This window comes from Ruegeria sp. CDSA033 (assembly GCF_059612305.1).
The window spans coordinates 1-57,671 of sequence record NZ_JBXWQI010000015.1 but is presented as its reverse complement, the minus strand read 5'-3'; the positions used below and the strand labels follow the sequence as shown (position 1 = coordinate 57,671).

Sequence of the window (57,671 nt, the reverse complement as noted above, 5' to 3'; positions counted from 1 at the left end):
CACCGAAAACAATCCCTCTACCCCCAGCGCGCGCGTCGTGGCCGAAGATTGTTTTATCGCAACTGGCCCCGCCTATGCCGCTCCGCTGCCATCGAAGGACGGGATTATCACCGCTGCGCTTAAACTGACCGGAGGCCGTTCATGACCCGCACAGCAGTCGTCATCTGCCCTGGTCGGGGTACATACAACAAGCCCGAGCTTGGCTATCTGCATCGCCATCACGCGCAGCAGAATGCGATGTTTCGGGGCTTCGACGCGATACGTGCGGAAGCAGGGCAAGAGGCCGTTACCGCATTGGATGGCGCAGCGCGGTTCACAGTTTCCAAGTATTCAAAAGGCGATATTGCCTCACCGCTCATCTACGCAGCTTCGCTGTCGGACGCGCAATCGCTGGCCGATGATATCGAAGTGGTCGCGGTCACCGGGAACTCGATGGGGTGGTATATTGCGCTGGCCGCTGCCGGGGCGTTGTCGCCTGACCACGGGTTCCGCGTCGTGAACACGATGGGAACACTGATGCAGGATCACCTTATCGGTGGCCAACTGGTTTATCCCTTTATCGGCGACGATTGGGCGGATGACGCTGCCCGCAAGGCAGAGCTGCTGGCGGATGTGAAACGCATCAATGCGATGGACGGTCACGACCTTGCTTTGTCCATTGATCTGGGCGGAATGCTGGTTCTGGCAGGCAATGAGATGGGGCTGAAGGCGTTCGAGGCGTCGCAACCCACCGTGCAGGACCGTTTCCCGATGCGCCTGCCAAACCATGCCGCGTTTCACACATCCTTGCAGGCACCGGTCGCTGCCGAAGGGCGTGCGCGCTTGGGCGCGGACTTGTTCGGACAGCCTGAACGCCCCCTGATCGACGGTCGCGGAAAGATTTGGTGGCCGGGTGCCACGGATACGCAGGCGCTTTGGGATTATACCCTGGGCCACCAAGTGACCGAACCCTATGACTTTACCCGTGCGATCCAGACCGCCGCGCATGAGTTCGCGCCCGATATGTTCATTGTTACCGGCCCCGGCGCGACCTTAGGTGGCGCAGTGGCGCAATCCCTTGTTCTGGCGAATTGGCGTGGCATGGGTAACAAGGCTGATTTTCAAGCGAAACAGGATGCGCAACCCTTCTTGATCGCTATGGGGCGCGAGGATCAAAGAGCGCTTGCAACCGGCTGACACTGCCCTGATGATCCGCGCAATTTCAAGGAGCGCGACGTGAGCGACCATAACAAGTCCCTTTGGCTGAACACATGCCGTGAACATGTCGAACCCAGTGGTTCGACGGGCGATATCACTGTTGATCTGGCGGTGATCGGTGGTGGGTATACCGGCTGTTCTGCGGCCCTGACTGCGGCCAAGGCTGGTGCTTCGGTCTGTCTGCTTGAGGCGCATGACATCGGTCACGGTGGCTCGGGCCGCAATGTAGGGCTGGCGAATGCGGGGCTGTGGTTGCCGCCCGATGAGATTCGCGCGCATCTGGGTGACATGGTCGGTGATCGGCTGATTGACCTCCTGGCTGCTGCCCCGTCAGAGGTGTTCAGCCTGATCGACCAGCATGGGATAGACTGCGAACCTGTGCGCAACGGAACTTTGCACTGTGCGCATTCGGCTGCGGGTCTTCGGGATCTGCAGGTCCGCCATGCGCAACTCAGCGCTGATGGCGCACCGGTTGAGTTGCTTTCTGCGAAACTGACAGCCCAACGCACCGGCAGTGCGGCCTTTGGTGGCGCCCTATTCGATCCGCGCGCCGGAACCATCCAGCCATTGGCATATGTCCGTGGATTGGCCCGTGCCGGGTTCGAGGCTGGCGTGTCGGTTTCCACGCAAGATCCGGTTCAGTCCATGCAGCAGATGGATGGAATCTGGGTGATGAAGACTGCTCGGCGCACAGTGCGCGCCAAATGGGTCATTCAGGCGACCAATGCCTATCACCGTGATCTGACCGCATCGGCCCCCGCTTATGTACCAGTCTATTATTTCCAATATGCCACGGCCCCATTGTCCGACAATCTGCGCGCCAGTGTTTTGCCGGGGGGCGAGGGGTGCTGGGACACAGACCTGATCATGACCTCGTTCCGAATGGATCAAGAGGGGCGGTTTATCATCGGTGCCATGGGTGACTTGGATCAGGCAGCCGGTGGGATTCACAAGAGCTGGATCAAGCGCAAACTGGCTCAGCTATATCCGCAACTGACTGATCAGCCGTTGGTCGAAGGGTGGAATGGCCGCATCGCCATGACGTCGGACCACATCCCGAAGATTACGCAGATCGGTCCCAACGCTCTGTCCGTTCATGGATTTTCGGGGCGTGGAATCGGGCCAGGCACCGTCTTTGGCCGCCTTGTTGCCCAAAGTCTGTTGCAGGACGACCCAAGCCTTTTGCCGGTGCCCGCGGTCCCAGAGTATCAGGAAAAGTGGATAGGGCTACGCCGCGCCTATTTTGAAACCGGCGCGGCGCTGACCCATTTTGTCAAAGCGCGGTTCTGACCTCAGACCGCGCGGGTGATGCCGCCATCAACCCGGATGTTTTGACCGGTGATATAGCCGCCGCCCTCTGATGCAAGCATCGCCACGACCGAGGCGATCTCGTCATAGCTGCGTCCATAGCGGCCCATCGGGATGCGCGCGCGGAATTCCTCTTTCTCTGGCAGGCTGTCGATGAACCCTGGCAAGACGTTGTTCATCCGGATGTTGTCAGCCGCGTAATGATCCGAGAACAGCTTGGTGAAAGCGGCCAAACCTGCGCGGAACACGCCCGAGGTTGGGAAGACAGGGTCGGGCTCGAATGCGGCGAAGGTTGAAATGTTTATGATCGATCCACCACCTTGCTTCTGCATAATTGGTGTCACCAGCCGGGTCGGTCTGACGGCGTTCAGGAAATAGACGTCCATTCCGGTGTGCCAATCCTCGTCCGTCAGCTCCAGCACTGGCGCGCGCGGTCCGTGACCGGCCGAGTTGACCAGCACGTCGATGCGCCCCCAATGAGTCATCGCGGTATCGACCAGTTTTTGCAGATCATCCGTCGACTGGTTTGACCCGGTCACACCAACGCCACCCAGTTCGTGCGCCAGTGCCTCACCCTTGCCAGAAGACGACAGGATGCCGACCTTAAATCCATCTGCGGCCAGACGTCGGGCTGAATCCGCACCCATTCCGCTGCCGCCTGCTGTTATCAGCGCCACTTTGGTCATGTGATTTCTCCATTCATTGATGGCATGAAGATGCGCTTTGGCGATCTGATTGACCAATCAGTTCTGCTGGCCTTATGGTGTAGAAAAACTACAGGATGCTACGATGGCGGCTCTTCCCCCTCTGAACGCTTTGCGGGCCTTCGAAGCTTCGGCGCGGCATCTGAACTTTCGCTTGGCTGCCGAGGACCTGGGCGTCACCCAAGGTGCTGTCGCGCAACAGGTGCGCGGGCTTGAGGCACGATTGGCTGTGACGCTCTTTGACCGCTTGCCACGTGGCCTTGCGCTGACCGAGGCCGGGCGCAGGTTCCATGCGCCCTTGCGCCGGGCCTTCCGACTGATCGAAGAGGCCGTCGAGGATCTTTCTGGGGACAGACAAATTACTATCTCAGTCACGCCCAGCTTTGCCTCGAAATGGCTGGTTCCCCGTCTTCAGGACTTTACGCGGCACCACCCTGATATTGCCGTGCAGGTCGACGCGCGGGAACGGCTGGCGGATTTCCAGGGGGACGGTGTCGACATTGCTGTTCGGCAAGGGCGCGCGCCTTTTGGGCCGGGGGTGGTCGCAGTGCCTCTGTTTTCTACAACATTCGTTCCGGTTTGCGGTCCTGAGATGGCGGCCAGGATTGCGCATCCTGCTGACCTGACAAAGCACACTCTGTTAAATGACACCCATGGGCTGTGGCCTTTGTTTCTGCAGCGGGCAGGGATCACCGGCAAGCCGAAGATGATGAGTTTCAGCCAGACCAGCCTTGCCATCGACGCAGCCGTGTCGGGGCAGGGTGTTGCGCTCGCTAACGAACCGCTTGTTTCTGCCCAGTTGGCCGCCGGTCAGTTGGTGCGCCCGATCCCGGACGAGCTGGTCGAGGACTTGGGCTTTTACATCGTGACACCCAAACAGCCACGTCAACCCGCGCTGGTCGCAGTGATGAAAGACTGGTTGCTGTCTCAATCCTGAAGCGTCGCTGCGATGGCTTCGATCCTATCTCGCAACCAGCGATGTGCCGGGTCGTTGGAAGATCTTTGGTGCCAGACCATGTAGATCGAGACAGGGTCGCACGCGAAGGGCAGAGGCGCACAATCCAACGCATGTAGTGGCCCGTGTTTCATCAACGCGGTATCGGTGGAAATCAGGTCGCCGCCTTTCACAAATGAGGTAATGGCATTGAAATGCGGCAGGGTAACCGTAGGTGGCCTGATCTGGTTTTGATCGACACCCCGCATAACAGCACGCGAGCTGCGGCCATCCGCAAAGCGCACTTCGACATGTTCGGTTTCACAATAGGTTTCCCAACTGTCCGGAGGAGATCGTCGCGTGCCATCATAGTAGATCATCAACGGGCTGCTGAGGATGCGCTTTTGAAAGATGTCCGGTCCATCCGGCGGCAAAGGCGTCAGCATCAATTGACACCGATCGCTGCGCAGCAGCTCGGGGACTGGAACACCTGAGGGGATAAACCCCAACCCCAGCCGCACGCCTTCGACCCGAACCTTTTGCAGCAATTGCGGGAAAATCAACTCCCTCGGCATGTCATTTGTGGCGATGTGAAAGATCATCTCTTCGGATTGGGGGTCGAATGGGCGGTCCTCGGTCAGCGCGTGCATATTGTCCAGAACTTGCTGCACAGGGTCTTTCAGGGACAAGGCGCGCTCAGTAGGGGTCAGACCCTGCCCTGATCTGATGAATAACGGATCGCCCAGAACCAACCGAAGTTTGGACAGGGTGTGGCTGATGGCCGATTGTGTCACGCCAAGCCGATCTGCGGCCTTGGACACTGAATTTTCTTCGAGAATGGTCAGAAAGACCCTCAGGACTTTGCCGTCCAGATCCATGAAATCAATTTTGCTCATACCGCTTATGATTATTCATGAATGGATTTACTGTCCACGCCACATTAGGTGAGACTTAGAAATCAGGAGGCGCACGATGGGGATCCGCTTTTTCTCGGACAAGAACCGGCCGGTCCACATGGGGCCTTATCCGTTAGAGCGGTTGGCACGTCAGAGCGTTGTACCGGACCTGTCTGCCGCGCAGCCGATGCCCGTGCTCAGTTTTCACCGGCCGGATCAGCCTGAAAGCATCGTCAACGCCATGGGTGAGTTTCAGGCGATGATGGACGCTATTCGTGATGGATTCGTGAATGCAGTGCCCTCTGAAATCCCGGCTGATCCGAGCGCGCGTACGCATCACCTAAAGGCCTTTGGCTATTTCAATGACGCGTCGATGATGGGGTGTGGGCCTTTGCCTGCCGAGGCGATGCTGCCCCAGCCGCGTCATAACCCCGACATAGATCGTCTGGCCCATGCGCTGAAGACCCGGCAGACCAAGACGCTGGCGTCGGGTATTGATGTCATCATGGCTGACCTGAAAGAAAGCATGGAGGCCGCGCCCAAGCCGATGGACACCCACCGCCACGCCATCGTCTTTGTCTATGAACACAACCGTGATCCGAACCCGGATGAGCCCGGCTCTGATTGGATTATGGACGCGCAGGATCACCGTTCTTGTTTGCTGGCGACCGAAAACGCGGTGGTGATTGCCAATTATATCCGGTTGTTGGGGTTCGATGCGCGGGCGCATACCGCGATGTCCTCTGAGGTTGATCTGGGCAAGCTGGCGGTGGCGGCTGGTTTGGCCTCGGTCGAGGGTGGCGATGTCGTTGTGCCGTGGCTAGGCAAACGGTTTGGTCTGGCAGCTGTTACAACCGAGATGGAGATTGCGCATGATCGACCCCTGGGATCCATGGCGCAGCAACCGTGGTTTCGCACTCAGGGTCCGGCGTGGTGGCTGGGAACGGGGTTCGCCAAGAACGCGCTGAACCGGGATGCTTACGCCAAACGACGCTACGTGGACGGGGCGCATCCGTTCGAGAAGCTAAAGCGCGTCGAGGACCCGACGACCTACATCGACGAAGAAAACGTGGCCCGCGTTCCCAAACGCGCCGACATGTTTGCCCGCGCACAATTCGGGGATATGGGCAAACCGCTGCAAGATGCAGCCAGGGGGGGGCACTATGTGCGCAAGGCCGCCCCCAGTTTCGCGCAACGCCGTTCACTGGGCGCATTTGTGCTATTGCAGGATGGCGACAGCGCAGATGGCTTGCGCCCGACCGATGCCGCCCGAAATGCCGCGAATATCAAGGCCGCGACCTATTTCATTGGGGGCGATGCCGTGGGCCTCAGCCGTTGTCCGGAATGGGCGTGGTACTCTCACGATGCGACCGGAGAAGAGATCAACCCGACCCACGATCAGGCCATCAGCATGATCATCGACCAGGGCTATGAAACGATGGAGGGGTCCAGCGGCGATGACTGGATCGCAGTTGCCCAGTCGATGCGCGCTTATCTGCGGTTTTCGCTACTGGGCGGTGTAATCGCGCAGCAGATCCGCAACCTCGGTTACAAAGCCAAGGCGCATACGGTCATGGATGGCGAGGTGCTTCAGCCGCCGCTTTTGCTGCTGTCCGGATTGGGCGAGGTCAGCCGGATTGGCGAGGTCATCCTGAACCCCTACCTTGGTCCAAGGCTCAAGTCCGGCGCGGTGACAACCGATATGCCGATGGAGCACGACAAACCGATTGATTTTGGCCTGCAGACTTTCTGCGAAAGCTGCAACAAATGCGCGCGCGAATGCCCTTCGGGGGCAATCACCGCGGGGCCGAAACTCATGTTCAACGGTTATGAGATCTGGAAATCCGACAGCCAGAAATGCGCGACCTATCGTGTGACCACACCCGGCGGTGCGATGTGTGGGCGTTGCATGAAGACTTGCCCGTGGAACCTTGAGGGTATCTTCAAGGACCGCCCATTCCGTTGGGCCGCGATGAACATCCCGAAAGCCGCGCCGGCATTGGCGAAACTGGACGATGCCGTGGGTAATGGAGGTTTGAACGACACCAAGAAATGGTGGTGGGATATCGAATTGCAGGCGGATGGAGCTTACCGCCCGACGAAACATCCGCTGAACCGGCGTGACCTTCAAACGGATCTGGACCTGCAGTTCGAAGATCAGACCTTAGCCGTCTATCCTGCCTATCTGGCCCCCCATCCGTGGCCATATCCCTTTGCGATGGACCGCGAGGCCGGGATTGCAGCCTATCAGGCGATGGTGTCAGCCGAAGAATACAAAAATCGCAAGGCAGCAGGGGATACGTCGATCGTGCATCGTTACTCGATCGCGGGCGATGCGCCGGTGATGCGGGTTGCGTTGACCAAAGTCGACAAGATGACGGCGGATGTGACCAAGTATGAATTCTCGGCCCTGAATGGTGCGCCTTTACCGGATTGGACCGCCGGGGCGCATCTGGATGTGCTGGTCGCTCCTGAGTTTCTGCGTCAGTATTCTATGTCGGGGGACCCATCGGACGGGTCAGTCTATCAGATCGGCGTTCTGCGCGAGGATGAAGGACGCGGCGGTTCGGCCCTGTTGCATCGAATCTTCAGCGAGGGGCGCAAGGTCTTCATCTCTAAACCGATCAACCATTTCGAACTGGATGAAACCGCAACAAAGACCTTCCTGATGGGTGGTGGGATCGGCATCACCCCGATGATTGCATTTGCTCATCGGTTGCATGCGCTCGGCAAGCCGTTCGCGCTGCACTATTCCGCCAGCACCCGCGCTGGGGCCGGGTACTTGGACGATCTGGCGGCGATGCCCTGGGCCGACCACGTGCATTTTCATTTCTCGGATGAAGGAACGCGCGCCGATCTGGATGCAGTCCTGTCGGGGTATCAGGAAGGGTGGCACGTCTATACCTGCGGACCGGATCGCTACATGGACGGTGTCATACAAGCGGCCGACCGGCAGGGATTTCCCGAAGAGGCGCGGCACCTGGAGTATTTCTCAGTCCCCGAACAGCCGGAATATGAAAATCACTCCTTCACATTGAAGCTGGCGAAGTCGGGTAGGGAACTGACCGTCCCCGAAGACAAAGATGCCGCTCAGGTATTGAACGAGGCGGGTATTCATGTGGATGTGAAATGCGCCGACGGTATATGTGGCGTCTGCAAATGTGGTGTGGTTTCCGGCGATATCGAGCACCGTGATTTCGTTCTGTCCAACAAACAGCGCGAGGGTGCGATTATTTTGTGTCAAAGCCGCGCGGCTGAACCTGACGGTGTGATTGAACTCGACCTCTGATCGGAGGTCTGAAAACGACTTCGATAAACACAAAAATTGGTCGTTCCAGCCATGGACGCCGTGGGGCTGCTGCACTAACGTCCCCCGCGAACCCCAGTGAATCCTGATCAACAGGTGCGAGGTATTTTCATGGATTATCACAGCCCCGCCAACTTTGCCGAGGCGTCGGCTCTGGCCGCGAATGCGACGGGCATTACCCGGTTTCTGGCAGGAGGCACCGATGTTCTGGTGCAACTGCGGTCAGAGTTGGTGACACCCGATACGCTGATCGACATCAAAAAGATTGAGGGCGTCAGCGACATCACCAAAAATGCCAACGGCAGCTGGACGATTGGCGTCGCCGCCACCGGTGCCGAGATGAGCGAACATTCCGAATTGGGCGGCGATTGGCCCGGCGTGGTCGAGGCGATGGACTTGATCGGTTCGACCCAAGTGCAGGGTCGCGCAACGCTGACCGGGAACCTGTGCAATGGCTCTCCTGCGGCGGATTCTGTGCCTGCTATGGTCGCCGCCGGAGTGACCGTTACTGTCACAGGACCCGAGGGTGATCGCGACGTTGCTGTCGAAGAAATTCCGACCGGCCCCGGCAAAACGTCGTTGGCCAAGGGTGAGCTGGTCTCGGCAGTGAATATCCCTGCGCGAGGTGACAACGGTGGCGACGCCTATCTGCGGTTCATACCGCGGACCGAAATGGACATTGCCGTCGTTGGCGTGGGTGTAAACCTTCGTTTGGACGGCGACACTGTCACCGAAGCCCGCGTGTCGCTGGGTGCTGTCGCCCCGACCGTTCTGCTGGTCGAAGACTGTGCCAAGGCCATCGTCGGCAGCACACTGGACGAGGTCGCGCTTGATGCTCTGGCTGCCGCCGCATCTGCTGCGTGCAACCCGATTGACGACAAGCGCGGCACCATCGCGTTCCGTACCGAGGTCGCTGGCGTTCTGGCCAAGCGCGCCGCGAAAATCGCCTATGCCCGTGCGAAGGGAGAACAAGCATGAGCAAGTTCCACGTATCTACCACCGTAAATGGCGACGCTGTCGAATACCTGTGCGATCCGCGGGAGACCCTGCTGGACTGTTTGCGCGACAAACTGAACCTGACCGGCGCGAAAGAGGGCTGCGGGACCGGTGACTGCGGTGCTTGCTCGGTTTCAGTTGATGGCCGGTTGGTCTGCTCATGCCTGATGCTGGGGGTTGAAGCGGATGGTAAGCAGATCGAAACGGTTGAGGGCATCGCAGATGGCGATGCTCTGCACCCGCTGCAGCAGAAGTTCATCGAACACGCCGCGCTTCAGTGCGGCATCTGCACACCGGGTATTCTGGTCGCGGCCAAGTCGCTGCTGGAAAAGAACCCTAACCCGACCGAAGAGGAAGCCCGGTATTGGCTGGCAGGTAACCTGTGCCGCTGCACCGGTTATGACAAGATCATTCGTGCCGTCATGGAAACGGCAGAAGAACTGCGGGAGGCTTCGTAATGGCACTCGACGATCGCAAATCGGAATTCACATTTGTTGGCACGCGCCCGAACCGTCCCGACGGTTTGGACAAAGTCACGGGCCGGGCGAAATTCGGGGCGGATATTTCGGCACCGGGCATGCTGCATGGTGCGATCCTGCGCTCACCCCATGCCCATGCGCGGATCGTGAAAATCGACGCTTCGAAGGCCGAGGCGCATAAGGACGTCAAAGCCGTCGTGACTCGTGCGGACTTTGCTGACGTCCCGTTCAAACCGGGACTGGAGGGCGAATTCTGGAATGTTCTAGAAAACGTCATGGCAGGCGAAAAGGCACTGTATGACGGCCACGCCGTAGCGGCCATTGCGGCCACTTCGGCGCTGGCAGCGCGCGATGCGCTCAAGCTGATCGAGGTCGAATACGAGGTGTTGCCCCACGTCACCGATGTGGACAAGGCGATGGCCTCGGATGCTCCGGTCATTCGCGAAGGTGCCGCGGACTATTCGGTTCCCGAGGGCATGCACCCCAATGTCGTGCGGTACCACGAAAGCGGTCATGGCGATGTCGAGGCCGGCTTTGCCGAAGCTGATCTGATCATCGAAGACAGCTTTGTCACCGAGGCGACCCATCAGGGTTACATCGAGCCGCACGCTTGTTTGGGTATGTTGGGCAACGATGGCAAGGGTGAGCTGTGGTGCACGACCCAGGGTCACTGGATCGCGCAGAAAACCTGTGCGGCGCTGTTGGGGATTGAGACCGCACAGCTGCGCGTAACAGCATCCGAAATTGGCGGCGGCTTTGGCGGCAAGACGACCGTCTTTATCGAACCCGTTGCGCTGGCGCTGAGCCGCAAGGCCAACCGCCCGGTCAAACTCGTGATGACCCGGTCCGAGGTGTTCCGGGCAACCGGCCCCACTTCGTCGGCGTCGATGGACATCAAGATCGGCATGAAGAAGGACGGTACCATCTCGGCCGCGCAGGGCGTGTTCCGCCTGCAGGGCGGCGCGTTTCCGGGTGCGCCGGGCGATATGACCGCCATGTGTGCCTTTGCGCCTTACAGTCTGACCAACGTCAAACAGGTCGGCTATGACGTTATGGCCAACCGTCCAAAACAGGCTGCCTATCGCGCGCCAGGGGCCCCAATGGGGGCATTCGCCGTCGAGTCGGTGATTGATGAACTGTGCAAAAAGCTGGACCTCGATCCAGTCGATGTACGCCTGAAAAATGCGGCGCATGAGGGCACCACGGCCAGCTATGGTCCCCGGTATGAACGCATCGGTCTGGTGGAGACGCTGGAAGCCGCCAAGGCGCATCCGCACTATTCAGCGCCGCTGAAACCGGGGCAGGGACGCGGGATTTCCTGTGGGTTCTGGTTCAACCACGGTGGAGAGACTTCGGTGTCTCTGTCCCTATCCGAAGATGGCTCGGTCCAGTTGATGGTCGGTACGCCCGATATCGGCGGTTCGCGGGCGTCTATGGCGCTGATGGCGGCTGAGGTTCTGGGCATTCCGTACGAGAATATCCGTGTCACCATCGCCGACACAGCGACGCTTGGGTACAACGACGTCAGCCACGGCTCTCGCGTGACCTACGCCTCCGGTCTGGCCACCATCAAAGCAGCCAATCACGCGGTCGAAAAACTGTGCGAACGCGCCGCGGCCAGCTGGGGAATTCCGACCGACGCGGTGAAATGGGAAAACGGCTGTGCGGTGCCCTCTGGCCCCAATGCCGGTGACTTCGATCCGCGCCCGCTGGCCGATATCACGGCCCATATGGGTTCGACCGGCGGTCCGATCTCGGGCCACTTTGAGGCGACCCCGGAAGGCGCGGGCGTGTCCTTTGGTACCCATATCGTCGATGCCGAGGTCGATCCGGAAACCGGGAAGACCGCGATCACCCGCTACACGGTTATTCAGGATGCCGGTAAGGCCATCCATCCGACCTATGTGGAAGGCCAGTATCAGGGCGGCGCGGCGCAAGGCATCGGCTGGGCGCTGAACGAGGAATACATCTATGGCGAGGATGGCCGCCTGCAGAACTCGATCTTCCTTGATTACCGTATTCCCGTCGCCAGCGACCTGCCGATGATCGACACGGTGATCGTCGAAGTGCCAAACCCCGGCCACCCATTCGGTGTGCGTGGCGTCGGCGAGACCGGCATCGTGCCGCCCTTGGCTGCCATTGCCAACGCCGTGTCGCACGCGGCTGGCGTACGTATGCGGCAACTGCCAATGTCACCGCCGCGTATTCTGGCCGCGCTGAAGGACAATGGTTGAGGTCCACCTCTGGTCCGGCCTCCGGTCTTTGACCGGGGGCCAGCAGGTGGTCGAGGTTGAGGCCAAAACCACCGGCGATCTATTGCGGGAACTGGTGAAGCTACACCCGCAACTTCAGGCTCCGATTGATGCCGGCGTATCAATCGCCATTAATGGGCGCGTCATCGCCAGCGGATTAACCGAGCCGATCCCTGAGGGCAGCGAGATTTACCTGATGCAACGTTTGCGGGGCGGTTAAGCCTCTGGAGACCACGGTTCACGTCCGACCATACGGTCGGCCTCGGCGGTGATGTCGTTCATGTGCTGTTCAAGGCTTTGCCGCAGCTCTTCGATTTGCTCTTCTGATGCTTTGCGTGGCACGGTTTCAGTCCACTCGCGGCACAGAAAAACTCCCCTATTACGCCAGGGGCGGGGCATCAACAGGCGATCCCATGTACCCGCTTCGCTGCCATATTGTGCGGAATAGGTGATCCCGAAGATCCGTTTGCCCGAGGTGCGCGCCCAGACCAGTGGCACCGTGGACAGCACACGCTCGGGGCCGCGTGGTCCGTCGGCGGCGATGCCGATGGAAATCCCTTTCTTAATCTTGCCGATCACCTCTCGCGAAACGGCAACGTTGCTCTTGTGTTTGCTGGCCATGGCGATGGTGTCCATGCCGAATAGTTTCTGCACCCGACCTACCATGCTGCCTGCTCGTGCAGACGACGTGATCGAGCAGATGCGCCCTTTGTCCAGAGGGAAGAAATACGGGGACTGCGCCAGCCGCTGATGCCACAGCACCACGATTACTGGCTCACCTTGTTCGGCCAGTTGGTCCAGTTCTTCGTATCCGATGCGCTGCCACTTGGTGTTGCGATTGACTAACCGGATGTAACTCGCGATGCGGCGCGCGGCCCAGTTTAGAACGGCTTCGCTGTTGGCGATACTTTTGCGGATACTCACGGATTGCGCCCCTCGTACTGACCAAAACGTGTCTTATAGAACTAAACGCTGCACGCAACTTGTTTGTCAGGTGCATTAGTCGCGCGGAATTTGAAAAAGCCTCTTGAGTCCGCTGCGCGGCTGGCATATTTGATGCGCACCTTAGGGGTATAGCTCAGTTGGTAGAGCGACGGTCTCCAAAACCGTAGGTCGCGGGTTCGAACCCTGCTGCCCCTGCCATTTCCTCATTGATCTGCGGCCGTTTCATCGTAAAGAACGAAACCCAAGCTAGTTATCTTGCAATAATCTGGTGTGTAATCTGAGGCTGTAGGGACCTGGACCCGAGGCGCGATTCCCAACTTTTCGAACAACGCCACTGCCAGGCATTGATTGCTAGAAAAATATGAACTCGTCGACCGAGAGCATACTGACCAACCGAACGTTGTTCGAGTCCTGGTCCGAAGGCGACTTTGTGATGACGTCTTCAAAGTTCGGCCCGTACAGTCTCATAAGCCGAGTTCGCTCCATTTCGCGAAGCAAATAGAACAGCCCTCCGCGTTTGCCCTTTAGGGACTCTGGCACGGTGAGCGTTGCGACGCTCGTAGAATATATTGACTGCTGCTCTATTTTAGCCACCGGCATTAGCCTTCATTTTGGTGACCGTAGCAACTGAAAGGAAATATGGCAAATATGTGGCGCGGAATTCTTTGCTGGTGTTGTTTACGAGAAATTTGAGACCCGAGGGGTTTCTAAAAGCGGCTGTGTTGAACCTGGAGCCTCGAGGAGATTAACCTTGGTTTAGCTATGCGTCGGGCCAGGTGCCGCGCAATTCGATCAATCCGGTTTCCTACGTCTTTGGAATGACCTATGGTCCTGCCCACAACAGACAGGCGGAAGAGGGTTCATGTCGCGTTTTGATGGTTACTTCCTGCGGCAGCTGCTGATTCTGTTCGGCTTTTTCACCCTGGTTCTGGTGGGGGTGTTTTGGATTACCCGTTCCGTTAGCCTGTTCGATCGCGTGATCAGCGGTGGCCAACCCGCGATGGTGTTTCTGGAATTCACCGCACTGACCCTGCCAACCCTGATCCGTACAGTGATGCCAATGGCGGTGTTTGCCGCAGCCGTTTATGCCACCAATCGCCTGAGCCGTGAAAGCGAGATGACGGTGATGCTGGCCACCGGGACCAGCCCCTGGAGATTGGCGCGCGCAGTGTTCGTATTTGGCATCGCAACCGGCCTGATGATGGCCGCGATCAGCGTCTTCCTGCGCCCCGCGTCCGTTGAACAGTTGGAACAGCGTCAAGCCGAGGTCGCAGGGGATGTCACCGCCCAGCTTTTGAATGAGGGCGAATTTTTGCACCCCGCGCAAGGCGTTACGGTTTATATTGGGAAAATTGATCTGGATGGCACGCTGTCCGAGGTTTTTGTCTCGGATCGTCGGGATGAAGAGAGCCCGGTAAGCTATTCCAGCAAGACGGCTTATCTGGTCAACAATGGTTCCGGCATTCATCTGGTGATGGTGGACGGGATCGCATTGCGCCTGAATCCAGAAGGCAGGACGCTGTCTTCGACGCTTTTTGCGGATGCTTCTTATGACATCTCGGAACTGACAAATTCAGACACCAACGCCATGCGCAGTCTTGAGGCGATCCCAACGCTCGAGCTTTTGCAGGGCCGGGATAGTATTCTGGCGACCGAACAGTTCTCGGAAGGGGAACTGATCGAAGAGCTGCATCAGCGTTTTTCATGGATCGCCATTTGTATCGCGGTGGCGATGGCTGGTTTTTCAACGTTGATGCTGGGCAGTTTTTCGCGCTTTGGCCTGTGGCCGCAGATATTCGGAGCTTTCACGATTTTGGTCCTGTTGGAGGGGGTCAGGGGTTTTGTGTCGCCGGTCGTGATTGATGATCCAAACCTGTGGATTTTGCTTTATCTTCCGGCGATTGTCGGCGTCTTGATTTCATGCGTGTTCCTGTTGATCGCCGGGCGGCCATTGCTGCGCACCCGATCACGGGAGGCGAATGGAACCTTGTCTCAAGCTTAATCCGCCGCACGCAGCTCGGTCAGACAGGCCACCACGTCGTCGAAGGCCTCGCTGCCCCTTCGGGTCACCAGATAAAGCGGCAACATCAGGTCTATCGCTTCGGCAGCCGGCACCAAGGTGCCTTCGTTCAATTGATCCCGAATAACATATTCGGGGAAATACCCCGTGCCGCCGCGCTGCAAAACATAGCGCAGGCCCATCATGCAATTGCCCAAGAAAAGCGTCTGTCCTGCCGCTTTGCGCGCTGCTGACCGCACGTGGTCCTGATAAACTTCGCCTAACTCGAGGTTGACGAAAACCGGGTCTTTGCCGGCGTCCTGGGTTTCGACCAACAACAAACGTTCAGGCGCCAGTTCGTGATATAGAACGCGCCGGTCAGATGGTTTTTCGTGGGTCAGTGCGGCATCCAATACATGCGTCGCCACGGCCTCGACCATGTTGAGGTCATGATCGTAGTTCAGGGTTAGCAATAGCTGGCCATGGCGCTGTTCATATCGAACGGCCAGATCGACCAGCAATGGATCCCAAACGCTGAGCTGTGCACCAAGGCGAAGGGCGATCCGGTGCGGTGTCTGCCCCGGTAGGTCACGAGAGGCGAAGGACCACAATGACAACATCTGCTCGGCATAGGGTCTAAACTGCCGTCCGAATTCTGTCAGGTTGGTGCCGCCTGCGCCTCGAGTGAACAAGGGCTTTCCGGTTTCCTCTTCGATCAGTTTGATACGGGCGCTGACCGCGGTCTGTGTGATGTTGAGGTGTCGCGCAGCGGCATGGAAGCCACCGGTGTCTGCAACGCACAGAAATGTCTCAAGAGCTTTGATTTGCATGTCGAAAGTATTTTTTGATCGAAGTGATAAAATCAATTCATTTTTTTCAGCTGTTGCCTTCGGATATGCTGGCCGTAGCAGATCAGCCAGAGGAAACATCATGCTGGACAAAAGCCACAAACCCACCTGGACCAGTTTTGAAGAGGCGACCAAAGCCGATTGGGATGCTGTCATGGAGTATGAAGAGGCGTTCAACGCCGCCCTTCCTGATCGTATTCTGGATGCGATCCGTTCCCTGGACGAGGCGTGGACCCCATACCCGGTCAATCGTTACCAGCACAGCCTTCAGGCCGCGACGCGTGCCTATGAGGACGGTGCAGATGAAGAACTGGTGGTCGCGGCCCTGATCCATGACACCGGAGATATTTTGTCACCGTATAACCATGGTGAGCTGTCGGCAGCGATGATGAAACCTTATGTCAGCGAGAAAACCCACTGGATATTGAAACACCACTGCGTGTTCCAAGGCTATTACTACAATCACCACCTGGGCGGTGATCGCAACGCCCGCGACAAGTACCGTGACAGCCCCTATTGGGAGGACTGCCGTTACTTCTGCCATGAATACGATCAGAAGGCGTTTGATCCCAAGTATCCGACCAAACCGCTTGAGTTCTTTGAACCCATGCTGCGTCGCGTCCTGAACAAGGGCGAAGGCCATATGGAACTGAACGAAACGTCCGAGGGTTAACAGGCAGCCATCAGGCGATAGACTATCTGCGCGGCGGTGAAGTCCCAGGCGGCATTGCCGTTCGGGGCCAGTTCCACCACGTCGAAGCCTACGCATTTGCGGCCTTTCAGGGTGTGTTCTACCAGCCGCAGAGCCTGATAATACCCCAAACCACCGGGCACCGGAGTTCCCGTGGCGGGCATGATCGCCGGGTCCAGTCCGTCGACGTCGAAACTGACATAGACCAGCTCGGGAAAATCCTCTGGCAGGTCGACGGCGTGGATGTTGCCGGTGACCAGATCTTCTGCATCAACGTGGAAGACGTGGTTCTTCAAGCGACTTTGCGCTTCTTCGGTCGAAAAGGCGCGCACGCCGAACTGAGCCAATCGAACGCCTTCCTCGGCCAGCAGATGCATGACTGAGGCATGGCTGTGTTTTTCGCCCTGATAGGCGTTGCGCAGGTCAGCATGGGCGTCGATCTGAACAATGCCAATGGGTTGACCCAATGCACGCGCCACGCCCATCACCGCGCCATAGCTGAGGGAATGCTCTCCGCCCAAAGTCACTGGAACCCTGCCAGCGCGAACAGCGGCTTCGGTGCGCTGGGCAAGGCGCTCCATAATCTCGGACAGGGCGGCGTCGCAATCCACTGGTTCTTCGGTGAAAATCCCCTCGACGCATGGCTCGGCATGTCCGGTAATGCGTTCCAGCTCATTGCTGGCCTCGATGATGGCATCAGGCCCTTTGGCCGTGCCCGAGCCGTAAGAGACCGTGCGCTCCAGCGGCACCGGGATCACGCGAAAACGGGCATCTTCGGTGCGCTCAAATGCGGTCAGTTCACTGTCGAGGAAAATGCTCATGAAAGTCTGTCCTTAAAGTCGTCATAGCCGAACTGCTTGATGATCTTCAGCTCGTCCGTTTCGCTATTCCACAGGGCAATGGTGGGCAGCGGTACGCCGTTGAACGTATTGGTCTTGACCATCGAATAGTGGGCCTGATCCAGGAAGGCAAAGCGTTGGCCGATTTCCAGTGACTGATCCCATGTGTAATCCCCGATCACATCACCGGCCAGACAGGAGGGGCCGCCCAGACGATAGGTGTGGCCTGCTTCGGCCTCATCCATCAGGGCGGGACGATAGGGGGCTTCGATCACGTCAGGCATGTGGCAGGTTGCGGAGATATCGGTGATTGCAAGGTTCTTGCCATTGGTGGGCAGGTCGAGGATTTCGCCGACCAAGATACCTGCGTCCAGAGCGACCGCCTCACCGGGTTCGAGATAGACATCGATGCCGTATGTCTCGCGGATGTCCCGGATGAAAGCCACCAGCCCATCGCGGTCATAGTCGTCGCGCGTGATATGATGGCCGCCTCCAAAGTTCAGCCATTTGAGTTGGCCAAGGAAGGGCTTGAGTCTTGGTAGGACGGCTTCCCAAGTGCGTTGCAATGGCGCGAACCCTTGTTCGCAGAGCGTGTGCATGTGCAGGCCATCAACCCCGGTCAGTTCGTCGGTCGTCAACTGACTGATTGGGGTGCCAAGGCGAGAGCAGGGCGCACAGGGGTCATATTTTGGGATCTCGCCTTCGGAATGCTCCGGGTTGATGCGCAGACCGACCTGAACGCCAGCGTTCCGAGCTTTGGCAAGAAACCGGTCCTTTTGCGCTGGTGAGTTGAATATGATGTGATCGGACAACGACAGAATTTCATCGACGTCCGCGTCCTTGTACCCGGCGCAGAAGGTCGCGACCTCGCCACCATATTCTTCGCGACCCAACCGTGCTTCGAAAATGCCGGACGCGCATGTGCCGCCTAGATGTTGGCGGACAAGTGGGGCGAGCGAGAACATCGAGAATGCCTTGAGCGCGCTCAGCACATGTGCGCCGGATCGGGTTCCAATATCGGCGAGAATGGTCAGGTTCCGCTCGACGGCCTTTTCATCAACCACGAAGCAGGGGCTTGGCACGCGGCTCAGGTCAAAACTGCGAAAGGCTCCGGCGTCTCCGGCCTGTGTGGTCATCATGTCGGACATGTCCGGCGCCTCCGAATTGTGGAGAGGCCGGGGGCTCTGCCCCCGGACCCCCGGAGTATTTTGGAAAAGATGAAGTTAGAACTTGACCGGACCGTCGAGCTCGTGGACCTGCCATGGCAAGCCGTGTTCGTTCAGCATATCCATGAAGTTGTCCGGATCCAGCTGTTCCATGTTCCATACGCCCGGCTCGGACCAGTTGCCTTTCAGCACCTGCGCCGCACCGATCATGGCGGGGACGCCGGTGGTATAGCTGACCGCTTGGCTGCCGACCTCGGCATAGCATTCCTCGTGGTCGCAGATGTTGTAGATGTAATAGGTCTTCTCGCCCGAGCCGTCCTTGGCCTGACCCGTGGCGATGTCGCCGATGCAGGCTTTGCCCTTGGTTTCGGCACCCAGATCGCCGGGATCGGGCAGCAGAGTTTTCAGGAACTGGATTGGAATGATTTCCTTGCCGTCATGCATCACCGGGTCGATGCGGGTCATGCCGACATTTTCCAGCACCTTGGCATGGGTGATGTAGGCGTCGCCGAAGGTCATCCAGAAGCGGGCGCGCTCAATCTCGGGGAAGTGGGTCGTAAGCGACTCCAATTCCTCGTGGTACATCTGATACATGTTTTTCTGGCCGATGGCGGGGAAATCGTATTCGACTTTTGTGGTCATCGCCGGGCTGGTATGCCATGCGCCGTTTTCCCAGTGGCGCACTTCGGCCAGCACTTCGCGCAGGTTGATTTCCGGGTTGAAATTGGTGGCAAATTCCTGATCGTTCGAGCCGCCGTTGGCATCCAGCACATCGATCTGGCGGATGGTGTCCAGCTTGTGTTTCTTCAGCCATTTAGCGAAGACGCTGGTTACACCCGGATCGAAGCCCGAGCCGAGGATGGCGGTCAGGCCAGCCTCTTTGAACCGGTCCTGATAGGCCCATTGCCAATGGTATTCGAACTTGGCCACGTCTTCGGGTTCATAGTTCGCAGTGTCGAGATAATGAATGTCCGCCTCAAGACACGCATCCATCAGCACCAGATCCTGATAGGGCAGGGCGAGGTTCACCAGCAGTTCGGCCCCGGTTTCCTTGATCAGCTTGACGGTATCTTCTACCTTGTAGGCGTCCAGCTCGGCGGTGGCGATGTCAACGCCGACACGCTCTTTCACTGCCTTGGCGATGGCGTCGCATTTCGATTTCGTGCGGCTGGCCAGAGTGATTTCGGTAAAGATGTCCGAATTCATTGCCATCTTGTGCACGGCCGCGTGCGATACGCCGCCTGCGCCGACAACCAGTGTTTTGCCACTCAAAGTTCCCATGGGGGTCATCTCCTTTCTGGAGTTATTCGTAATAGGTGTAGCCGTTGATGGAGTCGCGATAGGCGCTCATCAGGGTTTTGCGGTCCTTAGCCATCAGAGTACCGGTCGAGATCGCCTCGTCCACCATTTTGCGGAACGCGGCGACACAATCGTTGGGGTCGAACTCGACATACGACAGAACCTGGCTGATCGTGTCGCCCTCTTGCTCGTGCAGCAGGTCAAAGCCGCCGTCCGCGCGCAGGTCGATGGTGACGACATTGGTGTCGCCGAACAGGTTGTGCAGATCGCCCAGAGTTTCCTGATAGGCACCGACGAAGAAGACGCCCATGAGGTATTCCTGATCCTCAGGCAGGGAATGCACCGGCAGGCTGGGCGAGACGCCGTCGGCCAGTATGAACTGGTCGATCTTGCCGTCGCTGTCGCAGGTGATGTCCGACAGCACCGCGCGACGATCTGGCGTCTCGTTCAGGCCCTGCAACGGCACGATAGGGTGCAGTTGGTCAATGGCCCAGACATCAGGTAACGACTGGAACAACGAGAAGTTGCAGTGATAGATATCGGCCACTTTCTCAAGCTGATCATCCACATCCGTGTCCAGATCATCGCTTGCGGCCAGCGCCTTGAGACGGGCCATCAGCGACAGGTAGATCCGTTCGGCGCGGGCCATCTGGCGCAGGTCCACATAGCCGCGGCGGAACAGCGCGCGCAGTTCGTTTCGGTAGAAATTCGCGTCGTTCCAGCATTCCTGCAGGCGGTCGCTGCTGAGATAGCCGTTGATTGCCGCCAGATCTGAGACCAGATGGTGATCGTCCGCTTCGACCTCGGGGCCGTTGGGCGCATCGTAAAGCGTGCTTTCCAGCACGTTAAACACCAGCATCGATGATGTCGCCACCACGGCGCGGCCGCTTTCGGTAACCAGCGTGGGATGGTTCACCTCTGCCTCATCCATCGCATAGGCGACGGTTTCCACGACATTGGCGCAATATTCCTCGACCGTGTAGTTGATCGAGTTCTCGGCGGCCTTCTTCTCACCTGTGTAGTCCACGCCCATGCCACCGCCGAGATCCAGATGGGTAAGCGGCACGCCCTCGCGCGTCAGTTCGGTGTAATACCGGCAGGCTTCGCCCACCGCGCGGCGCACATCGTTGACGTCCTGCACCTGCGAACCAAGGTGTGAGTGCTGTAGTTTCAGGCAATGCAGCAGGCCCGCCGCTTTCAGCTTATCCACCGTGGCGACCAGCTGATCAGTGTTCATGCCAAAGGCCGATCGGTCGCCCGAGCTTTCTTCCCACTTGCCACTGATTTGGTTGGTCAGTTTGACCCGCACGCCGATCAGGGGTTCGATGCCCAGTTCGTTATAGACCTGGATGACTGTGTCAGCCTCTTTCGGGCTTTCCAGAACAATGACCGTGTTGAACCCGATCTTGCGGCTGAGGATGGCCAACTGAATGAACTCGGCATCCTTGACGCCGTTGCAGACAATCAGCGCCTCGCTGGCCAGACGATGCGCCAAGGCCACCACCAGTTCAGGCTTTGACCCGGCCTCAAGTCCATAATTGTATTTCTTGCCGAACTCGACAATCCGGTCGACCACCTGCGCTTGCTGGTTCACCTTGATCGGGAAGACACCGCGATAGCTGCCCTTGTAGCCGGTGCGTGCAATCGCATCGCGAAAGCTCTCGTTAATGTGGACAATCTCGTGTTCCAGATAAGAACTGACGCGCAGGATCATCGGCGCTTTGATGCCGCGTTCGTCCAGATCGCTTAGAATGCCGGGAAGGCTGATCGCCTCGGCCTCGGGTGCCATGGGATTGCGCAGACCGATTTCGCCCTGCTCCGTCACCTCAATGAGACCTTTGCCCCATTTCTCAACTCCGTAGATGGAATGCGGTGCGTCGGGCGTGTGTTTCAATCAAGTCAGTCCTTTTAAGTCAGGGTGCCAGTTTCGCGCCCGCCAATACGGCAGCTATATGATTCTTCCAAGTGTAATCTATGAGGCGGAATTTTCCGAATTCATGCAGCTGTGCGAATTGGGATCAAATGGTTGTCCCATTGGCAATCAGCCCGGTTGGATATTTGGGCCTTGTTTGTGGACAAATGCCCGATGACTCCAGTCCCGGTTGTGAACACAAACCCGTTTGATGCGGTGCCAAGGCCACAAACATCCTCGTTCAGGAAGACGCCATCAAGCTGTCCGTCCGCGACCCGAAAACGATGCATAGCATTGCCGCGGGGGCAGGTTATAGCGACCGCTTCGCCGTCACCTGAAAAGGCGACGCTGCCGGCATAGCCTTGCAGCGTGCTTTGGGCCGCGTCGGGGGCGCTAATCAGTCGAGGGTTTTCACCACGGCGATGCAGGCCCAGCAGGGGTGGGTGTTGCGATGTATCGCCCTGCCATTGCATTGCGAACCCGACCAGACTGTCGGATCGAACGGCCAGGTGGCGGATCGAGTTCTTGTGCAAGGCTTGTGGCAGCTCTACCTGCTCTAGAACCGCCCCGTTTTGGTCCAGGTAGGACAGGCGCGGTTGCATCACCGGCAGGTTGAGCTTGGTTCTTCCGGTTTCAGGGTGGGTCTCGATCCCGCCATTTGCCACAACCAATGTCCGATCATCTGGCATCAGACGCATGTCATGGGGACCGACACCGCCCGAAGCGAACTCGCCAATTCGTGTGTAGCCATCCGTGTTCCAGACACCAATCACGCCCTGACCGGTCTCAAAATCGTTTTCAGTGGTGAACAGCCGTGTACCATCGGTTGAGAACACGCCGTGGCCATAGAAATGGCGGTCTTTGGGGGCCTCCAACAAAGCGGTCTGGGTGCCCGTCTCGCAGTCGATGATGAGTGCAAATGTTCCCGGGCGGCGTGCAAAGGCCACCGCCAGCGCATGGTGGGGATGCGCTGCTGCTGCGTGCCCGCGTGCGGGCAATGGCAGGGAAAACAGGATGTCGCCGCCCGCGTCCATCCCGGCCAGCCGATAAGTCCCATCCGGGAACAGCGCCGCGGCCAGGTAGTCCGGCGCACCGACAGCAGACCATCCACGCATGGGGGCAACGCTGGCGGCAGCCAGCCCGGCAAGGAAGCGTCGACGGTTGGTCATGATTTAGTCCCCGTCCAGCGAGTTGAACCCGGCATTGATGCCTAACGTCGGGCCAAGCTCGGTGGAGGCAATGACGCGGATATCGTTGATGGATTGCTGTAATGCTTCAAGGCGGAACCGTCCCTGCTGGGTTGCCACCCCAGAAAATGCCGGATCGTCCAGTGACTGCGCCCGGTCGATCGCGGCGGCGAATGCGCCGTCCAGATCTGCTGCGATGTCCGGATTATCTGCCGACAGGCGCGCGGCAAGGTCGCGCAAGGCGGTCAGAGACAGCTGCACATGGCGCAGTGAACGCTCCGAACGCCGGGCCTCGGCGCGTTTTGGGCGGGGGCGGTCGAAACTTCCCATTGGGCGACCAAGGCGGGTTTCGGCGGTGAATTCCAGACCAGTTGTCAGGGCTTTATAAAGCTCTTGCATGGCTTCGTCTTCCGACCGGTATGGGCTGTTTTCGCCCGGGTTTGCCAATGCGGGCGCATAGCCTACCCAATCCGCGTCAATTGCCATCGCGTTGCGGTTAATATCTGCGGTTATGGCCTGCATCAGCGCGCAGCGATACTCGGCGCTGCCCAGATCGGTGAACCGTGGATCGTAGAGCATCAGTTCCAGCGCGAAAAAACCGCGTCCGGCTACGGAGGTTTCCGCAAAGGCATCCTGGGATTGAATGGCTGTATCCTCAGCAGCGATCAGGCCGGACAGGGCTTTGGGCGTAAAGCCCTTGGTGTCGGGCCAAAACGCCAATGCAAACGCGCGGTCTTCTGCCTCAGATGGGCCAAAGCGCAGATGACTGACTGAAATCCAGTCGTCAAACGCCGCGTGGTAAGCAGTGCGCAGCTGGACCGAGGTTGGGTTGCAATCTGTCTGCGCTGCCTCGGCCAATGCATCGGTGGTCTCCGTCAGTCTGGCATAGCCGGGCAGGATGTGCGCCTCGATGGCGTCGGACAGGATCGGGCCGCGCTCTTGCGCATAGGCGCTAAGCGGCAATGTCAGGGAAAGGGCAAGTACGAAGGCGCGCATGGGTCAAAGGCTTTCTAGAAAACGGATAAGGGCATCGCGGTCGGGTTTTGGCATCTCGACGACAGCGTCACGCGCTGCCTGCGCCTCACCGCCGTGCCACAGGATCGCCTCAAGCAACGACTGCGCGCGCCCGTCATGCAGAAACTGCGTATGTCCTGACACCTGCTGGGTCATGCCAATCCCCCAAAGCGGTGGCGTACGCCATTCACGACCCGTGGCGCGCGCCTCGGGTCTGCTGTCGGCCAGCCCTTCGCCCATGTCATGCAGCAGTAGGTCCGTGTAAGGCCAAATCAGCTGAAAACTATGCTCGGGGCGGTCTTCCATACGATGCGTCACGAATGAGGGCGTGTGGCACGATGCACACCCGGTGTCGTAGAACACCTGCTTGCCGCGCAACACCTGAGGATCGTCCATATCGCGGCGGGCCGGAACACCCAGATTTTGGCTGTAGAAGGCGACCAGATCCATGCCGACCTGATCAATTTCGAAGGTCCGGTCGTCGCCATCACCATGCGGCGCGTTCACGCAATTGACCTGCAAAGTGGTGCAGTCACCATGCGGAGCCGGGTAGAGCGGGCTGGAAATGCCGATATCCCCGGCAAAGGCCGCTGCGGATTGCTCCATGATCGTGGGCATGCCTGCTTTGTGGCCAAACCGGCCCATCATCGGCGCGCCGTATTCGATCGCCCATACGATGTTGGGGCGGCCGGAAATCCCGTCGCCATCCTCATCTTCGGGGTCCGCATTCGCCATCAGGTCTTCAACTGGGATCGCCTCAAGCAGTCCCAGGCCAATCATCTGCGGGGCCACGCGCGGGCTGATCATGGCGTCGGGGTGCAGCGGGCCATAACCCAGATCCGCAGCCTCGTAGGTCGGGCGGCGCAAGGTGATGGTTTCACCATCAGCCAACGTGACGGGAACGTCCTCGTAAGTGATATCCAGCCTGTATTCCGCCGGGTGGCCGGGCAGGGCCAGATCCTGCATCTGCCCGCCGTAATTCGGCTCGGGCAAGGTGGCGATGTAGTCTTCGATTTCGGCGTATCCGTCTTCGGGTGTGCCAGGGATGGACACGCGCAGGAACATCGAAATCGCGTTGTCATCTGGCCCGTTTGGCGTATGCCCGCGCCCGTCTTTGACGTGGCAGCGCTGACAGGATCGTGCGTTATAAAGCGGCCCCAACCCATCCGAGGCCAGTGTAGATGACGGAGAAGACACCCAGATTTTCTTGAACAGCCCGTTACCGACTTTGAAGTCCAGCTCCTGCTCGAAACTCAGGTTGCCTGAGGGCTGCGAAAACGCATCTGCGTCGGTGCGCGCGCGGACAGTTGCGGCACCACCGGGCAACTCTTCAAAGCGCTGCGGCGCGCTGAAATCGTCAGGTGCGGCGGTAACCCGCGCAATCCTCGCTTGTTCGTCTTCGGTTCTGGGAAGGTAGTTCAGGTGAAGATCCCGCAGCTCTGCCGACAGGGATTGGGTGGCTGCAAGGGCGGCCACCGTCACCAGCGACAGCTTATGCGCCTTCGTCCATTTTCGATGCGTTGAGTTGCGCATAATTGGCTTCGCCAATCCTTTCGTACAGGTCCAGCTGCGTTTCGAGGAAATCGATATGCCCTTCCTCATCCACCAGCAATCTTTCAAACAGAGACATAGTGACGTAGTCGCCAGCGCTCTGACAGTATTCGCGCGCTTCCTTGTACAAGGCCCGGGCGTCGAGGTCTGCCGCCAGATCGCATTCCAGCGTCTCTTTTGGTGTCTGGCCAATGCGCAAAGGATCAAGCTGTTGCAGATTCGGGTGACCACCCAGGAAAATGACTCTCTCGATCAGCTTGTCCGCGTGCCCCATTTCTTCGATGGATTCTTCGCGGCTTTTCTTGGCCATGTGGCCGAGGCCCCAATCCTCTTGCAGGCGGTAATGCAGCCAAAATTGGCTGACCGCTGTCAGTTCATGCCGCAGAGATTTGTTGAGATATTCTATGACCTTGGGGTCGCCCTTCATCTGCATTCTCCTGTGTTACCTCGCTGCGAAGTGCGCGAAGCTGCATCGGGACCTCCAACTTATCGCTGGAGCGCATCGAGTCTAGGAAAAGCGGCATGCACCCGCCACAATCTGCTGATTTTCCAAGGGCATGGTAGATTTTACCAGGGGTAATGACCGCGTAAGGATCAGACGTGCGCATCCAGTCGATAGCTGCGCGGATATCGTGATCCGAGATGTTTGTGCAGTGGCATACGATCATAGCAATCAGGGCTCTGAGTTGTATTTCTTACGGTATTAGTAAGTTAATTTGGAAACGTCCAGAGGCAACAGATCAAAGGTACCTCACAAGATTTGGAGGCGGCGTGCACCTGCCGCCTCCCTTGGGTGTAGGCCCGGTGTTTTAGTGGAAAACCGCGTCTGGGTTGTCCAGGCTGTCCGAACCTTCGAACGCGATTTGGTCAAGTTCCAAGACGGTCACAATGCGCTCGATCGTCTTGGTCTGATCGACCAGTCCGTTTACGCCGCCCATGATCAGCACTTCGCCGCCCTCGTTGCCGCGTTCCAGCATCTGGTCATAGGCAAAACCGGCTTCCGCGGTTGATTTCAGACGTCCCAGCGCCTGCATGGTGTTGGCCAGTTTCACCTTCATCTCGGCATCCAGAGATGGGTCGCTGGCGATCACCAGATCAGACAAGGATGCGCCGCTGACCGGGGTGCCGTCGATACGGGTGTAGCTGCCGAGATAGACGTTCTGAACACCCAGACCATCGTAGTAGTGGCTGTTGTGGGTGTTGTCCGAGAAGCAATCATGCTCTTCTTCGGGGTCGTTCAGCATCAGGCCCAGACGCATACGTTCACCGGCCTGCTCGCCGTAGGACAGCGAACCCATGCCGGTCAGAATGGCGCTGACGCCAGCGGTTTCGTCGGCCGTCAGGGCTGCGCGTGCTTTGCCGCCTTCAGCCCACTGTGCTGCCATCCATTCCAGATCGCTGACCAGCAGGTCGGTTGCCGCGCTCAGGTATTGTGCACGGCGGTCGCAGTTGCTGTTGGTGCAGTCGTCACCCTGAACGTAATCGGTATACGGACGGTCGCCTGCGCCCGCGCCATGGCCGTTCAGATCCTGGCCCCACAGCAGGAATTCGATTGCGTGGTAGCCTGTGGCAACGTTTGCCTCGATCCCGTCGGCTTCGTGCAGGGTTTCGCCCAGCAATTCCGGAGTGATTTCGCTGGCGTCGATGGTTTTGCCCGACAGTTCAAAGCTGGGGTTGGCGATGACATTCAGCGCGGCGAACTCGTTCTCGTCAGTCGGACCGCCATAGGCTGCGTCCACATAGTCGATCAGCCCTTCGTCCAGCGGCCATGCGTTTACTTTGCCTTCCCAGTCGTCGACGATTGCGTTGCCGAAACGGTAAACCTCGGTCTGCTGGTAAGGAACACGTGCGGCAACCCAAGCGGCGCGTGCTGCGTTGAGTGTGGCGTCTGACGGATCATCGATCAGCGCGTTTACGGCGGCCTGTAGCGACTTTGCCGCGATCAGGCTGTCTTCATATTTGGCTTCGGCGATGTTTGCGTAGGTGGTCAGAACGTCGATCTTCGCGGGGGCGTCCGCAAAAGCTGCAGTTGCGATCCCAAGGGTCAATACGCTGGTGGCGGCAAAAAAATTGGTCATGGAGGTGACACTTTCCTGTCAAAAAACTCACTAGCGCCGCCTCAGCGACGCGCATGCGCCAAAAACTGAGTGAATTAGTAAGTTAAGTCAACCCGAGTCTTATTGTCAGAAATAAATGCCGCACCCTTTCCCCATAATTAGCGGGGTAGGTGGGCCGAAGCCGCGATTGCACGGGGTTTTAATCACATTAGAATGGACTATGTGATTCCTTGTTGGGTGGTGTTTTGTTTATGAAATGTGCAGCCATTGCTTTGATGCTGACTCCGGCGATTGTTCTATCGCAGGTGCAAGGCCCTGCCCACGAACATGGTACGGGATATGTGGATATCGCCTTTTCTGATCAGGCATTTACTTTGTCCCTCAACGTGCCTTCTGCAGACATCATCGATTTTGCAGGCCCGGCCGAAACCGATGACGATCGCGCGCAGGTGGCGGTTGCGGTCTCAGACCTGTCTAAACCTTTGGGCTTGTTTGTGCTGCCGGAAGAGGCCGGATGCGTTACCGCGTCAGCCAATGTCACCCTTACGGGTGAGGGATTGGGGCAGGACAATACCAACGAGTCTGCTGATCAAGTTCAACATAGCGACTTTCTGGCCGACTACCTGATTCAGTGCCAGGATATTACAGCGCTGGTGAATATTCGGTTTGCGTATTTCGAGCGGTTCGAAAATGCCCAGAAGTTGATTTTGCAGGTGACCCGATCCGGTCAAACCCGAACGTATGAGATAACTCGGAACCAACCGGATCTGGCAATGTGAAATGCCAAAACGCGGGCCATAACGGACGGCCCGCGCCCATATAAGATGCACAAGGCGCAAACATGCGGTTCGATCCGCCAGCACCATGGACGACACCCAATGTGCTGTCAGTGCACGAAATGCAGTTCTGAAAAACTCTGCCGCCACTCTGCAACCTCGGCGGCGATATTCGGGCCCTCCAATCCAGAGGTGATCAATGCCGCCAACCGATCAGCGTCCTGCGACGTCATCCCCCATCTGACCAGTTCAGGCGTCCCGAACCGAAGGCCGTTCATGTCCCCTTTTACTTCGGGTGCAGGCAGTCCAATTCCGCAAGCAAGAAACCCGGCGCGGCGCAGCGTTTTGGACGCCGCTTGCCCGCCGCCGTAAGATTCTGCCAACACAGCAAACTGGTGTGAGTTGGTAAACCCTTCCCGACCCGCAAAGACGGGAACGCCACGAGCGTCCAATCGTTCTGCGAGCGCTTGCGCCATCGAGATCATTTCGGCCGCGTATTGTTGGCCGAAGTCGCGCCAGTCCAGCATTGTTATGGCCAACGCTGCGGACTTGGCCGCGTCGAAGTTGGCCGTCATGCCCGGAAAGGCAATCGCGTCGAGCTTTTGCGCAATCTCCGCGTCATTGGAGACGATCAAACCACCGGCGGGGCCGCCCAGGCTTTTGTAGGTGCTCATCGTCATGAAATGCGCGCCCTCGGCCAGTGGATTGCTCCACGCTTTGCCTGCGATGATCCCGCATTGATGGGCGGCGTCGAACATGACCTTGGCCCCGATATCGTCAGCGATCTGCCGGACCTCTTTTACGGGGTGTTCGAACAGATTGAGGCTGCCCCCGATGGTGATCAGCTTGGGCCGTTCTTTTAGAGCCAATGCGCGTAACTGATCCAGATTGACGGTATAACCGTCAGCATCCGTCGGCGCCTCGATCGTGCGCAGACCAAAGAGACCGGCACATCCCGCTAAGTGATGGGTCACGTGCCCACCGATCGAGGCTGGCGGCGCAATTATTGTATCGCCAGGTTTGCAGGTGGCCATAAAACCATAAAGGTTGGCAATCGCGCCCGACGGCACCCGGATTTCGGCGAATTTGGCATCAAAGACCTCGGCGCAGAGCTGGGCAGTGATCACTTCGATCTCTTCAATGGCCTCCAACCCCATCTCATATTTGTCGCCGGGATAGCCCAGCGACGGCCGCGACCCGATGCCCGACGATAACAGGGCTTCGGCCTTAGGGTTCATCACGTTGGTGGCGGGGTTTAGGTTGAAACACTCTCGCTCGTGGATCTCGCGGTTTCGGGTCGCAAGATCATCGATCCGTTTGATCAGCTCATCAGACGTGGTCTGAGATGCCTTAACGGCGATTTGTTGAACCCGAGTTTCGCACTGATCCGGGACCCAGTTTCGGTGTGTGATTGTCATGTCTGTGACCTCCTGCTTGTCACCAGATTGAACAATTGAGGCGACATCGCAAATCAGAATTGATATTTCTTGGCGTAGAAAAACTGAGTCTAAGGCAATGGCTGTTCTCCCAAGACGCCCGAAAGGGCCACCTCTTAACGCACTCCGCGCTTTTGAAGCTGCAGCAAGGCTGGGCAGTTTCGTTGCTGCGGCCGAAGAGTTGAGCGTCACACCCGGCGCGATTTCTCAACACATCAAAACGATTGAGGCTTGGGCGGACGTGCCGCTGTTCCGGCGAAACGCGCAAGGAGTTGAGCTGACCGTGCCCGGGCGTCGGCTGGCCGGTGATTTCACCCTGGCCTTCGATCAGCTTGCCGCCGCAACGCAGAACCTGCGGAACCTGAGCCCGAGCGTTGAGATCCATATCGCCGCTCTGCCTTCGGTCGCGCAACTTTGGCTGCCGGCGCGTTTGGGGCGAATCCGAAACACGTGGCCGGACATGAAGTTCTCGGTAACGGCCATGGAAACGACACCTCGCCTGTCGCGTGATCTGTTTGATCTTTCGGTCTTCATTTCCGAACCTGATGGGGCGGCTGATCAAGTTGTAGTCGCGGAGGACGTCATTTTCCCGGTTTGCGCGCCAGAACTGGTCGAGAGTTTCGACTTTGAATCCACGCCGCTGCTGCACGATCAGACATGGCATGATGATTGGCGATTATGGTCCGAGGAGACGGGGACAATTATCAGCGATCCTACCAAGGGGCCGAAATATTCGCTGTATGGTCTTGCAGTCGAAGAGGCCAAGTCCGGGGCCGGTGCCTTGATGGCACATGGATGTTTGATCGGGCCTGCGCTGAAGGCCGGGCATTTGGTGCGTGTATCAGCGCAGGCCTGCGAAACAGGCCGGTCGGTGGTGATAAACCTTCCGCACCCGTCAAGGCGACGTGTGGAGCTTGATGAAATAGTTGAGCTGTTGCAGGAAGATTAGCGGCGAGGGGACCAATGATTATTGCCCGCAAAAAGTAAAAGAATTTTGCTAGGACGGGTTCGGAGGTCCGATTTGGATGCGAACCTCACACAATAGCCCTTGTAAAATATGGGCCCCTAGACCTTCGAGGGGTAAACGGAACGGTCAGATTTACCTGCGGCATATTGGTTGGAGATTTCGATCTGAGAAGTTTGGGGCTTCATGCCGTTGCCCACATTTGATGACCGCCGTAATTGCAGCAAGGGGGAATGATCTACATTGCCTCCAAAGTGTGGGCGAGGCCGTTTCGGATGTGATCTTCCAACAGCTTCTTGGCCGTGCCCGCGTCCCTGGTCAATGCGGCGTCGAACATTCCCTTGTGCTCCTTAACCGCATCTTCGCCACGATAGGTCAGTACGAGCATCTGATACCGCAGATATTTATCGTAGATGATCGAATGCAGAGACAGAAGGTTCTTGGAGTTGCAGGCCGCGATCATCGCTTGATGGAACTCCCAATCATACCGCTTCCAAGTCTCTTTCTCGGACTCGTCACCCTTGAGAAGCTGCTGTTCCATAAGATGAAGCTTGTGGTGTGCTGCAACAAGGTTGCCTTCCCAATCCGTGTCGCCGTTCGCAATGGACAACTCCAGCGCGTGGCATTCCAACAGGACTCGCAGCTCTGAAATCTCGGTCAGATCTTCGCGCGAGACCGGCGTAACCAGGAAGCCCCGTTGCTCAGGGGCTTCGACAAATCCGTCGCTGGCAAGCCTGTTGAGGGTTTCACGAAGCGTCGAAAGGCTTGCCGAGTAGCGTTCCTTCAAGGCGTCCAGCTTCAGTTTGGAGCCAGGCTGCAACTCTCCGAAAATGATATCCCGCTTGATGCGCTGATAGGTGCTTGCACCAATCGTAGACGGCTGTTTCGCCATGCGTTTCACCCGATATTCTTAGTTTCTTCGTTCATTTAGCATTTTTCGTAGACGTCAGCAATCCAAACCGATGTATGGTAAAAATAAAAATACCATACATTATTGTGGAATCGGCAAAACGCCAATACGGTCGTGGTCAAGTTGGGCAATGCAGCCCGGTCGCAATTTTCGGTTTCGGGATTTTTCCGGACCCTCCGGAAGGAAGCAAAGTGTCAATGAACTTTCGCATAGCCATTGTTGGCATTGGCCTTGTAGGACGTCGTCACGCAGACGCTATCCGAGCGTTGCGTCATGTCGATCTTGTTGCAGTTGTCGATCCCAGCGACGAAGGCCGTGCGTACGCTGTTGAGCACGGGGTAGCACACTTCGAAACCCTCGAGGAAATGTTCGCAAGTCAGACGCCGGACGGTGCTGTACTTGCGACCCCGACGACGCTTCATGTGCAACAAGGCCTCACGTGTGTTCGACATGGGTGTGCCGTACTGGTCGAAAAACCGATCGCCGTGGAAGCTGCTGCAGCACTTGAGCTTGTCGAAGAAGCGGAGAAGGCCAATGTGCCGCTAATGGTCGGACATCATCGTCGGCACAATCCTCTGATTAAGTCAGCTAAGGAAGCCATCGTAAAAGGGAAGATTGGAGATGTTCGCGCGGTCCACGCAAACTGCTGGTTTTACAAACCCGACACGTATTTTGAGGCCGCGCCGTGGCGCATGAAACCCGGTGCGGGGCCCATCTCGGTCAATCTTGTCCATGATGTCGATCTCCTGCGGTATCTGGCCGGCGAGGTTGTGACCGTACAGGCGCAGTCAGCTGCATCGAAGCGCGGTTATGACAATGAAGACGTTGCCGGGGCATTGTTGACGTTCGAAGGCGGAGCGATTGGGACAATAAGCGTGTCCGACAGCATCGTTGCTCCGTGGAGCTGGGAGATGACCTCTCAGGAATATCCAATCTATCCATCGACTACTGAGAGTAGTTACATGATTGGTGGCTCTCATGGGTCGTTATCCGTCCCCGATCTTCGACTTTGGGGCTACCAAGATGAGCAGAGGGACTGGTGGACACCAATCTCGTCAACGGCTCTAAAGAAGGGTGCCTCGGACCCATTGGTCAATCAACTCAGGCACTTCGTTGAAGTGGCTCGGCACGACGCGGAACCAATTGTGTCGGGGTGGGAAGGCCTGAGAACACTTCAAGTCATTGAAGCTATTCAAAATTCCTGCCGAACTGGAGAGACCGTCCGGATAGAAAGTCTTCAACAAAATTCGAAAACGGAGGCGGCGGTAATATAAAATATCAGATATTTTGCAAAAAATCTTGCAAAATGGTCAAAATAGGTCAAAACTCGGAATCGTCAAAAAGGAAGCATCATGATGTCTCAGGGAGGAGCAAAGTGATTACAAAATTTACCCGACGGGCTGCAGTATCAGCCCTGGTCGCAACCGGTGTACTGATTAGCGCAACAAGTGGGGCGCTGGCGGAAGACAAAGTACAACTACGCCTCGCAACATCAGGATCGGACACCGATCAGCGTTCGGTCGCAATGGCCGAAGTTTTCGCGCCCATGGTCGCCGATTTCGCAAGCTATGAACCCAGCTATAACGGTACCATCTTCGCTCAGGGCACTGAGTTGGACGCTCTCAGCCGGGGCAACCTGGAGATGTCGATCACTTCGGCGCAGGAACTGGCACAGTTCTTCCCCGAGTTTTCGATCTTTACCGCAGGCTATGTCCATCAGGACGCCGCGCATCAGGTGGCCGTTTTCAACGACCCATTGATGGATGCCTTCAAGCAAAAGGCCGAAGAGGAACTGGGCGTAAAACTCCTGTCAGTCATGTATCTGGGCCGACGTCAGGTGAACCTGCGCCAGCCAAAGGATGAGCTGACAATTGCGACGCCCGCCGATCTGGAAGGTGTGAACCTGCGGATGCCGGGCACCGATGCGTGGCAGTTCCTTGGCAAGGCACTGGGTGCTGCCCCGACACCAATGGCATTCTCCGAAGTTTATACGGCATTATCGACCGGTGCCGTTGACGGTCAGGACAATCCGCTGCCGACCGTGGTTGATGCCAAATTCTACGAAGTGACTAATCAGATCGTACTGACATCGCACTTGGTTGATTTGAACTATATCGCCATTGGCAAACAAGTTTGGGATGGGCTGACACCCGAACAGCAGGCCAAGGTTCAGGAAGCTGCTGACGCGGCAGCTGAATCGGGTCGCCAGAAGCAGCTGCAAAAAGAAGAAGACCTAGTCAGTTTCCTCAAAGAACAGGGCATGGAAATCTACGAACCCGACCTCGCCGCGTTCCGCGATCAGGTACAGTCGATGTATCTGGACAGCGAATTCGCGGGCGCTTGGCCGGAAGGCGTGCTCGAGCAGATCAACACTCTGGGCAACTAAATCTGAGTAGCGAAGGGAGGGAGAACCACAATGAAAGCCTTCATCAAGGGGTTCTCCCGACTGACCGAAGCAATTGCCGGCGGGATGCTGGCGGCAATCTTCCTGATTTTCCTTCTACAAATCCTGCTGCGGTATTTCTTTACCCCCGCAGGATGGACCCTGGAACTGATCGGTATCTTGTGGGTCTGGGTGATCTTCTTCAGTTGCGCCTTCATCGTGCGCGAGCGGGATCACGTAAAATTCGACATTATCTATCTTTCGGTCCCGATGCGGGTGCGCCAGATCTTTGCGATGCTGGCAGCCGCGGCAATCGTGGTCGGGATGCTCTACAGTTTCCTGCCGACGTGGGACTACATCGACTGGATGAAAATCCGCAAGACATCGACTGTCCGCAATCCGTTCTCGGGTGAGAAGATACCGCTGCGGACCGTGTTCTCGATTTATGTCGTGTTCATGCTTGTTGTGGCGGCGCGCTACGGGTGGCTGTTCTTTGACATCATGCGCAACGGGCCGCCAAAAACCGAACTTGAAATGGTCGTGGGATTTAACGTGGTCGACGACCATCCCCGTGTCGATGTGGAAGACGACGAGGACGCTGACAAATGAGTTTTGAACTTCTTTCCTGCCTGCTCGCTCTCTTTCTTCTGGCAGGCATCGGGACACCTATCGGCTATTCCATCCTCTTGGCCTCATTAGTGTACCTGGGCACGGCCGGACTGGACGTCGCCCTCGCGGGCGAGAAGATCCTGCAAGGCTTCTACAAAAGCACGATCCTGCTTGCCGTGCCTTTGTTCATCGTCGCTGCGAATATCATGAACGCTGGGTCGATCACGGACCGTCTGTTGAACTTCTGCGTCGCTGCTGTCGGTCGTTTCAAGGGCGGCCTCGGGCACGTAAACGTAGTAGCGTCTCTGATCTTTTCGGGTATGTCCGGTTCGGCCGTCGCGGATGCTGCGGGGATCGGCAAGATCATCATTGAGATGATGACCAAGGATGGCCGCTACAGCCGAGGTTATGCGGCTGCGATTACCGCGGCATCGGCGACGATCGGCCCGATTATTCCGCCTTCGATCCCGATGGTTCTGTATGCGCTGGTCTCAAAGGCGTCTATTGGGTCGCTGTTTCTTGCTGGCATTCTGCCAGGTCTGATCATGGGCATCGTCCTGATGGCGATGAACTACTATCTGGCCGGCAAGCGGAACTTTGCTTTGGAAGAACCTGTTCCACTGCGCGAACTGCCTGCAAAAACCGCCAACGCATTCCCGGCACTGCTGATGCCCGCAATCCTGCTCTACGGCATATATGGGGGCGTCACCACTCCGACCGAGGCTGCCGCCGTAGCTGCATTCTACGCCCTGCTACTGGCAGCGTTGTTCTACCGCGCACTCTCCTTCCGTGGCCTTTATCAAGTCTTCGTTGACAGCGCGCGCTCTTCCGCAGCCGTCGGGGTGGTCATTGGCGGCGCGTTCATTCTGAACTTCATCGTCATTCAGGAACAGATTCCACAGTCGATCTCGGCACTGCTGGAGGGTTCGGATGTCAGCCCGATTGTGTTCCTGATCCTCGTAAACTTGCTGATCCTCGCGCTGGGTTGCGTGTTGGACGCAACGACGATCATTCTGGTGATCGTGCCCCTGTTCATTCCAACCTGCGAAGCGCTCGGCATTGATCTGGTGCATTTCGGAGTGCTGGTCGTCGTGAACTCCATGATCGGTCTGATCACGCCGCCTTATGGCATTCTACTCTTTGTGATCAACGCCGTGACGGACATTCCGCTGCGTGAAATCATCTCGGAAATCTGGGCCTTCCTGGCGGTGCTCATCTTCGCCCTGGTGATCATGATGCTGATGCCTGATCTGGTCCTGTGGTTGCCGCGTATGTTTGGATATCAGGGATAATGTGCCTCTCGGTTTCGACAACGTCGATCCCCGGTGATCTGGCCGAAAAACTGAGTGCCATCGCTGACGCGGGATTCAGGGGTGTCGAATTACACGAACCGGATTTGACCGCTTTTGACGGACCGCCATCGCAAGTCCGCGAAATTGCATCGGACCTCGGCCTGAAGATTTGCCTGCTACAACCCTTCCATAACCTTGAAGGCCAGCCCGATGCCGGACGTGAGCGCGCCTTTGATCGATTGAAGCGCAAACTCAATCTGATGAGCGAGTTGGGAACGGAATTGCTGTTAATCGGATCTGCCTTCGAGGTCGATGCCGCGGCAACCAAAGAACAGGTCATCGCAGATCTTGGCGAGGCGGCCAAGATCGCGAAAGAGATGGGATTGCGTCTGGCCTATATGGGCTTGCCATGGTCGGATCTTATTCATTCGGATGAGCTGGCGTTAGGCGTCGTTGAAGCAATCGACAGCCCTCATTTGGGGCTGGCTTTGAACTCATTCTTCTCGCTCGCTGACGGGTCCAAACCCGCCCGCCTTCGGGACATTCCCGGAGAGCGGTTGTTCCATGTGCAACTGTCCGATGCACCCCGACTTGAGATGGATATTCGCAGGCTCAAACGGCACTTTGGGCTTCTTCCAGGGCTTGGGTCGCTGAACCTTGCGGGCTTCGTACGGGTGTTGTCCCGCGCTGGGTACAAGGGGCCTTGGTCCATTGCGCGTGTCAATGAAGCAGCTCCTCAACCCGGTGGCCGGACACTGGCCCGAGACAGCTACAGGTCGCTGGTGAACCTCCTGGATGAGGTATCTCGGACCGAGCCGGGAACCGATTTTGGCATCCCGGACCTGCCGGAACGCGTCTATGCGTCAGGCTTTGAGTTTGTCGAATTTACTGCCGATGAGATAAGCGGCGCTCAGCTGGCAGATATGCTGTCAGCAATGTGTTTTCGAATGGAACGAAAGCATGTCACCAAGTCCGTCGAATTGTGGCGACAGGGTGCCATAAACATCGTTGTGAATACCGAAAAAGAAGGTTTTGCCCATTCGGCGTTCCTGGGTCACGGCCCCTCCGTTTGTGACATGGGGTTGCGTGTCAAGGATGCGGGTCAGACGGTTCAGCGCGCGACCGCGTTGGGCGCGCCGAATTTCTCACAACCGGTGGGAACAGGGGAACTGGACATCCCGGCCATTCGGGGCGTTGGTGGCAACGTCGTTCATTTCATCGATGAGAAATCCGATCTGCATCGTGTGTGGGACATCGAGTTCGAGCCTGTCGCCAAAACCAAAGCGACCCAACCTGCCGGTCTGCGTCGTATCGACCATCTGGCACAAACGATGCGCCACGATGAGATGCAAAGCTGGCTGCTCTACTACATTTCTACTTTTGAGATGGCGAAGTCGCCAATCGTTAACGTTGCAGACCCGTCCGGCGTCGTGCAAAGCCAAGCCATTGAAAGCCCCGAAGGCGAAGTGCGCCTGAACTTGAACGGGGCCGTTGGGCGCCGAACACTGGCGGCGTCATTCCTTGAAGATGGCTTTGGGGCTGGTGTTCAGCACATTGCCTTTCAATCAGATGATATTTTTGAAACCGCAGCCCAGTTGCTCAAGTCCAACTTTCCCAGCCTGTCCATCCCTGAAAACTACTACGTTGATCTGCAAGCGACATTCGGATTGGATGACGATTTGGTTGCCCAACTACGCCGAGGCAACATTCTCTACGACCGGGCAGCGGGTTCCGAGTATTTTCAGATATTCAGCCGCCCCATCTTTAACGGCTTCTTCTTCGAAATTGTTGAACGCCGCATGGGCTATGCCGGGTATGGCGCGCGTAACGCGCCCATTCGCCTCGCCGCGCAAAGCAAATCCCAGACGCTCAAAGAGGTGCAGACTCAATGACTGTGCTGGATGAAAACATGACAATGGATGAGCGCGCCATTCGCCAATGGTGGCGTACCTCCATCATCGACATGAAGCCCGGTCAGATCGCTTTTCGTGGCAACGCCTTAGAGGACCTGATCGGGAACGTATCTTTCCCGCAGATGATCTGGCTGATGGTGCGGGGCGATCTGCCCAGCGACGCGCAAGCGCGCCTGTTCGAAGCCGCTTTGGTCGCAGGCGTGGATCACGGCCCGCAGGCCCCTTCGATCGCGGCTGCGCGCATGGCGGCCACCTGCGGGGTTGGCCTCAACAACGCGATGGCGACTGCGGTGAACATGCTGGGCGACGTGCATGGTGGGGCAGGAGAGCAGTGCGCAGAGCTGTACTATGATATCGCGGTCCGCATGGATGCCGGAGCTTCGCTGATTGACGCTGTTCGGGATGGCTTGGACAGCTGGCGCGAGACCTACGGCAAGATCGTATCGGGCTTTGGTCACAGGTTTCACAAGCCCGTCGACCCACGTGCACCGCGATTGATGCAACTTGTTCGTGATGCGGCTGCAGAAGGCACAGTTTCTGGCCGGTTTGCCGATATCGGAGAAGAGGTTCAAGCCGAACTCGGTCGTCAACGAGGCGGTCGGCCAATTGCCATGAATATTGACGGCGCGACAGCCGTGATCTTCTGCGAACTTGGCTTTCCTGCGCCCTTGTCGCGGGGGCTATTCTGTCTGTCCCGCTCGGTCGGAATACTCGCCCACGCTTGGGAGCAGATGAACCAGGGCGGTCGAAACAAAGGACCGATGCCCCCGAATTATTTACCCCTCTACGAAGACAGGAATGATGACACGTGAGACATCGAAATCCTTCCGGGTCGGCCTTATCGGCTGTGGTCGTATCAGCGATATCTATCTAAAAACGCTATCCAAATTTTCGGGCATCGAAGTCGCGGCCTGTGCAAGCCTTGATCCTTCTGAAAGCCGCGCCAAAGCGGATCAATACGGCATCGCCAAGGCCTGCACGCCAGATGAAGTGTTTGACGATCCGACGATCGACTGCGTTCTGAATCTGACAATTCCGGCGGCGCATGCCGAAATCAGCCTGCGCGCGTTGGAGGCGGGCAAGCACGTCTATTCCGAAAAGCCGCTGGTTATGAATCGAACGGATGGTAAAGCGATCCTGCACATGGCCTCTGAAAAAGGGTTACTGGTCGGTTGTGCGCCCGACACATTTCTTGGCGGTCGCTGGCAGACCGTTCGGCGCTTGATCGACGAAGGTGCAATTGGCAAACCGACAGGGGTTTTTGCCCATGTCGGTACCCACGGGACAGAACGCCACCATCCCAACCCGGATTTCTACTATAAGGCGGGTGGTGGGCCATTGCTGGACCTTGGGCCGTACTACCTGACCGCCATGATCTGCTGCCTTGGTCCCGTTGACCGGGTTGCCGGAATGGCTCGGCGCACGTTCGACAATAGGATGATCGAAAACGGCCCTCGCAACGGCGAATGGATAGATGTCGAAGTCGACACGCACTCCCTAAGCCTACTTCAGTTCTCATCCGGAGCTATAGGGTCGATGACCATGAGCTTCGACGTCTGGGACAGCGAAACTCCGCGGTTCGAGATATACGGTGAAAACGGCACCATCAGCATTCCTGATCCTGACCCGGTTCATGGTGCCAATATCTTTCAAGGGGATGTCTGGCTGAAAACGCGGGAGACCTCGCGCTGGTCTCATCAGCCTCGTCCAACCGGTCGCGAAGACTGGCAGGTGGTCGAAAACAAACACGGGTTCAATGAAGACAGCCGTGGGCTCGGCCTTTTGGATCTGGCCCTGGCGGCGCAAGAAGGACGCCAACCCCGTGCAAGTGGAGCGCTTGCCTACCATGTTTTCGAGGTCATGGACGCGATCGAACGGGCACCGAAATTTGGCGCCTATCAGACGATAGAAAGCCGTTGCGCGGCTCCGGAGCTTTTGCCGGTCGATTTCCTTAACGATGAAAGGAAGGAATTGGTTCATGCCGATTGAGACACTCGACTTTGTTCAGCCATTCTTTCGCGTCCAGCACATAACTGACGAGCGCAGAATTTCTATCGAGGGTCGCGCCATCGTCCTTAACCTTGGGGGGCGAAATCTCTCTGTCGAGGATCAGACCATTGGACCGCTTTCCTCTGTGATCGTGCAAGACAGCACGCTTAGCGGCGTGGAACGTGCAGTCATTGTCCACGATTTCGACGCCCATGCGGATGACAACGAGTTGTTCGCATGGGTGAAAGATACATGGCCATCTGCTTTTGATGTTCGCCAAGAGGAACGTCTGCGCGGTGTCAGCCACTACATGTCGCCAAAGGTCTTCGTGGGTAACGTTGGACTGACCATGTACCATTCCGGTTCGGTCCCATTGAATGTCGGATTGCACAAGGATCATCCGTTCTGCCCGGTACCGGGGTTTCGCGAAGTGCATACGCAAATCGTAGGCTTTGGCAAAATGCAGCAATGCCGTGAGCGGGATGTTGAAACCCTTTACCTCGAAGAATTCATGGCCCCTGGCACGACGCACAAACCGATGTATGACGCTGAAGGCAACTATCCCTGGCATCAGTACGAGACGATTGCCCCCAGCATTTTCATGGCGGTGGAAATGCTGCCGGAAGGCGCGCGGGTCCCGGACATGGAGATTCAGAATGGCTGAGAGACTTTTACCCGAAGACCTGAACTTTGACGGACCTTTCCCCCGGTTGTCTCGCCGTTTGCGACTGGGCGTTGTTGGCGGAGGACGGATCTCTGTCACGCAAGCAACGGCTGCGCGGATGACCGACCGTTGGGAGGTCACCGCAGGCGCGCTCAGTTCTGACGCTGCGCGCAGCAAGGCGCGTGGGGCCGAGTGGTTTCTGCCGGCCGATCGGTGCTATGCGTCATTCGACGAGATGGCAAAGGCCGAGGCGGCGCGCCTGGATGGTGTGGATGCCGTCATGATCACTACCCCGAACCACGTTCATTTCGAAGCGGCCAAAGCGTTTCTGGAGGCAGGAATTGACGTGCTCTGCGACAAGCCTCTGACCAACGAAGTTGCCGAGGCCGAAGGGCTTGAGAAAATTACCGCGCGCACCGGACACATCTTTGCTGTCGGCTATGCGATGTCGTGTTTTCCAGTAATCCGTCAGGCCAAACAAATCGTGGCGGAAGGCGGCATCGGTAAAATCAACCAAATCCACGTCGAGTTCATGCAAGACTGGATGACGCCCGATGATGTGGCTGATGCACCCCATGTCAAATGGCGGCTGGACCCAAAGATTTCTGGCCCGACCAGCTGTGTCGGCGATATCGGTACCCATGCTGCGCATCTCGCCAGCTTTGTCTCGGGCCTGCCGATGACCGACCTGAGGGCCGAATTCCATGTCTGCGGCGCGCCAAAGCCTTTGGAAGATACGGTGTTCATGTTCACTCGTTACCAAAATGAGGTTCCAGGCACCCTCATGGCAACGCGACTTGCACCCGGAAATCGAGGCGGTTTGCGCTTCCGGATATTCGGGAGCGAAGGAGGCCTCGAGTGGGATTTGGAGAATTCGGAGCAGCTTAAGTTCAATCGGTTTGGTGAGCCAGATCGCATCATCAGCCGAGGTCACGGGCATGGTATCGGCCCCGGCGCGGAACGCCTGATCCGTACCGCGCGCGGCTTCCCCGAGGGGATTATCGAAGCCTGGGCCAACCTCTATACGGAATTTGCTATGGCCGTAGCCGCGCGTCGGGATGGCGTTACCGTTCCGGCCGATTGGCTTACTTATCCAAGCGTAGAACAAGGCGCAGACGGTGTCCGATTCATTGACGCCTCTGTGCGCTCTCACCAGTCCGGAGGGGACTGGGTCACTCTCTAAGGCTCTGCCAACACGAAGGTTAAGCACGCCCGGGCAGTTGCCCGGGCGTTTTCATTTCCTGCTCTGTTTTAAAAGTTGATATTTTCAAAAATATCAGATATTTTTTACTACATGTGATGAATTTGAGATTCGCAGACACGTGGAGCTGTCGTTCATGGTGAAACCAGAAGAGGCTGGCGCAGGCCCCTCTCTCTATTCTTTGGCGCATCTGACGCTGATTGGCTGTACGCCGCCCGAGCTGGTCTATATCGCCGCCCGGGCCGGTTACGATGCCGTCAGTCCCCGCTTCATTCCGATGCATGTGCCTGGAGAGTTCACTCAATCCCCGATCGACAAGGCGCAGGTGCAGGCCACCAAAACTGCTCTTTCTACCACCGGTTTGAAAGTCCTGGATGTCGAGATTGCGCGCATTACCGAAGATGTTGATCCGCGCAGTTTTGAACCTTCACTTGAGATTGGCGGGGAACTGGGCGCTAAACGCATGATAATGAGCGCGTGGACCAACACCCGTGATGATCGTGACTTTCTGATCGATGTCTATTCTGAGACCTGCGAACTGGCCGCGCCCTACGGACTAACTGTGGACTTGGAGTTCCCAAGCTTCTCTCGCTTGCGCACGCTGGATGAGGCGCTGGATATTGTGCGCGCCTCTGATCAGCCGAATGGTGGTATTCTGGTTGATACGCTTTATCTGCATCTCAGCCGCGTGGATTTGGGAGAGTTGCTACACGTCCCCTCGGGCCTGTTTCACTTCCTGCATATCTCTGATTGCCTGCCCGGCATCGCCGATACGCGTGAGGGCATGATCCAACTGGCCCGCGATGCGCGGCTCTATCCCGGCGAAGGCTGGATTGACTTCACCGGCATCATCGAACGGATGCCGCCCGTCGACTATTCCATTGAATTGCCCAACCAAAGCCGCGTTGCCGAGTTGGGATATGAAGAACACGCGCGTCGCTGTCTCAACCACGCCAAGCGAACATTCGGCTCAGCGCGATCTCAGCGCCGTATGCCCGATGCAGCAATTCTAAAACACCAAGAGGATCATCATGGGCAAAGAGCTCACTGAAAACGACCGACAACTCGCGGCCGATATGCTGGCACGCGCCCGCGCTGCCATGGCCGAGATCGAGGATTGGGATCAGGACAGGCTGGACCGCCTGTCTCAGGCCATTGCGTGGTATGCTGGGAACGAGAAAACTTTCACGTGTCTGGCCCAGCAGGGCGTGGACGAAAGCGGCATTGGAGATCGCGAAGGGCGTCCCGCGAAGCGGTTCAAAATCCACATGGTGCTGCGGGATGTCCTGCGTACCCCTTCGACCGGAATTGTTGAGGTTGATGAGGAAAAAGGATTGGTGAAATACGCCAAACCTGCCGGTGTGATCGCATCGCTGATCCCGATGACCAATCCGGCGATGACACCACCGGTGACCGGCGTTTCCGCCGCGAACGCCCGGAATGCGGTCATCTTCAGCCCGCACCCGCGAACCGCCCATACCACCTTCGAAATGGTCGAGGTCATGCGCGCAGCCTGCCGTGCCGCCGGTGCCCCCGAAGACCTATTCCAGTCGATCCGCAAACCATCGATCCCATTAACACAGCACCTCATGGAGATTTGTGACCTGACTCTGGCAACGGGTGGTAAGCCGATGGTCAAAGCGGCCTACAGTTCTGGGCGTCCAGCCTATGGTGTCGGCGCGGGCAATTCATCCATCGTCATCGATGAGACAGCCGACTTGGACGTCGCCGCTCAGAACACACGCATTTCGAAGACATCCGACTTTGGCTCGGGTTGTTCGGCCGACGGCAACATCATTATCCAGCGTTCGGTCTACGACGATATGGTCAAAGCGCTTGAGGCCGAAGGTGGGTATCTGTGTTCGAATGAAGAAAAGGCCATGCTCGAAGCGGCTATGTGGGACGATAAGGGCAGCCGTACGTTCCCGACCATTGCCTGTCCGCCGCAGCAAACGGCTAAGGTCGCCGGTTTTGACATCCCCGAAGATCGCAAATTCCTGATGGTTGAAAATCAGGGGCAAATCGGCCCGCAGCACAAGTTCTCCAGGGAAAAACTGACCACTCTGATGGCGCTTTATCACTTCGACACGTTCGATGACGCGCTGGAAACGGTCAGCCAGATCTACAACACCGGGGGCAAGGGCCATTCCTGCGGCATCTACAGCCACAATGACGATCACATCGACCGGTTAGCGCGTCTGGCTCCGGTCAGCCGCATGATGGTGCGGCAGCCACAATCCAAGGCCAACGCAGGTGCCTGGACTAATGGCATGCCTATGACCAGCAGCCTGGGCTGCGGCATCTGGGGCGGCAACATCACCAACGAAAACGTCACCATGAAACACATGATGAACTACACCTGGGTCAGCCGTCCTACGCCTGAGGATCGCCCCTCGGAGCCGGAGCTGTTCGGTGAGTTCTACGGACGGGAGGTCGCGTAATGGACGGAGCGAAACTGGATGGCAAAACCGTTGCCGAACACATTGTCGACTTCCTCGAACGTCGTGAGGTCAAACATGTGTTCGGTCTATGCGGCCACACGAATATCGCGGTGCTGGCCGCGTTGGCGGAAAGCCCCATTGATTTCGTCACCGTGCGGCATGAGCAAATCGCAAGCCACGCGGCCGATGCTTATGCCCGGGTGACGGGCAAGGCCTCGGTGGTGCTGTCCCATCTCTCCCCGGGACTGACTAATTGCGCCACCGGGGTCGCCAACGCTGCACTAGACTGTATCCCGATGGTCGTGATCGCAGGTGACATTCCCACGTATTACTACGGCAAGCATCCGCATCAGGAAGTGAACCTCCATGCAGACGCGGCCCAGTGGGAGATCTACCGCCCCTTTGTCAAACGTGCCTGGCGGGTAGACCGCGCGGATTTAATGGCCGAAATCTTGGAGAAGGCGTTCCATCTGGCCGAAAGTGGCCAACCCGGGCCTGTGCTGGTCAATGTCCCCATGGACATTTTTTCAGAGGTGATCCCATCGGACAGCTTCGACCGTATCCGCGACAACACCCGCGCGCTCAAGAAACCGTCGATTGATGATGAGACTGCGCGAGAGATCGTCAAAGCGTTGGCGAAGGCTGAAAACCCAGTCGCTTATGTCGGAGGTGGTATTCTTCTCGCACAAGCCAGCGAGGAGTTGCGAGAATTTGTTGAACATATGGGCCTGCCAGTCGCGCATTCCCTTATGGGTAAAGGCGCGTTGCGGGACGACCATCCGCTTGTGCTGGGAATGACCGGGTTTTGGGGCACCGAATTGGTCAACCAGTCCTGCTTGAATGCGGACTACATCTTTGCCGTGGGCACTCGGTTCAAAGAGGCAGATTGCTCCAGTTGGTATCCCGGCTACACTTTCAACATTCCCGGCTCGAAGGTCATTCATATCGATATCGAACCGCAAGAGATCGGCCGGAACTATCCCACCGAGATCGGCGCCGTCGCGGATGCTAAAGCAGCACTACGCGTTCTCAACCGGGTCGCCCGCGAGATGTATCCGGACGGATTCAAACGCCCCGCGCTGGAACAGAAGATTGCTGGCTTCCGGACGGATTTCAAAGCGCGCAACGAGGAAATGGCGACGTCATCGGCCTTTCCAATGATGCCCGAGCGTATTCTGGCAGATTCCCGCAAGGCACTGCCCGAGGACGCCATCATCACTACGGACGTTGGGTGGAACAAGAACGGTGTGGGGCAACAGTTCGACATTTTGACGCCCGGTTCAATCCTGACCCCGGGCGGGTTCGCGACGATGGGTTTTGGCCCTCCGGGCGCGATCGGCGCGAAGCTGGCAGCACCTGATCGTGTGGTGATCAGCCTGGTCGGCGATGGCGGTTTCGGTCAAAATCCGTCGATGCTCGCAACAGCAGTCGAACTTGATCTGGGTATCATCTGGCTGGTTATGAACAACAACGCCTTCGGCACCATCGCGGGCCTTCAAAAGGCGCATTACGGTCTGACCTATGGAACAACGTTCCCCGGATCAGCGGCCGCGCCCGCAAACGGGCCGGGCTATGCTAACATTGCGCGAGCCTACGGTGCAGAGGGGCACAAGTTGAGTTCTGCCAATGAACTGTTGCCCGCATTGGAAGCGGCAATCGCCAGTGGCAAGCCCACCGTTCTCGATGTGCCAATGATCAACAACCCTACACCAACGACCGGGCACTGGAACATCTTGGACATATACTCTCCTGATAAAGAGGTTTCCCACGTCGCCACCTGAAAACGCTGAGCGCGGTAAACCGCGCCAGTAATCCGCCGTTAAATGATTCATATACTTCGGCAGAACTGTTGCATTGCGGCGGTCTAAAGATACTCGTTCCCGAATTCTACATACACTCAGCATTCGCCAAGGCGAGTATATACTTCAGCAGCCTTAAACCCATTTGGAAGGGTGGCTAAAAGTTGGCCGTTGCATTCGGAGTTTCGGGCGTATTTTGTTGAAAAACTCTGGCTTGATCGACGCATGAACTGCTGATTCAATCCTGCCAACAAGCCGGAGGATCAGCCATGATGGGATTTAGGCAGGAAGCTCAGGCATCACTGTTTTACGAATTCTCACTGGAGGATCATGTCCCTCAAGATCACCTGTTGCGGTCGATTGACCGGTTTGTTGATCTGATCAGCATCCGTTCGCATTTGGCAGATTTCTATAGCCACACGGGCCGTCCATCGATTGATCCCGAGTTGCTGATCCGCATGCTCTTGGTGGACTATTGCTTTGGTATACGATCCGAACGTCGGCTGTGCGAAGAGGTGCATCTGAACCTGGCCTATCGTTGGTTCTGCCGCCTGGATCTGAATGACCGGATCCCTGACCATTCTACCTTTTCCAAGAACCGCCACGGGCGATTCCGGGAGAGCGAGTTGCTGCGCCATCTGTTCGAGACGACCGTCGCACGCTGCATAGAGGAGGGTCTGGTGAGCGGCCAGCGCATGGCGATTGATGCCAGCCTGATAGAGGCAGACGCCAACAAACAGAATTCGACGCCAAAGGAAGATTGGGATCCATCGGATATTGATCCGGCAGATGCACCCCGCGCGGTCCGTGAATATCTCAACACCCTGGATGAGGCCGCATTTGGTGCAGCCAGCGAGGTGCAACCTAAGTTCACCTCGCATTCCGATCCAGCCAGCCAATGGACAGCAGCACGCAAAGGCCCTGCTTTCTTCAGCTATTCCGACAATTACCTGATCGACACGGATCATGGCGTCATCGTTGATGTCGAGGCACACGGTCGATCCGACAAGCTGATGTCGGATCGACCAAGACCATGCTGAACCGGACCAGAGACAAGTTCGATCTGCACCCGGAATGGCTCATCGCGGACACCGCGTACGGTTCGGGCCCGATGCTCGGTTGGCTGGTGGATCACAACATCGCGCCGCATAGTGCAGAGAACTTCGAACTTGCATGGAAACGCCCCCCGAGGGAGTTAGAGGCTTGGTATCAGGGTGTTTGGGTTCCGGGAATGCCTGAGACATACACTGAGTACCTACATAAAACACCGGATTACGAACTGAAAGAAATCCAACACAGCAGCCTGAAGAAATTCTTCAGCGGTGGGAAAATGTTGAAATTTTTCTTAAGCTTGAATTGGCATGTGAGGAAATTGAGCAACCCAAAATATCCGCTCCTGACATCTGATAGGCCCGTTTTTTGCAACAATAGGCTCAGTTACCCTGATGGTTTATTGTTTTTGCCAGTAAGCGCTAACACAATTTTCTTCGCTCAACCGAGTATCGCGCCTCAGCACAAAATATTGGGGCGCGCATCCGACAATCAGGCAATGAGATTTTGTAATGAGCAGGTGGTGATGCAAGCCAAGCAGTACGTTTGGACGAACGACTTGCGGCACCAAAACTTTATTGAGCGTAGGTTTGGAAACCAACAAACCCCTTCGTTCAACGAAATAGCGATCCAAGCACATAAGAATTTGTGGCCTGATCAATTCCAGTAGGTTTGTTCCTTGCAAAGCCTCCCTTCCGTTTCATTGTCTGAAATAGAACCCCTTAGGTTCACGGTTCCAGACACCGCTGTTGTCCAACCTAAATGGGCACGCTGCCGACTTTTTTCTGCGACTTGATTGAATGGTCGAACGAGCCCTTTCCGGACTTTTCCATCCTCCGTTGGTTCGCACATGCAGCAAGTCGTGAAGCACACTTTGCTGCCGTTCAGCTTGCTTACCTTTCCTCCATCGCAGTGAGTAAGAGTTTGGTTCCGACTAGAATAACTTCAGTTTCCGGCAACACCACCGAGCCTGGCGTTACGTACCTAGTGCGATATGGCCTGTCATATACGGTGTCCAAAACTCGCAAGTGATCAAAATAGACGCGCCAACGGTGTTTTATATCGGTTTCACCACGTGAGGTCAGCCGTATCCTAACCTCCTCTGGTACAGACAGGTGAGCAGTGTTTGAAAAATGCAAATTGACAAACTTCACCTCATCAAAATTGGACCGAGCGTCGTAATACGCTTTATAGGTGTTGTGGCTGTACGTCCGCATAGCTTTTGGGCTCTTTCCGCCTCCCCTAAGCATTGTCTTGAGAGTAAGCTCAGTCGCCAGACCGACAGTCTGCATTACAGGACCGGGGTAGAACTCAGGTTCGTGATTACGCTCAGCGAAATACAAAAGTTCACCGGCGTTCAAGTAGGCGCGAGCCCACCTGACCAAACCCGTCACACTCATTTCATCATTTTGATTGACTTCGACTGGCCAGCTGACATCGAGGCCAATTGCGTCAGCAAATCCGCTCATGTTTAAAGATTCCCCGATCTATAGCACTTCAGACACTACCAACGGTATACCGAGCCAAGTTCAAGCCGTTTTTGATGTGCTTGAAGAGCTCGTTCCCACCATCTCTGCGAAAAGTTCCAACTAGTCGAACGAGCCCTTACCAGTCATTGCTGCATAACTTGGCTGCTGCAGGTGCATTAGACCGCTCGCAGCCCTCAGCGGACCTCCATCAGTTCCTAAAGGTTCCCCCCTGCAGTATATCGGATGTTGCCCATACGACCTCAAGTGAGCTCAGATAAGTAGAGAATACTGGTGCCGTATGTAATGGATAAGATGCGAAGTTAGATGTATGAGATCAGCAATGCGAATAAGCCGAAGGCCGCAGTGATGAAGAAGCCAACTTACAAGCAGATTATCGATTGGAATGAGCGCAGAGGAGATCAACCAAGGTTCGGCTTGGAATTGTTGAATCAACTGCACCGACTTCAATCAGACTTTGCGGAACGTGGTCAAGAAGATGCGATTCTGTGTGAATTCATACCTTTGCGATTGGCAACTATACTTGAGGTCTTTTTGCGCGAAGCAATTAGAGAGCTTGTCGATTCCGGAGAGCCATACCTCGATAGAGCCGAGAACCTGACCAAGGGTACGAAAATTGATCTCGCATTTGCCGTGTTTGTAGACCAACAACGCCTTTCAATCGGCGATTTTGCTGCTCACGCTGTTTCTGTTAGCAATGTCCGGAATTTTGTAGCAGCGCTCACGCAATTGGAGCCAGAGTTTGTTGCTAAACTAAAAGTAGCACACCCCAGGTGGACAGAAGACAGGGCAAACTGGCCGCTCCCACCGCTAATTGCAGATTACCAACAGAACATGAGAAACCTGCAGCGGATGATAGACGTCCGAAACGTGCTGGCTCACGAGCTTCCAACTGAACGTGTCTGGGATTTTTCGGGGATTCCAAGTTTCTTCGCTGCTACGCAACAGTTTATCGAGGCCTGCGACTGGGTCATTGTCGAGTTGCTACAGGACTCCACACCTCGAACTCAAAACCAAATGAACAACGACGCTGGGTTGGAGTTGAAAGAACTAGAAGAGCAGCTTTCTTCTGCCTTAAAGCGCCTCTCAGTGATCAAGGGAATCTGTCTAGAGAAAATAAGATCTTCGCAAGATGTATGGCTGGAAGACGCTAACAAGGAAGCGGAACTTGTAGCGTCAAATGTCGAAGGTGGCTCTATGTACTCAATGGAGTGGTCAGGCGCCAAGTCGGCCTTGGTTTCTGATCGCCTAGAGCAGGTTGAGTCCGTCATTAGAGAGTGGATGAACTAGAGCCCATTGCCCAAAATGAAAACCTCTTGGCGTCAAGCTGATCAAGTGAAGCAGCGACCGCTCAGGGCTTACTGAGGGCCTTTAGACTAAAAATGCGGATGGCCGCAAAGTCCGCACAGCAGACCTTGGCTCCTTATTGTTGACCGTCGAAGGTCTGCTTTGAGCCCAAACCGACAAATGCTGCTATCCGCACGAACTGGAAGTACGGGCGGAGAGCCGACCTCCTCTGCACCTGCGAAGAACTCACCGCCATCTTGCAAAAACAGACATTGAACCCGGACCCGCTTCATGCGTGATCTCCCCGTAACATCAGAAAAGTCAATCTATTGGCTACTGTTACTCGCTCCTTAGTCGATGAACGCAATTTGAATTTGGACGCTGGCTCCTACACCAGCTTACGGACAACGAAATCGTTCGAGTAGGAATAATTATTGCTTCCATCCCGATTGTCCTACCTCAACCAGCGCTTCGGGCGAGATGCGCCGCAGCTCCGCAAGTGATTCCGCGTCTCGACTGATCAACTGGCATTGATCTCGATGCGCTATTCTCGTACGTGCCACATTGATTGATGCTTTGTTTGAAAAGCCGCACATGCTCTGTTGCAATTATGAAGGTGAATAAACCTGCGCTGGCCTATGGAGCGCTGTTACTTGCAATGTTGATCAGTGCCGGGAACTTTTTGTTCGGTAATCTGGCCGTCAATGAAGTTCATCCGGTTGCACTGACCTTTTGGCGCTGCCTGATTGCAGCAATATTTGTTTTGCCACTTGTTCTGAGAGGGCAAGGCCAACCGTTCCAGCATTTCAAGGGCAGTTGGCTCCGTATTACAGCCCTTGCCTGTATTGGCGTGGTCGCCACACCTTGGTTTGTTTATTCTGCGCTCCGCTCAAATGATCTCATAGATCTTGGGGCCGGTTACACCAGTGTACCCTTACTGACGATTTTGTTCTCGGCACTATTGCTCGGCGAGCGATTGCAGCCTGTTCAGTATCTGGGTGTAGTGATCGCCCTCGTTGGTGCACTGGTTTTTGCATTTCGCGGTGACTTCTCAAACCTAATCAATTTCGACCCGCATCTCGCCTTCTTGCTGATGATTACATCCAACGCCTGCCGTGGGCTCTATTTAGTTCTTCTTAAGAAATGGAACATGCACCCTAAGCCTGATGAAGGCTTGTTCGTTATTTTCGTTGTTGGCATTGTCGTGCTACTGCCGTTTGTTGTGATTCACGAAGTAAGCACACTTCAACCATTAGACTACTCTTGGAAGGTCTGGGGCTCTATTCTCTTTATTGGAGTTGGCATGGGTGCCATCTACCTCCACCTGCTCAATTTCGGTACAAACGAAGTTGGTGCGTCGACGGCTTCCTTGTTTGCCTATCTCGTACCGATACTCGTTGCGGTCGAAGCCGTGACCCTAAGGGGCATGGACCTTCAGCTTTATCAAGGCATCGGCGGCGTGCTGATAATCGGCGGCGTTCTGATCGCAACCCGGTTGCATCTTCGACCAACCGCTGGGGACCATCCGCCTCATTGATGCACATGTTGCCAGAGACGATGATCAACCCGGCAAGCCAGCTTCCTTAAGATCACTGACAAACCTGTCAAGATCACGTTGTTGAAAGTTCTCGAATGCCAGGCGGACACGCGAACATGTCATGGCGGGGCGAACCTCTTTGCTCTGACGGACTATCTGCCTTGCCTCTTCTATGCGGTGTTGTCGTATCAGAATTACCGCCAACACATAGTGCCCGAATGGGCCAACCGACCTTCCTTCCAATGTTGTTCTTGCGCAGGCTTCAGCTTGTTCCAGACTGTCAAGGAGATAGAGGCACATTGCTTTTGATAACAGTTTAACCTTGAAGTAAGGTCCAGAGGGCCCAAACTGAGTTGCCGTCTCAAAGTGCGCCAGTGCCCGTTTCGCCTGTCCATTTACAAGCTGCGTGTACCCAAGAACCAGGTGAGCGTTCGCTGCGCTTGGATTGAGGCTGACTGCAAGTTCTGCCTCTGCGATTGCAGCATCGTATCGGTTATACAGAGTATAAGCCCGGGCAAGAGTGGCATGGGCAAAACTACTTTGTTCATCAAGCGCTACAGCGCGCTCTGCGTGATAGAGCGCACGTTCCTTTGCCCCAGCGCGGTCATCAACCTGGACGAAAAACAGCTTTCGAAGCTCGGCATTTGCCATGACGGCATGCGCAAGCGCATAGTCCGGCGTCATGTCGATAGTCTTGGATAAAATATCATTTGCCTTTTGAGTATCTTCATCCGTGAACTTGAACAGATGCCACAGAGCTTTTTGAACCCTGTCCCATACATTGACCTCACCACGTTTCAGGCGGGCTTGCTCTCGTAAGTCGAACCGCAGTTCCCAGTCTATGTGCCCGACGACGGCTGCGGCGATTTCCTCTTGCAGGGAAAAGACATCCTCAATTTTGTGATCCAGGCGATCAGCCCAAAGATCGTGCCCATTCGATGTATCTACCAGATGGGCGGTGACACGAACGCGCCGGTCATCATAGCGCACACTGCCCTCTACCAAATAATGTGCCCCGAGGCGTTGTGCGATTTCCTCACCGGATAAAGAAGAATCCTTGAGTAGTTTGGTCGAAGTAGGTGAGACCACCGACAGCCAATCCACCTTTGCAAGTTCGGTAACAAGTTCTTGGTTGATGCCAGCCACAAAGCCATTGTTGTCGCTTTGTCCACCGAGGTTGTCGAAGGGTAACACTGCGATTACGGGTTTTTGCGGTGCTGGAAGTTGAGTGACCATACGATCAAACAGACGGTCTTTTTCGGCTGGCGGCTCAGTCTTTGGTGCAAGCGTTTCGGTTTCAGTTGGAGAACCGAATAAAGGTTCATGCGTTGTCGGGAAGTGGAACACCGGTCCGTGCCGTGGCCAATCAACATTGTTGAGCGTCATATAGTCTTTGAGATTGTGTGCAGCATACAGGAATGCGTGACTGCGCGCCCCAACGTTGATCTGCTTGTGGGCGAAGTTCAGGCCCACCGCGACGCGTGCCAACAGGTATTGGCTTTCCATAAAACTCAGCCGATGGCTTTCATGACGTTCAATCCAGCTCATCACCCCACGTCGCAGAGTTCTGACGAACTCTACGATCCCAACGTCATCCTGCCAAAGTCCTAACGTGTGGTGTTTTGAATGAAAGAGCCCGAGATCATCAAGGATGGCATCCCATTGAGCTGGCACGCAGTTTCCGCGACGCGCCAACAGGTATGCCAATTCGAAATACGCGTGATCATAAAACAGGAACTGATTGTCTTCGTACAGCGCCAGATCAATCAGATAATAGTCGGGATCACTGCTTTGATGTGATCGTACCAGGACATTGTAACCGTGAAGATCTCCATGCAACCGACCTTTGGCCGCTCGGATGCTTAGTCGGTTTGGCAAGTTCTCGTCGCAGGCAAATGTCAATGGGTTTGGGTACCAATGTCCTTCAAACATAAGGCAACGCTCGTTCGGATCGTGACCGCAAACATCGGACAGGAACTGGTGTAATCGACCTGCCTCAGGATCCAGTCTGTAGCCGAGCCAACCGGAAAGCATTTCCCGAGGCGACTGCATTCCTGGGGCCATCTGATAGTCAGAATTCCAATCGTCAAGAAGGCTTCGCGAGAGCCGCTGGAGGACGTTCAAAGCCAGCTCGTAACCACAATCGTTCCAAGGGAGTGAGTATTCCAGCCCTTGCGCCACGACCGTTGAAAGAATCGCGATCTTACCTTCGTGCTCCAGCGAGTTGACGATGCGAGCCATATGTTTGGATCCGAATGCTGGTATTGCTTCGAACGCCTCGAGGTGTCTTTGGTTTTCGGTCTTTTCTTGCCATTCCGGATCGGGAAGCGCGTCAAGTTTGAGAATGGCCTGACCACTGAAGGCATCGCATGTGATGTCGACAATATAGACAAGAGCGCCAGACTTGCCTGCACTGAGTTGGCGGTGAAAGTAGATTTCACCCTTTACCGACCAACGGTCAGTTATCAATGGCAGAAGCTCATTGTAGGCTTCCGGCCAAGCGAGATCGTCGATAGCGGGCATTAACAACACTCCGCAGAAGTACCGCCAAGGACTGTGTAATTCTGCGCGGCGGAACTGTCCTTTTGTATGATACACATGCAAACGCGTGAACCAAGTCGTTTGGATACACTGGTCATAGTTTTCTGCGCGATGGTTGAACCTGCCCAGTGAAAGCTCAATGCACCGCAAGATGCTCGAATGTCCGCTTTTGAGCAGTTGTGAAGCAGTCTTGACGCATCGGTGAAGTTCTCCTTTGGGCCGAAGATAGCTCTTGGTGCATATGGTACTGCGGAAGCCTTGCGCCACGGAAGCCAGAGTACGTGCGCCTCTTAGTCGAGATATTGTGCTGCCTGAGATGGTAAATTCGCATAGGATGCGTCATAGAAGTAAGTCAGCCATATTGACGACCCATCGAAGAGTATATCGGAAATTCCACGCGAATCTGATCCAGCGTCCAGCGGTTGAATGGACCCATCAGTTTCAACGCGCAAAAGCTTCGAATTTGGGTACTCTTCGTGACCCCGATAACCGCCGACAACAACCGTGCCGTTGACGATTTCAACGGATTCCAGATTACCGAACCCGTTTGAAACGACTGTAGCGGTATCCCCGTTGTTTGAATGCGGTACCCAGTACAAGGCGCTGTCCCAGGCGTCGTCGCTGCCCCAGGACACCGCGTAGATTCCTGTCTCTATGATCGCAAAGCGGGCAAGCCCATTGATACGCAGATCATTGAGGTAAGGTTGAATTTGTCCGGTTTGGGTTGCGACCGATAGGAATGCGCCGCGTCCAAAGTCACTCACGAGAAGGGTGTTTTCGTCGAGAGCTTCGATATCGTAGAGAAAAACACCATCTTCATCGAGAGCCTGCCGCCAGTTTACTGTCCCATCCGGCGTGGTAGAGATGACCTCATTGCCATCCACAATGACAATCTGGTTGCCGGCAAGCACCATTCCGGTCGGATTGCGCAGGCCTTGCCCGTCCAAGAGTGTGATTTCCTCGGTCGCGCCGTCCGGAGTTAGCTTGTAGAGTCCGCCATTCGTTGCGTCTGAGCCGAACTCTTCATCTGGCCCACCTGGTCCAATCGATACGGCATAGATACCGTTCCCCATTGGCAAGACGGCTTCGGTAAAGGGCGGCAGCTCCTGTTCGGCGACAGCAGGGCAGGCTGCAACGCAGGCAACCAGTAGCGAAAGAACTTTCATCTCAAATAATTCTCCTGTGTAGCTGCGCTTTGATGTTGTCGCCCTTTGTACTGCGATGACTGCTCTGGGACGGCCACAATGAAGCAAGCGGTTTGCATCAGATGCTTCGGCCGAAGGCCAGAAAGTGCGGAGCCAGCGCGTTGACGGCGGCGTCAATAATCAGCGGGTCTTCGTAAAACTGAAGCTGGTTGGCGCCGTCGATCCAATGCAGCGTCTTCTGCTCTGACGCGATATCTTCAAAAATGCGGCGGGGAATGTCCTGACCGCTTGCAGCCCTGTCACCATGGATCATCAATACGGGCAGGCTCAGTTGAGGTGCTGTTTCGTCGATCCGCCAGCCCCAAATGCCAGCTTCGCTCATCGCGGTGATGCGGTTTTCCCACCCGCCCTTGAAAGTCAGCCAAGGGGCCCTGTTGTCCCAGGGCAGGTACCAGTCTGCAATGGCCGTAGCGGTCAGAAGGGCATCCTCAGAGCCGACGATTGGAATGTAGCTTGCTTCCCCCGTTTTTTCGAAATCGGCGGCTGCTTTGGTCGCGCGTTCCATACGCGCTTCTACTGCGCCATCACTGCCAAGGTACATTCTGGCGGTTTCCGCGGTCAGATAATGTCCCGCGACAACCCCGAGAGACACCACGCGATCGTCTGTCACCGCTGTCTCAATCGCCCAGTTGACGCCTTGGCAAATTCCGAGAAGATGAAGCCGGTTTGCGTCGATGCCTTCCTGAGCGGCGAGAAATCCGAGGGCCGCTTGGCAATCTTCAACTTTGGCTTGGCCAGACTCGAAACGTCGGGGGGCGCCTGAGCTTTCTCCGTGATAACGCGGGTCGAATACCAGAACGGCCAGCCCGCGCGATGCCAGGCGGGTTGCATATTGCATAGGTGATTGTTCCTTGACGAAAGCGACAGGCCCGATGATCACAACCGCCGGGTGAGGCCCTGCCGTAGCGGGTCTCAACAACTTTCCAACAAGGGTTTCCCCAGAGCTGTCAAAGGACACTGTTTCAACATCATAAGAGCCAAGTGCCGATTGATCTACGTCACCGGATGCCTCCGCAGTGCTGGGCCGGGCGGCGAAAGCTCCGGTCATGGATGTTGCAATCGCAATTGAGTTGAACATGCGTCGTGTAATCACTGCTGCTGTCCTTTCGTATTCAGTTTGATGGGTGCCACACCCAAAAGGTCATGGACAGAACGCCTGATCGGGAGGCGCCCCGGTTGGGCTTCGCTTGTCAGTTAGCTCGCGACTCGCATAATTGGGATGACGCAGATAGCATGATGAACATGCAAAAAATGAATGATGGTCTAACTTCTCTGGATGTGCGGACTCTGCGGTTCCTGCAGACCCTGCTTCGAACAAGTAGCGTGACACGCACTGCACTGCATTTGGGGATCAGCCAGCCCGCTGCCAGTCGAATTCTCGCCCGGGTACGAGACCTGATAGGAGATCCGGTGCTAATCCGAACGCAGTCCGGATACCAGTTGACGGATCATGCGCTGAGCCTGAATGAACCGGTCGATGCGGCACTGTCGGCGATAGCCAACGTCTTCAGGCCTTCCGCCTTTGATCCGCAACAGTCCAACCATTGCTATCGCATCGCCTCCACAGATTACGGCGTAGCTGCAGTCCTCGGACCGATGATGGACGCCTTTGCCATTACCGCACCAGCATTAAGATTCGAAGTCTCACCGCTGGTGCCACAAAGCTTTAGCGACCTGGAAAAGGGAGCAATTGATCTGCTGCTATACGCGGATTTGGATGCCAGGGACGATTTGCTCATTCAGAAGCTATTTGATGAAACCTACGAAGTTCTTTTTCGACAGGGCCACCCGCTTGAGGCACTGGCAGCTTCTGAACGGATCCTTAGTCCGCAGGACGTTACCCCCTACCGGCTAATTGAGTTCAGTTACCCGGGCACTACCGATTTGAAACCGGATACGATCATGCGGGAAGATGGAGATGGTTCGAATGCCGTATTCCAGCAGCCTTATTTCACCACGCTGCCTTTTTTGGTCAGACAGACGGATGCAGTTGCAGCTGTCCCCAAGCGGCTGGCAAAGCAAGTCCAGAAATTGACCTCTCTTTGTTCAGCTCCGTTTCTGCCAAGTAGCGGGTTCCCCTATTACCTTGTCCGTCACGAGCGCAGCCGCTTCAATCCAGCGGTCAATTGGTTGAGGGAACAAGCATTGGAGATCACCAAGTCCGACTGATCAAATGTTCGAGCCGAGATGATGGTTTGCACGTGAGAACTTCGAATTACATAAAAGCCACCCAAATCACCACCCGCTCTTGGGTCCTGACGAAACTACAATCCATAGTCGGCAGGTCTGTTGGGCTGAGCTGCAACATCTACCGTTACTGTTACACCTTTGCTCAGTCCCGTGCTCCGGATCATCGTCTACTATCCAGCTTTGCGATTGCAGCGAACGGCAGCTTAGGCGGGCCGCACCGCAGCGAAGGTGACCAGGGTCGAACGGCAGGAATGGGCCGGAAGCGGCCGCTAACCGAACGGCCATCAAGGTCGGAAATGTCCGCACAGCAGACCTTGGCTCCTTATTGTTGACTTCGAATGGGCGCCAAGTATTGCAAGGATGGTTGCCGCAAGATGGCAGCGCGGAAACGGCGTAATGCACATTAAGTTTAAGCA

The 57,671-nt window shown here is 56.5% G+C and carries 48 protein-coding genes, 1 tRNA gene and 1 pseudogene (1 of these 50 running past the window's edge); 30 read left to right on the top strand and 20 right to left on the bottom strand.

The features are described from left to right. The 3 genes in view from AC2FLA_RS17380 to AC2FLA_RS17370 are tightly spaced (at most 39 nt apart) and all read left to right on the top strand, a layout consistent with a single transcriptional unit that may run on beyond the window. Nucleotides 1–145, top strand: partial view of a dehydrogenase E1 component subunit alpha/beta gene (locus AC2FLA_RS17380; RefSeq protein ID WP_496723887.1) — the 3' portion only. Its footprint begins 2,048 nt before the window's first position; the window shows 145 of its 2,193 coding nt (coding positions 2,049–2,193); its start codon lies off the left edge, out of view; its stop codon occupies nt 143–145. After that, complete coding sequence (locus tag AC2FLA_RS17375) at nt 142–1,176, top strand: ACP S-malonyltransferase (protein ID WP_496723886.1); 1,035 nt, start codon at nt 142–144, stop codon at nt 1,174–1,176. Before AC2FLA_RS17380 ends, AC2FLA_RS17375 begins: the two co-directional genes overlap by 4 nt. 39 nt (nt 1,177–1,215) lie before the next feature. Then, nucleotides 1,216–2,487 carry an NAD(P)/FAD-dependent oxidoreductase gene (locus AC2FLA_RS17370; RefSeq protein WP_496723884.1) on the top strand — a complete coding sequence of 424 codons (1,272 nt, stop codon included), beginning with the start codon at nt 1,216–1,218 and terminating at the stop codon, nt 2,485–2,487. 2 nt (nt 2,488–2,489) lie between these two features. On the opposite strand, the gene AC2FLA_RS17365 is transcribed toward AC2FLA_RS17370, so the two are convergent. After that, entirely contained in the window at nt 2,490–3,191 is a 702-nt protein-coding gene (locus AC2FLA_RS17365; RefSeq protein WP_496723882.1) for an SDR family oxidoreductase, read from the bottom strand. Nucleotides 3,192–3,294: 103 nt separating this feature from the next. Between AC2FLA_RS17365 and AC2FLA_RS17360 the strand changes: the two genes are divergently transcribed. Continuing rightward, entirely contained in the window at nt 3,295–4,146 is an 852-nt protein-coding gene (locus tag AC2FLA_RS17360) for a LysR substrate-binding domain-containing protein (RefSeq protein WP_496723880.1), read from the top strand. On the opposite strand, the gene AC2FLA_RS17355 is transcribed toward AC2FLA_RS17360, so the two are convergent. Next, nucleotides 4,137–5,039 carry a LysR family transcriptional regulator gene (locus tag AC2FLA_RS17355; RefSeq protein ID WP_496723878.1) on the bottom strand — a complete coding sequence of 301 codons (903 nt, stop codon included), beginning with the start codon at nt 5,037–5,039 and terminating at the stop codon, nt 4,137–4,139. The two genes, AC2FLA_RS17360 and AC2FLA_RS17355, sit on opposite strands and share 10 nt — an antisense overlap. Nucleotides 5,040–5,115: 76 nt before the next feature. Here AC2FLA_RS17355 and AC2FLA_RS17350 point away from each other — a divergent pair, with 76 nt between their 5' ends. The 5 genes from AC2FLA_RS17350 to AC2FLA_RS17330 all read left to right on the top strand — a co-directional run bounded on the left by AC2FLA_RS17350 (nt 5,116) and on the right by AC2FLA_RS17330 (nt 12,293). Continuing rightward, entirely contained in the window at nt 5,116–8,328 is a 3,213-nt protein-coding gene (locus tag AC2FLA_RS17350; RefSeq protein WP_496723876.1) for a reductive dehalogenase, read from the top strand. 129 nt (nt 8,329–8,457) lie between these two features. Further along, entirely contained in the window at nt 8,458–9,324 is an 867-nt protein-coding gene (locus tag AC2FLA_RS17345) for an FAD binding domain-containing protein (RefSeq protein ID WP_496723874.1), read from the top strand. Further along, nucleotides 9,321–9,800 carry a (2Fe-2S)-binding protein gene (locus tag AC2FLA_RS17340; RefSeq protein WP_496723872.1) on the top strand — a complete coding sequence of 160 codons (480 nt, stop codon included), beginning with the start codon at nt 9,321–9,323 and terminating at the stop codon, nt 9,798–9,800. The genes AC2FLA_RS17345 and AC2FLA_RS17340 overlap by 4 nt, the downstream gene beginning before the upstream one ends. Continuing rightward, nucleotides 9,800–12,055 (top strand): xanthine dehydrogenase family protein molybdopterin-binding subunit, encoded by a 2,256-nt coding sequence (locus tag AC2FLA_RS17335; RefSeq protein ID WP_496723870.1) that lies wholly within the window; start codon nt 9,800–9,802, stop codon nt 12,053–12,055. The genes AC2FLA_RS17340 and AC2FLA_RS17335 overlap by 1 nt, the downstream gene beginning before the upstream one ends. Beyond that, nucleotides 12,048–12,293, top strand: a complete 246-nt coding sequence (locus tag AC2FLA_RS17330) for a MoaD/ThiS family protein (protein WP_496723868.1) — start codon at nt 12,048–12,050, stop codon at nt 12,291–12,293. Before AC2FLA_RS17335 ends, AC2FLA_RS17330 begins: the two co-directional genes overlap by 8 nt. On the opposite strand, the gene AC2FLA_RS17325 is transcribed toward AC2FLA_RS17330, so the two are convergent. Next, complete coding sequence (locus tag AC2FLA_RS17325; protein ID WP_496723866.1) at nt 12,290–12,997, bottom strand: lysophospholipid acyltransferase family protein; 708 nt, start codon at nt 12,995–12,997, stop codon at nt 12,290–12,292. The two genes, AC2FLA_RS17330 and AC2FLA_RS17325, sit on opposite strands and share 4 nt — an antisense overlap. Before the next feature lie 143 nt (nt 12,998–13,140). On the opposite strand from AC2FLA_RS17325, the gene AC2FLA_RS17320 reads away from it, so the two are divergent. After that, nucleotides 13,141–13,216: transfer RNA gene (locus AC2FLA_RS17320), tRNA-Trp, on the top strand. 664 nt (nt 13,217–13,880) lie between these two features. Continuing rightward, complete coding sequence (lptF, locus tag AC2FLA_RS17315; RefSeq protein ID WP_496723864.1) at nt 13,881–15,020, top strand: LPS export ABC transporter permease LptF; 1,140 nt, start codon at nt 13,881–13,883, stop codon at nt 15,018–15,020. Here lptF and AC2FLA_RS17310 read toward each other — a convergent pair. Further along, nucleotides 15,017–15,847, bottom strand: a complete 831-nt coding sequence (locus AC2FLA_RS17310; RefSeq protein ID WP_496723862.1) for a LysR family transcriptional regulator — start codon at nt 15,845–15,847, stop codon at nt 15,017–15,019. The genes lptF and AC2FLA_RS17310 overlap by 4 nt on opposite strands. 100 nt (nt 15,848–15,947) lie before the next feature. Here AC2FLA_RS17310 and AC2FLA_RS17305 point away from each other — a divergent pair, with 100 nt between their 5' ends. After that, a complete protein-coding gene (locus AC2FLA_RS17305; protein WP_496723860.1) occupies nt 15,948–16,538 on the top strand; it encodes an HD domain-containing protein in 591 nt (196 codons plus the stop codon). Here AC2FLA_RS17305 and speB read toward each other — a convergent pair. The 10 genes from speB to AC2FLA_RS17255 all read right to left on the bottom strand — a co-directional run bounded on the left by speB (nt 16,535) and on the right by AC2FLA_RS17255 (nt 27,602). Further along, the gene (gene speB / locus AC2FLA_RS17300; RefSeq protein WP_496723858.1) at nt 16,535–17,377 is read right to left on the bottom strand and encodes an agmatinase; all 843 of its coding nucleotides are present in this window, start codon (nt 17,375–17,377) and stop codon (nt 16,535–16,537) included. The genes AC2FLA_RS17305 and speB overlap by 4 nt on opposite strands. Further along, nucleotides 17,374–18,543, bottom strand: a complete 1,170-nt coding sequence (nspC, locus tag AC2FLA_RS17295) for a carboxynorspermidine decarboxylase (RefSeq protein ID WP_496723856.1) — start codon at nt 18,541–18,543, stop codon at nt 17,374–17,376. The genes speB and nspC overlap by 4 nt, the downstream gene beginning before the upstream one ends. A 75-nt stretch (nt 18,544–18,618) precedes the next feature. Further along, on the bottom strand, nt 18,619–19,842 hold the full coding sequence (locus AC2FLA_RS17290) for a saccharopine dehydrogenase family protein (RefSeq protein ID WP_496723854.1): 1,224 nt from the start codon (nt 19,840–19,842) through the stop codon (nt 18,619–18,621). Between the two features lie 22 nt (nt 19,843–19,864). Further along, complete coding sequence (gene speA, locus AC2FLA_RS17285; protein ID WP_496723852.1) at nt 19,865–21,754, bottom strand: biosynthetic arginine decarboxylase; 1,890 nt, start codon at nt 21,752–21,754, stop codon at nt 19,865–19,867. Between the two features lie 101 nt (nt 21,755–21,855). After that, nucleotides 21,856–22,941: a DUF1513 domain-containing protein gene (locus AC2FLA_RS17280; RefSeq protein WP_496723850.1), complete on the bottom strand. Its 1,086-nt coding sequence runs from the start codon at nt 22,939–22,941 to the stop codon at nt 21,856–21,858. A gap of 3 nt (nt 22,942–22,944) precedes the next feature. Next, nucleotides 22,945–23,955 carry an imelysin family protein gene (locus tag AC2FLA_RS17275; protein ID WP_496723848.1) on the bottom strand — a complete coding sequence of 337 codons (1,011 nt, stop codon included), beginning with the start codon at nt 23,953–23,955 and terminating at the stop codon, nt 22,945–22,947. A 3-nt stretch (nt 23,956–23,958) separates the two neighbouring features. Next, the gene (locus tag AC2FLA_RS17270; RefSeq protein WP_496723846.1) at nt 23,959–25,506 is read right to left on the bottom strand and encodes a di-heme oxidoreductase family protein; all 1,548 of its coding nucleotides are present in this window, start codon (nt 25,504–25,506) and stop codon (nt 23,959–23,961) included. Next, nucleotides 25,466–25,951, bottom strand: a complete 486-nt coding sequence (gene bfr, locus AC2FLA_RS17265; RefSeq protein WP_496723844.1) for a bacterioferritin — start codon at nt 25,949–25,951, stop codon at nt 25,466–25,468. The genes AC2FLA_RS17270 and bfr overlap by 41 nt, the downstream gene beginning before the upstream one ends. Then, nucleotides 25,899–26,192: a (2Fe-2S)-binding protein gene (locus tag AC2FLA_RS17260; protein WP_082649388.1), complete on the bottom strand. Its 294-nt coding sequence runs from the start codon at nt 26,190–26,192 to the stop codon at nt 25,899–25,901. Before AC2FLA_RS17260 ends, bfr begins: the two co-directional genes overlap by 53 nt. Before the next feature lie 141 nt (nt 26,193–26,333). Continuing rightward, nucleotides 26,334–27,602: an imelysin family protein gene (locus AC2FLA_RS17255; protein WP_496723842.1), complete on the bottom strand. Its 1,269-nt coding sequence runs from the start codon at nt 27,600–27,602 to the stop codon at nt 26,334–26,336. Between the two features lie 230 nt (nt 27,603–27,832). On the opposite strand from AC2FLA_RS17255, the gene AC2FLA_RS17250 reads away from it, so the two are divergent. Next, nucleotides 27,833–28,360, top strand: coding sequence for a ZrgA family zinc uptake protein (locus tag AC2FLA_RS17250; RefSeq protein WP_496723840.1), 528 nt, complete (start codon nt 27,833–27,835; stop codon nt 28,358–28,360). A gap of 107 nt (nt 28,361–28,467) precedes the next feature. Here the strand turns inward: AC2FLA_RS17250 and glyA are convergent, their stop codons facing one another. Then, nucleotides 28,468–29,775 (bottom strand): serine hydroxymethyltransferase, encoded by a 1,308-nt coding sequence (glyA, locus tag AC2FLA_RS17245; protein WP_496723838.1) that lies wholly within the window; start codon nt 29,773–29,775, stop codon nt 28,468–28,470. 97 nt (nt 29,776–29,872) lie between these two features. Between glyA and AC2FLA_RS17240 the strand changes: the two genes are divergently transcribed. Beyond that, nucleotides 29,873–30,742 (top strand): LysR family transcriptional regulator, encoded by an 870-nt coding sequence (locus tag AC2FLA_RS17240; protein WP_496723836.1) that lies wholly within the window; start codon nt 29,873–29,875, stop codon nt 30,740–30,742. Nucleotides 30,743–30,995: 253 nt separating this feature from the next. Here the strand turns inward: AC2FLA_RS17240 and AC2FLA_RS17235 are convergent, their stop codons facing one another. Then, the gene (locus AC2FLA_RS17235) at nt 30,996–31,649 is read right to left on the bottom strand and encodes a GntR family transcriptional regulator (protein WP_496723834.1); all 654 of its coding nucleotides are present in this window, start codon (nt 31,647–31,649) and stop codon (nt 30,996–30,998) included. A gap of 74 nt (nt 31,650–31,723) precedes the next feature. On the opposite strand from AC2FLA_RS17235, the gene AC2FLA_RS17230 reads away from it, so the two are divergent. The 13 genes and pseudogenes from AC2FLA_RS17230 to AC2FLA_RS17170 form a co-directional block, all read left to right on the top strand. Further along, nucleotides 31,724–32,941, top strand: a complete 1,218-nt coding sequence (locus AC2FLA_RS17230; RefSeq protein ID WP_496723832.1) for a Gfo/Idh/MocA family protein — start codon at nt 31,724–31,726, stop codon at nt 32,939–32,941. A gap of 101 nt (nt 32,942–33,042) precedes the next feature. After that, nucleotides 33,043–34,053 carry a sialic acid TRAP transporter substrate-binding protein SiaP gene (locus AC2FLA_RS17225; RefSeq protein ID WP_496723830.1) on the top strand — a complete coding sequence of 337 codons (1,011 nt, stop codon included), beginning with the start codon at nt 33,043–33,045 and terminating at the stop codon, nt 34,051–34,053. A gap of 30 nt (nt 34,054–34,083) precedes the next feature. After that, nucleotides 34,084–34,659 carry a TRAP transporter small permease gene (locus AC2FLA_RS17220; RefSeq protein WP_496723828.1) on the top strand — a complete coding sequence of 192 codons (576 nt, stop codon included), beginning with the start codon at nt 34,084–34,086 and terminating at the stop codon, nt 34,657–34,659. Further along, nucleotides 34,656–35,951: a TRAP transporter large permease gene (locus AC2FLA_RS17215; RefSeq protein WP_496723825.1), complete on the top strand. Its 1,296-nt coding sequence runs from the start codon at nt 34,656–34,658 to the stop codon at nt 35,949–35,951. The genes AC2FLA_RS17220 and AC2FLA_RS17215 overlap by 4 nt, the downstream gene beginning before the upstream one ends. After that, the gene (locus tag AC2FLA_RS17210; protein WP_496723823.1) at nt 35,951–37,843 is read left to right on the top strand and encodes a bifunctional sugar phosphate isomerase/epimerase/4-hydroxyphenylpyruvate dioxygenase family protein; all 1,893 of its coding nucleotides are present in this window, start codon (nt 35,951–35,953) and stop codon (nt 37,841–37,843) included. Before AC2FLA_RS17215 ends, AC2FLA_RS17210 begins: the two co-directional genes overlap by 1 nt. Before the next feature lie 17 nt (nt 37,844–37,860). Continuing rightward, on the top strand, nt 37,861–38,676 hold the full coding sequence (locus AC2FLA_RS17205; protein ID WP_496723958.1) for a citryl-CoA lyase: 816 nt from the start codon (nt 37,861–37,863) through the stop codon (nt 38,674–38,676). Beyond that, nucleotides 38,666–39,853 carry a Gfo/Idh/MocA family protein gene (locus tag AC2FLA_RS17200; RefSeq protein WP_496723821.1) on the top strand — a complete coding sequence of 396 codons (1,188 nt, stop codon included), beginning with the start codon at nt 38,666–38,668 and terminating at the stop codon, nt 39,851–39,853. Before AC2FLA_RS17205 ends, AC2FLA_RS17200 begins: the two co-directional genes overlap by 11 nt. Continuing rightward, nucleotides 39,843–40,517 (top strand): hypothetical protein, encoded by a 675-nt coding sequence (locus AC2FLA_RS17195; RefSeq protein WP_496723819.1) that lies wholly within the window; start codon nt 39,843–39,845, stop codon nt 40,515–40,517. Before AC2FLA_RS17200 ends, AC2FLA_RS17195 begins: the two co-directional genes overlap by 11 nt. Further along, a complete protein-coding gene (locus tag AC2FLA_RS17190) occupies nt 40,510–41,700 on the top strand; it encodes a Gfo/Idh/MocA family protein (protein WP_496723817.1) in 1,191 nt (396 codons plus the stop codon). Before AC2FLA_RS17195 ends, AC2FLA_RS17190 begins: the two co-directional genes overlap by 8 nt. A 154-nt stretch (nt 41,701–41,854) precedes the next feature. Beyond that, a complete protein-coding gene (locus AC2FLA_RS17185) occupies nt 41,855–42,769 on the top strand; it encodes a sugar phosphate isomerase/epimerase family protein (RefSeq protein WP_496723816.1) in 915 nt (304 codons plus the stop codon). Then, nucleotides 42,750–44,159: an aldehyde dehydrogenase family protein gene (locus AC2FLA_RS17180; RefSeq protein ID WP_496723814.1), complete on the top strand. Its 1,410-nt coding sequence runs from the start codon at nt 42,750–42,752 to the stop codon at nt 44,157–44,159. Before AC2FLA_RS17185 ends, AC2FLA_RS17180 begins: the two co-directional genes overlap by 20 nt. Beyond that, entirely contained in the window at nt 44,159–45,940 is a 1,782-nt protein-coding gene (locus AC2FLA_RS17175; protein WP_496723812.1) for a thiamine pyrophosphate-binding protein, read from the top strand. Before AC2FLA_RS17180 ends, AC2FLA_RS17175 begins: the two co-directional genes overlap by 1 nt. 287 nt (nt 45,941–46,227) lie before the next feature. Beyond that, a pseudogene (locus AC2FLA_RS17170) lies at nt 46,228–47,108 on the top strand (transposase); the annotation flags it as partial. A 793-nt stretch (nt 47,109–47,901) separates the two neighbouring features. Here AC2FLA_RS17170 and AC2FLA_RS17165 read toward each other — a convergent pair. After that, nucleotides 47,902–48,477, bottom strand: coding sequence for a hypothetical protein (locus tag AC2FLA_RS17165; RefSeq protein WP_496723811.1), 576 nt, complete (start codon nt 48,475–48,477; stop codon nt 47,902–47,904). Nucleotides 48,478–48,801: 324 nt separating this feature from the next. On the opposite strand from AC2FLA_RS17165, the gene AC2FLA_RS17160 reads away from it, so the two are divergent. Both AC2FLA_RS17160 and AC2FLA_RS17155 read left to right on the top strand, forming a co-directional pair. Then, the gene (locus tag AC2FLA_RS17160; protein WP_496723809.1) at nt 48,802–49,785 is read left to right on the top strand and encodes a lysozyme inhibitor LprI family protein; all 984 of its coding nucleotides are present in this window, start codon (nt 48,802–48,804) and stop codon (nt 49,783–49,785) included. Nucleotides 49,786–50,398: 613 nt separating this feature from the next. Further along, complete coding sequence (locus AC2FLA_RS17155; RefSeq protein WP_496723807.1) at nt 50,399–51,319, top strand: DMT family transporter; 921 nt, start codon at nt 50,399–50,401, stop codon at nt 51,317–51,319. Nucleotides 51,320–51,343: 24 nt separating this feature from the next. Here AC2FLA_RS17155 and AC2FLA_RS17150 read toward each other — a convergent pair whose 3' ends face one another. From AC2FLA_RS17150 to AC2FLA_RS17140, 3 genes are all read right to left on the bottom strand, one after another. After that, nucleotides 51,344–53,842 (bottom strand): hypothetical protein, encoded by a 2,499-nt coding sequence (locus tag AC2FLA_RS17150; RefSeq protein ID WP_496723805.1) that lies wholly within the window; start codon nt 53,840–53,842, stop codon nt 51,344–51,346. A 308-nt stretch (nt 53,843–54,150) separates the two neighbouring features. Continuing rightward, nucleotides 54,151–55,026, bottom strand: coding sequence for a hypothetical protein (locus AC2FLA_RS17145; RefSeq protein ID WP_496723803.1), 876 nt, complete (start codon nt 55,024–55,026; stop codon nt 54,151–54,153). A gap of 97 nt (nt 55,027–55,123) precedes the next feature. Continuing rightward, complete coding sequence (locus AC2FLA_RS17140) at nt 55,124–56,158, bottom strand: alpha/beta hydrolase (protein WP_496723801.1); 1,035 nt, start codon at nt 56,156–56,158, stop codon at nt 55,124–55,126. Nucleotides 56,159–56,301: 143 nt separating this feature from the next. On the opposite strand from AC2FLA_RS17140, the gene AC2FLA_RS17135 reads away from it, so the two are divergent. Then, a complete protein-coding gene (locus tag AC2FLA_RS17135; protein ID WP_496723799.1) occupies nt 56,302–57,234 on the top strand; it encodes a LysR family transcriptional regulator in 933 nt (310 codons plus the stop codon). The last annotated feature ends 437 nt before the right edge of the window (nt 57,235–57,671 follow it).

Bases quoted from the DNA above. Each gene is read 5' to 3' on its own strand.
- AC2FLA_RS17350 (WP_496723876.1), top strand. From the start codon at position 5,116: ATGGGGATCCGCTTTTTCTCGGACAAGAACCGGCCGGTCCACATGGGG.
- glyA (WP_496723838.1), bottom strand. From the start codon at position 29,775: ATGACAATCACACACCGAAACTGGGTCCCGGATCAGTGCGAAACTCGG.
- AC2FLA_RS17195 (WP_496723819.1), top strand. From the start codon at position 39,843: ATGCCGATTGAGACACTCGACTTTGTTCAGCCATTCTTTCGCGTCCAG.
- AC2FLA_RS17275 (WP_496723848.1), bottom strand. From the start codon at position 23,955: ATGCGCGCCTTCGTACTTGCCCTTTCCCTGACATTGCCGCTTAGCGCC.
- speB (WP_496723858.1), bottom strand. From the start codon at position 17,377: ATGAGCATTTTCCTCGACAGTGAACTGACCGCATTTGAGCGCACCGAA.
- AC2FLA_RS17310 (WP_496723862.1), bottom strand. From the start codon at position 15,847: ATGCAAATCAAAGCTCTTGAGACATTTCTGTGCGTTGCAGACACCGGT.
- AC2FLA_RS17165 (WP_496723811.1), bottom strand. From the start codon at position 48,477: ATGAGCGGATTTGCTGACGCAATTGGCCTCGATGTCAGCTGGCCAGTC.
- AC2FLA_RS17175 (WP_496723812.1), top strand. From the start codon at position 44,159: ATGGACGGAGCGAAACTGGATGGCAAAACCGTTGCCGAACACATTGTC.
- AC2FLA_RS17200 (WP_496723821.1), top strand. From the start codon at position 38,666: ATGACACGTGAGACATCGAAATCCTTCCGGGTCGGCCTTATCGGCTGT.
- AC2FLA_RS17230 (WP_496723832.1), top strand. From the start codon at position 31,724: ATGGTAAAAATAAAAATACCATACATTATTGTGGAATCGGCAAAACGC.
- AC2FLA_RS17360 (WP_496723880.1), top strand. From the start codon at position 3,295: ATGGCGGCTCTTCCCCCTCTGAACGCTTTGCGGGCCTTCGAAGCTTCG.
- AC2FLA_RS17305 (WP_496723860.1), top strand. From the start codon at position 15,948: ATGCTGGACAAAAGCCACAAACCCACCTGGACCAGTTTTGAAGAGGCG.
- AC2FLA_RS17290 (WP_496723854.1), bottom strand. From the start codon at position 19,842: ATGGGAACTTTGAGTGGCAAAACACTGGTTGTCGGCGCAGGCGGCGTA.
- AC2FLA_RS17375 (WP_496723886.1), top strand. From the start codon at position 142: ATGACCCGCACAGCAGTCGTCATCTGCCCTGGTCGGGGTACATACAAC.
- AC2FLA_RS17355 (WP_496723878.1), bottom strand. From the start codon at position 5,039: ATGAGCAAAATTGATTTCATGGATCTGGACGGCAAAGTCCTGAGGGTC.
- AC2FLA_RS17365 (WP_496723882.1), bottom strand. From the start codon at position 3,191: ATGACCAAAGTGGCGCTGATAACAGCAGGCGGCAGCGGAATGGGTGCG.
- AC2FLA_RS17260 (WP_082649388.1), bottom strand. From the start codon at position 26,192: ATGATCGTATGCCACTGCACAAACATCTCGGATCACGATATCCGCGCA.
- AC2FLA_RS17160 (WP_496723809.1), top strand. From the start codon at position 48,802: ATGTATGAGATCAGCAATGCGAATAAGCCGAAGGCCGCAGTGATGAAG.
- AC2FLA_RS17250 (WP_496723840.1), top strand. From the start codon at position 27,833: ATGAAATGTGCAGCCATTGCTTTGATGCTGACTCCGGCGATTGTTCTA.
- AC2FLA_RS17210 (WP_496723823.1), top strand. From the start codon at position 35,951: ATGTGCCTCTCGGTTTCGACAACGTCGATCCCCGGTGATCTGGCCGAA.
- AC2FLA_RS17215 (WP_496723825.1), top strand. From the start codon at position 34,656: ATGAGTTTTGAACTTCTTTCCTGCCTGCTCGCTCTCTTTCTTCTGGCA.
- AC2FLA_RS17205 (WP_496723958.1), top strand. From the start codon at position 37,861: ATGACAATGGATGAGCGCGCCATTCGCCAATGGTGGCGTACCTCCATC.
- AC2FLA_RS17185 (WP_496723816.1), top strand. From the start codon at position 41,855: ATGGTGAAACCAGAAGAGGCTGGCGCAGGCCCCTCTCTCTATTCTTTG.
- AC2FLA_RS17135 (WP_496723799.1), top strand. From the start codon at position 56,302: ATGAACATGCAAAAAATGAATGATGGTCTAACTTCTCTGGATGTGCGG.
- bfr (WP_496723844.1), bottom strand. From the start codon at position 25,951: ATGAAGGGCGACCCCAAGGTCATAGAATATCTCAACAAATCTCTGCGG.
- AC2FLA_RS17180 (WP_496723814.1), top strand. From the start codon at position 42,750: ATGGGCAAAGAGCTCACTGAAAACGACCGACAACTCGCGGCCGATATG.
- AC2FLA_RS17345 (WP_496723874.1), top strand. From the start codon at position 8,458: ATGGATTATCACAGCCCCGCCAACTTTGCCGAGGCGTCGGCTCTGGCC.
- AC2FLA_RS17335 (WP_496723870.1), top strand. From the start codon at position 9,800: ATGGCACTCGACGATCGCAAATCGGAATTCACATTTGTTGGCACGCGC.
- AC2FLA_RS17150 (WP_496723805.1), bottom strand. From the start codon at position 53,842: ATGCCCGCTATCGACGATCTCGCTTGGCCGGAAGCCTACAATGAGCTT.
- AC2FLA_RS17255 (WP_496723842.1), bottom strand. From the start codon at position 27,602: ATGACCAATTTTTTTGCCGCCACCAGCGTATTGACCCTTGGGATCGCA.
- lptF (WP_496723864.1), top strand. From the start codon at position 13,881: ATGTCGCGTTTTGATGGTTACTTCCTGCGGCAGCTGCTGATTCTGTTC.
- AC2FLA_RS17340 (WP_496723872.1), top strand. From the start codon at position 9,321: ATGAGCAAGTTCCACGTATCTACCACCGTAAATGGCGACGCTGTCGAA.
- AC2FLA_RS17270 (WP_496723846.1), bottom strand. From the start codon at position 25,506: ATGCGCAACTCAACGCATCGAAAATGGACGAAGGCGCATAAGCTGTCG.
- AC2FLA_RS17330 (WP_496723868.1), top strand. From the start codon at position 12,048: ATGGTTGAGGTCCACCTCTGGTCCGGCCTCCGGTCTTTGACCGGGGGC.
- AC2FLA_RS17235 (WP_496723834.1), bottom strand. From the start codon at position 31,649: ATGGCGAAACAGCCGTCTACGATTGGTGCAAGCACCTATCAGCGCATC.
- AC2FLA_RS17280 (WP_496723850.1), bottom strand. From the start codon at position 22,941: ATGACCAACCGTCGACGCTTCCTTGCCGGGCTGGCTGCCGCCAGCGTT.
- AC2FLA_RS17240 (WP_496723836.1), top strand. From the start codon at position 29,873: ATGGCTGTTCTCCCAAGACGCCCGAAAGGGCCACCTCTTAACGCACTC.
- AC2FLA_RS17145 (WP_496723803.1), bottom strand. From the start codon at position 55,026: ATGAAAGTTCTTTCGCTACTGGTTGCCTGCGTTGCAGCCTGCCCTGCT.
- nspC (WP_496723856.1), bottom strand. From the start codon at position 18,543: ATGTCCGACATGATGACCACACAGGCCGGAGACGCCGGAGCCTTTCGC.
- AC2FLA_RS17190 (WP_496723817.1), top strand. From the start codon at position 40,510: ATGGCTGAGAGACTTTTACCCGAAGACCTGAACTTTGACGGACCTTTC.
- AC2FLA_RS17220 (WP_496723828.1), top strand. From the start codon at position 34,084: ATGAAAGCCTTCATCAAGGGGTTCTCCCGACTGACCGAAGCAATTGCC.